The organism is Pantoea sp. B623 (genome assembly GCF_024814475.1).
GTDB classification, from domain to species: Bacteria; Pseudomonadota; Gammaproteobacteria; order Enterobacterales; family Enterobacteriaceae; genus Pantoea; species Pantoea ananatis.
Window position 1 is genome coordinate 2,930,396 of record NZ_JANUXM010000004.1, and the last position, 57,501, is coordinate 2,987,896.

Consider the following 57,501-nt stretch of genomic DNA (forward strand, 5'->3'; position numbering starts at 1 on the left):
ATTCGTCTCCGCCATTCGTGGTAAAAATGGTGGTATCCGCCTGGGCATGAGCGCCAGGGACATCGTGATAGGTGAAGTGGTACGCAAAATGGAGCCACTACAGTTAGTGGATTGCTCGAACTGCTCTATCGCGCCCGCCTGCCGCCTTAAAAAGGCCTTACATGACGCCGTGCAGCTGTTTTTACAGGAGCTGGATGGCTACACGCTGGCAGACTTAGTAGAAGGTAATACACCTTTATATGAAATTATATTGTCCGAACCGCCGGTGGCAATGAATATTAAATGACATCGGAGGAACCGTAATGTCAAAAGATCCTTTTCTGGACAGAGAAGCTGAAAAGTACGAAAACCCTATTCCAAGCCGTGAATTTATTCTGGCGTTATTAGAAAAACGAGAAAAACCGGCCAGCCGTGAAGAGCTGGCACAAGAGATGAACCTGCAGGAAGAAGAACACCTCGAAGCCTTGCGCCGTCGTTTACGTGCGATGGAGCGTGACGGTCAGTTAGTTTTTACCCGCCGCCAGTGTTATGCCTTGCCAGAACGTCTCGATCTGCTCCGTGGAAAAGTCATTGGCCACCGTGATGGCTATGGCTTTCTGCGCGCAGAAGGACAAAAAGACGATCTCTACCTGTCTGCGGAACAGATGAAATTCTGCATGCACGGCGACGTGATTCTGGCCCAGCCACTGGGTGCGGATCGCAAAGGCCGCCGTGAAGCCCGTGTGGTGCGGGTACAGGAACCGCGTAACAATCAAATCGTCGGCCGCTACTTTACGGACGCGGGCGTGGGATTTGTGGTGCCTGATGACAGCCGTCTGAGCTTCGACATCCTGATTGGCCCTGACGAAACCATGAATGCCCGAATGGGCTCCGTGGTGGTGGTTGAACTGTTGCAGCGCCCAACGCGTCGTTCGAAGGCGATCGGCAAAATCGCAGAGATTCTGGGCGATGACATGGGCACCAGCCTGGCGGTCGATATGGCGCTGCGCACGCATGAAATTCCGCACAGCTGGCCGCCAGAGGTTGAGGCTCAGGTGGGCAAACTGAATGAAGAGGTCCCGGAGTCGGCAAAAAAAGGCCGTGTTGACCTTCGCGATCTGCCATTGGTCACTATTGATGGTGAAGATGCGCGCGACTTCGATGATGCGGTTTACTGCGAGAAAAAACGCGGCGGCGGCTGGCGGCTGTGGGTCGCGATTGCGGACGTCAGTTACTATGTTCGTCCCGGCACACCGCTGGACAACGAAGCGCAGCAGCGCGGTACCTCGGTCTATTTCCCTTCGCAGGTGGTGCCGATGCTGCCGGAAGTGCTGTCGAACGGCTTGTGTTCGCTGAATCCACAGGTCGATCGCCTGTGTATGGTGTGCGAAATGACCGTGTCGTCAAAAGGTAAGCTCACCGGCTTTAAGCATTATGAAGCCGTGATGAACTCCCATGCACGTCTGACCTATAACAAAGTCTGGAATATTCTGCAGGGCAATCCGGAACTGCGTGAGCAATATGCGCCGCTGGTGAAAGACCTGCAGGAACTGCACAACATGTATCAGGTGCTGGAAACGGCCCGTGAAGAGCGCGGCGGCATCTCATTTGAAACCGAAGAAGCGAAATTTATCTTCAACGCGGAACGTCGAATTGAACGTGTCGAGCGCACCTCACGTAATGATGCCCACAAGCTGATTGAAGAGTGCATGATTCTGGCAAACATTGCCTCCGCGCGTTTCGTCGAGAAGCATCAGGAACCGGCACTGTTCCGCGATCACGATCGTCCCAGCGATGACAGTATCAAAAGCTTCCGCACGGTATTGAATGAGTTGGGTCTGAGCTTACCGGGCGGTAACAAACCGCAGCCGATCGATTACGCCGCGCTACTGGATCAGGTTGCCGATCGCCCCGACGCGGAAATGCTGCAAACCATGCTGCTGCGTTCCATGAAACAGGCGGTGTACGATCCGGAAAACCGGGGCCACTTTGGCCTGGCGCTGGCCTCTTATGCGCACTTCACTTCGCCAATCCGCCGCTATCCGGATTTGTTACTGCATCGCGCCATCAAGTATCTGCTGGCAAAAGAGCAGGGCGAAGTAAAAGGCCTGACCACGGCTACCGGCGGCTACCATTACGATATGCAACAGATGCTGCAGCTGGGCCAGCACTGCTCCATGACAGAGCGCCGTGCCGATGAGGCCACTCGCGATGTGGCAGACTGGCTGAAGTGTGACTTTATGCAGGATCAGGTAGGCAACGTCTTTAACGGCGTGATCTCCAGCGTGACCGGATTCGGCTTCTTTGTGCGCCTGAGCGATCTCTTTATCGACGGGCTGGTTCATGTCTCTACGCTGGACAACGACTACTATCGTTTCGATCCGGTAGGGCAGCGACTGATTGGCGAATCTGGCGGTCGTACCTATCGCCTGGGCGATACCGTTGAAGTCCGGGTCGAAGCGGTCCATATGGACGAGCGTAAAATCGACTTTGCGCTGGTTTCCAGCAAGCGCCAGGTACGTGGCGAAGGCAAAACGGAACGGGATAAGGCGAAGCGGAACGCTAAGGCACCGACGAAGCATCGCCGCCAGGCCGGTCGCAAAACGAATTTCGAGCCGGATTCAGCCTTCCGCAACAGCAGCAGTCAGCCTGCTGCAGCAAAGACTGAGAAAAAAAGTAAAAAAGTTTCCGAGAAAACCCGTAAAATCGCCGCCGCCACCAAGGCTAAGCGTGCCGCGAAGAAGGCGAAGCCGGCCTGATGCGCACATCAGCCCCTGCGTGCATGCAGGGGCTGTTATCCATTCATTTCCAACCACTGAGCAGATTGATGAGCGAAATTATTTTTGGTATCCATGCCGTGCAGGCGCTGCTGGAACGCGATCCTCAGCGTTTCCAGGAAGTCTTTATTCTCAAAGGCCGCGACGATCGTCGCCTGCAACCGCTGGTGACCGCGTTAGAAGCTCAAGGGATCGTGATTCAACTGGCCGATCGTAAATGGCTGGACAGCCAGGTGGAAGGCGGCGTACATCAGGGGATCGTGGCGCGTGTGAAGCCGGGCCGCCAGTATCAGGAAGGCGATCTGCCGGATCTGCTGCAGAGCCTGGAAAAGCCGTTCCTGCTGGTGCTCGACGGCGTTACCGATCCCCACAACCTCGGTGCCTGCTTACGTAGCGCCGATGCCGCAGGCGCCCATGCCGTGATCGTCCCCAAAGATCGCTCCGCACCGCTGAACGCGACGGCGAAAAAGGTTGCCAGTGGTGCGGCAGAAAACGTTCCCCTCATCAGGGTAACCAATCTGGCACGCACCTTGCGCCTGCTGCAGGAATATAACATCTGGGTCGTCGGCACCGCTGGCGAAGCCGACCATACTGTATACCAAAGCAAGATGACCGGGTCGATGGCGCTTGTCATGGGGGCTGAAGGTGAAGGGATGCGTCGCCTGACGCGTGAGCACTGCGATGAGCTAATCAGTATCCCTATGGCAGGCAGCGTTTCGTCCCTCAATGTGTCAGTGGCCACTGGCGTCTGCCTGTTTGAAGCGGTTCGTCAGCGTAACGCGTGATCGCTGCCGCAATTTAGTCTTTCTGTCCGGTCATAATGGTGGCTCACCTTACATACTGAGTGAGTGATATCCGCGAGGAGCCGTTATGACCTGGACAACTCACACCGTTTTCAACCAACCTTTTCCCCTCAGTCACAGCAATCTGTTTCTGTCTGATGTTCCGCTGTGTGACGCACTGCAGCGTGAAGGCGGCGGCTGGGACAGCGAGTGGCTGGCGTCAGTCGGCAGGCAGTTGGGCAGTGCAGAATCGCTGGAGCTGGGCAGGCTCGCCAATGCCAGTCCGCCTGAACTCCACCGTTATGATGCACGCGGCGTCAGGCTGGATGACGTCCGCTTTCATCCAGCCTGGCATGTACTGATGCAGGGCCTTTGCGCCAGCCGTCTGCATAACCTCAGCTGGCAGCCTGACGTACAGCCAAATGCCAGCGTGGCCCGTGCGGCACGCTTTATCTTGCATGCTCAGGTTGAGGCCGGAACGCTCTGTCCGGTGACCATGACCCACGCGGCAATCCCTTTACTACAGCGTTATTTGCCTGCCCGGTTTGAGTCCTGGCTTGAACCCTTACTCAGCGATCGTTACGACACGCATGCGGTTCCGGGCGATCAGAAGCGCGGTCTGCTGATTGGCATGGGCATGACTGAAAAGCAGGGCGGCAGCGATGTGCTGACCAACACGACGCGCGCAGAGCCCCTGGACAGGCGCGGAAGCGGTGAAGCCTATCGTATCGTCGGGCATAAATGGTTTTTCTCTGTGCCGCAAAGCGATGCGCATGTGATTCTTGCGCAAACGCAGCAGGGGCTCAGCTGCTTCTTTCTGCCACGGCTGCTGCCGGACGGTTCACGAAATGCCATCGTCATTGAGCGGTTAAAAGACAAGCTCGGTAACCGATCCAACGCCAGCAGTGAGGTGGAGTTCAGGGATGCGACCGGCTGGCTGCTGGGCGAAGAGGGCGAAGGCGTTCGTCTGATCCTGAAAATGGCGGGCATGACGCGTCTTGACTGCGCGCTGGGCAGCCACGGCCAAATGCGCCGGGCGTTTTCCGTTGCGCTGTACCACGCACATCAGCGCCAGGTCATGGGCAAAACTCTGGTGGATCAACCGATCATGCGTCAGGTGCTGGCGCGTCAGGCCTTGCAGTTAGAAGGGCAAACGGCACTGCTGCTACGCCTGGCTCGTGCCTGGTCTTCTCCCGCCAACGTCCATGAAGCCGCCTTCGCCCGGTTATTCACCCCGGCGGCGAAATATGTGATCTGTAAAGCAGGTGCCCCCTTTATCGCTGAGGCCATGGAGATACTGGGCGGCGTGGGCTATTGCGAAGACAGCGAACTGCCTCGCCTCTATCGTGATATTCCGGTTAACAGTATCTGGGAAGGATCGGGCAACGTGATGTGCCTTGACGTATTAAGAGTGGTGGGCCGCCAGAGCGGCACGCTGGACATGCTCAGGCAGGCGTTTGACGCCGTTAAAGGCTGTAACCGCCATTTCGATCGCAGCTGGCGACAGCTGGCTCTGCACCTGAGCAAAATGGATGAGTCGCAGGCCCGTGAACTTACCGACAGGCTGCTGCAACTGGCGACGGCGGCACAGTTGTTGAAGCACGCCGAGCCGTTAGTGGCGGATGCATGGTGCAGTCAGTGGCTCGACCCGCGCGGCACGCGCAAAATCGAGGGGCCACTGACCGACCGCTTACTGGCGCGCGCCAGCGGCAGGTGAGGCGCCATACAGGATGGCAGTTGTGTACCAGATCCCGGGGGTAACCGTTTCGTCGACCATCAAAATCTGATAATAAACGGCACCGGCCTGATTCGCGCGCGCAGCAATGGCACGCTGCGCGTCGTCAGGCGAGCCTCTTACGCTGGCGCTAATGGTGCCCAGCTTCGGTAAACCGCCACTCTGGGCACGGGTAATAGACTGCGCGTGACCTGTTGGCGCGGGCGGGGCCTTTGGCGTCACCTGGAACAGCGAGCAGCCACTTAACAACAAACTTAACGTCAGTAACAGAGCGTAACGCATAGCAGATTTCTCGCCGTCAGGTTAAGTGGATAAGTGTAAGCTACCCGCCCGTTATCTTCACGATTTGATCGAGAAAACACTGACCAGCTGCGTCAAATGATGCCCCTTGTCGCTCAGGCTCTGGGCTGTGTTTTCTGCCTGTGCAACCAGTTCACTGTTTTGATGGGTAGCCTGGCTTATCTGGTTCATCGCCAGATTGACCTGACCAATGCCCGCCGTCTGCTGTTGTGCAGCAACGTTAATCTCACCCATTAATGCCTGAACCTGCTCAATATGCGTCACGATATCGCTCATCGCGTCACGGGTTTGCTCCGACAGTGTATGTCCCTCCGCAACGTGACGTATCGAGGTCGCGATCAGCGTATCGATCTCTTTTGCCGCCTGTGCCGAACGCTGTGCCAGCGCACGCACTTCGGCTGCCACTACGGCAAATCCACGACCGTGCTCACCTGCACGCGCGGCTTCGACAGCGGCATTCAGGGCCAAAATATTGGTCTGGAACGCGATGGACTCGATAACGTGGGTAATTTCGGCAATGCTCTGCGAAGACACGTTAATGGCCGACATCGTGCTGACCGAGCGCGTCACCGTCTGGTTGCCATTACTCACGATACCGCTAGCCTCCGCGACCAGCGACATGGCCTGACGCAGGCTATCGGCGGTGTGCTCAACGGTCGCACCAAACTGCTCCATGCTGGCAGAGGTTTCTTCAACGCTGCTGGCCTGGCGGCCAATCTGCTCACTGATGTTGTGGCTGCTGGCTGCAATGGTATCTGTGCCGTCACTGATCTCCTGCGCGGCGCGGCGAACCTGGGCAACAATCTTCTCCAGCCCCTCGCCGATGCCGTTAATGGCGTTAATCAACTGACCCACTTCGTCATGACGCGTGGTGTCCAGATGCTCCAGCAAATTGCCGGCGGCATACTGCTCAGCTAAGTGAATAACCTGTTGTAACGGTCGCGTGATGGCGCGGCGGCTGTACCAGACAAAGCAGGGGGCAAACAGCAACACCAGAATCAGGCCGGTGATAAGAAACAGATTTCGGCTGTGAATAACCGGAGCCAGCAGGCTGTCACGATTAACTTCACCGACCACAATCCAGTTCCAGCCGGGCAGCTGTTGCCAGGCGAGCATCTTCGTTTCACCGTCGATTTCGACTTGCTGAACACCCTCGGGCTGCGCCAGCATCTGCTTCATGACGCTATCCTGCCAGTCTGGACGCTTGCCTTCATTTTGTTTATCAAACAGATATTGTCCCTGCGCCGCGCCCGGCGAGCCATTGAGCACATAGAAATGCCCGCTGTCGCCCAGGCGGCGAGCCAGCACTTTTTCGCGCATCAGGCCGTACTGCTTATCGATCTGGACGCCGACAAACAGAATCGCGATGACGGCACCGCTGTCGTCTTTAATCGGTTGATACTGCGTGATGTAACGGTGATCGAATAAGGTGGCCAGGCCCCGGAAGGTTTCCCCCTTCATGACGCTTTTCCAGGCGGCGCTGGCAGGATCAAGTTGGGTACCGATCGCCCGGCTGCCATCCTGTTTCTTCAGGGACGTGGAAATACGGATAAAATTGTCACCATCGCGGACAAAAATCGTCGCGACAGCCGAGGTGCGATCCGTAAAATCATCGACGGCGATCTGATCGAGGTTAAGGGTTTTAAGGCCGGCACGCAGGGTCGGTGTGGAAAATTCGCCGACCTGAACACGTGCGGTTTCATCGCGGCTGAAGCGTTTAGGTAAAAAGCTGACGAAGAGCTGAGTATAGTTGCCGACTTCCTGCGTCAGCGTCGCATTAAACATGGATGCCATCTCGGTGATGCCCTGCACCTGATTAACCATGTCATCGACGGCAAGACTTTCCAACTGGCGTGAGGCATTCTGGCTTTGGATAAGGGTTAACGCCAATAACAAAACGCCTACGCTGAAGGAAGTGATGACGCATAGCTTCACTCCAAGGCTCGTTCTGCTAAGAGAGAAACGTTTCATAGATTACCTTTGTTTTCTTGTCAAATATGCATTAACAACGGCAGCGCAGCGGAAATATTTAGTTTAGAAATTATTACTATTGTAATGTTGTAAACCATTACCCAGGTTATCGTCGTTGGCGAGGCGCTAAAGGCCGCCCCTGCTTCAGGAGAAAATATGATTGAACTCACCACGGAAAGGCTGGCAGGTATTGAATGTTTGCATGCAGCACCCGCAGGCCAGCGCCAGCAGCGGCTGCCAACGGTCGTGTTTTATCATGGCTTTACCTCGTCGAAAGAGGTTTATGCCTACTTTGCGGTGGCCCTGGCCCAGGCGGGGTTTCGTACCCTGATGCCCGACGCCGATATGCATGGCGCACGCTATAACGGCGATGCCGACGCGCGGTTTAGCCATTTTTGGGACATCCTCAAACAAAACATTGATGAATTCCCGTTGATAGAGGGCGCGTTACGCGCTGATGACCTGATTGCCGGCGACCGTCTTGCCGTCGCCGGGGCCTCAATGGGCGGAATGACGGCGTTAGGGGTGATGGCGCGCTATGCGCATATTCACAGCGTCGCCTGCATGATGGGGTCCGGCTATTTTATGCAACTCAGCCACACGCTGTTCCCGCCTGTCACTGTAACGGGCCCGGAACAGCAGGCACAGTTCACAAAACGGATGGCGCCGCTGGCGGATTACGATCCCGCTGCCCGGCTACATAATCTCGCGGACCGCCCCCTCCTGCTATGGCACGGTGAGGCCGATGAGGTCGTCCCTTTCGCAGAAACCCAGCGGCTGGAACGGGCTCTGCATGAGCAGAGGCTGGATACCCATCTTGTTTCGTTGTCCGAAAAGCATATCGGACACAAAATTACGCCGTCGGGCCTGACGGCGCTGGTCAGCTTTTTTAAGCGCCAACTCTAGCCCGTAAACGACAGCGCCTTCCGTTTCAGCCTCTGTTTGCCTCTGCATTCCCGCTTTCCGCACACAAGGGCGGAAAGCGGGCGTCTCCCGACAATTTAAATGAAATCCCCGCTTGAGTTTGTGCGTTGCCGCCAGTATGATTACGCGTCAATTTTTCAGCTGCATTCAGAGGTGTGTGTCATTACGGTGACCCACGACCTATAACGTTCCTTGCTTCCGTGGGCCGCAGCTGACCCTGACAGGAGGCTGAATAATCCGTAAGGAGCAATTTCGATGCGTCATTACGAAATCGTATTTATGGTTCATCCTGACCAGAGCGAACAGGTTCCGGGCATGATCGAGCGTTACACTGGTGCTATCACTGGTGCAGAAGGCACGATCCACCGTCTGGAAGACTGGGGCCGTCGTCAGCTGGCTTACCCGATCAACAAACTGCACAAAGCACACTATGTTCTGCTGAACGTAGAAGCGCCGCAGGAAGTGATCGACGAGCTGGAAACGAACTTCCGCTTCAACGACGCCGTTATCCGTAGCATGGTTATGCGCGTTAAAAACGCGGTAACTGAAGCATCACCGATGGTTAAAGCGAAAGACGAGCGTCGTGAGCGCCGCGAAGATTTTGCTAACGAATCCGCTGATGACTCAGATGCTGGGGATTCTGAAGAGTAATCCATCGTGACGGTTAATCGGCTGCGCTTGTCTGGCACGGTGTGCAAGACGCCAGTCCGTAAAATTAGCCCGTCAGGAATTCCGCACTGTCAGTTCGTGCTTGAGCACAACTCGGTGCAGGAGGAGGCCGGATTTCACCGGCAAGCCTGGTGTCGAATGCCTGTTATTATTAGCGGCAGCGCCCATCAGGTGATTACTCAACATATAACGGTCGGCACGCAACTCATTCTCGAAGGCTTTATCAGCTGCCATCAGGCGCGAAATGGTCAGAGTAAAATGGTGTTACATGCCGAGCAGATTGAATTGATAGATTCTGGAGACTAGCCAAATGGCACGTTATTTCCGTCGTCGCAAGTTCTGCCGTTTCACCGCGGAAGGCGTTCAAGAGATCGATTATAAAGATATCGCAACGCTGAAAAACTACATCACTGAAAGCGGCAAGATTGTACCAAGCCGTATCACTGGTACTCGCGCAAAATACCAGCGTCAGCTGGCTCGTGCTATCAAGCGCGCGCGTTACCTGTCTCTGCTGCCGTACACTGATCGTCATCAGTAACGGCTGTTGTCCATTAACGACTTTAAGAGGATAAGGTAATGCAAGTTATTCTGCTTGATAAAGTAGCAAACCTGGGCAGCCTGGGTGATCAGGTTAATGTTAAAGCGGGCTACGCTCGTAACTTCCTGGTTCCACAGGGTAAAGCTGTTCCTGCTACCAAGAAAAACGTTGAATTCTTCGAAGCACGTCGTGCAGAACTGGAAGCCAAACTGGCTGACGTTCTGGCAGCATCTAATGCTCGCGCAGAGAAAATCAACGCACTGGGCACCGTTACCATCACGTCTAAAGCAGGCGATGAAGGTAAACTGTTCGGTTCCATCGGTACCCGCGACATCGCTGATGCAGTTACTGCAGCTGGCGTTGAAGTCGCTAAGAGCGAAGTTCGTTTACCGAACGGCGTTCTGCGCACCACCGGTGAGCACGAAGTGGACTTCCAGGTTCACAGCGAAGTCTTCGCGAAACTGATCGTGAACGTAGTAGCAGGCTAATTTTTAGTTACCTGCCACACCTGAACGCCGACACTACTTGTGTCGGCGTTTTTGTTTTAACGACGTAACAGAATTCCCTTCTCTGTCTTGCAGATTCAGGCTCCTCCGGGCATGTTGAATATAAAATGAAACGCGATTTTATTATTGGCTACGCCCATGCATATCCTTCTGTCGAGTCCGTGTTCACCCGTCGAAATGGGGTTTTTGCCTGCGCAACGCGGTGCTGTTTGCTCTGGGGACGTTCTTACCCCGCGATCAAAAGCGGATACGCGCTGTATCGAATCGCCCAGACGATATTGCCTCGAAAGTAGTTTTTGCCGGTTATCGTTTTTTGTTAGCGGGGCTGATATTGTTTCTTTTTGCCCTGGTGCAGCGCAAACCGGTTTACCGTTTATCCCCCCGCCAGTTTAGTCAGCTTGCCCTGTTGGGTAGCATGCAAACCGCCCTTCAATACACGTTTTTCTAAATCGGGCTCGCGTTTACCACAGGGGTAAAAGGGTCGATCATGAACGCCACGGACACATTTTTTAGCATCATGCTGGCGCATTTTATCTATCAAAATGACAGGCTCAGTGACAACAAATCGCCTGGCTGCCTTCTGGGTTTTAGCGGCGTGATGCTGGTCAACCTCGAAAGTAGACTGAGTGATTTTCAGTTTGTCTGGCAGGGTAACGGCTTCGTGGTGCTGGCCGCGTTTCTCCTCTCTGCCGCCACGCGATAGGGAAAACGCATTTCTCACACTATCGATCCGAGGGTGATGACCGGCTGGCAGTTGGCTCTGGGCAGGGGCGTCATGGTAATGGGCGGTGGCCTGGCGAGTGAGACGCTGCAGATCAACAGTATCGGTGCTGGGGCGGTGTTGGGTTATCTGACGCTGATCTCGTCAGTGACCTTTGCCTTGTGGAGCGTGCTGCTGAAATATAACCGCGTCAGCATGATTGCGCCGTTTAACGTCGTGATGCCTGTAGCAGGCACGGTGCTCTTCGCCGTTTTCCAGGGTGAAGATATGTTGGGCATCAAGTATCTGCTTGCCCTGCTGCTGGTCTGTTCGGGGATCGTGCTGGTCAATAAAATCAAAAAAGCGGGATAACGGACAGCCGGTGACGTGAGCCACCGGTTATCGCTTATTCTACCCGTAAAAAGCTGCCGTCCGGCTGGCGGGTAAACAGCACCGGGCCGTTCGCGCCATCCAGCGTTAAACCTGTCACGACGCCTTTTGCATCCCGACGGATTTTCACCTGCTGGCCCTCTTTTAATGTGCTGAGCGGCTGATCGTTACCTTCGACGCGCGCCATCGCAAAGACGTCATTCACCGGAAGATTATTGTCGCGGAACAGCTGCGCGAGCGTCTGCCCGGACGCAATCTGGTAGCTATGCCAGTCACCCTGAGAATCGGCCTTTGCCTCTGGCTGAGACGCGGATTGAGCCGGTTTGTTATTGTAGATGTCCGCCTGCATCGGCACCTCTTTTTCTGCCGAAGGCGTCACAGGCCGTTCTACCGGATACTGTGGCGTGCTGGACGGCCAGAGAAAGGCCAGCAGCAGGATGAGTAAAGCGAGCACGATCCCACGACGGTGGAAAGCCGGCAGCGGGTCCATCCAGCGGATATCGTCTGTGAAATGCCAGATTCGATAAAGCCAGTGAGGCAGGCGAGACGAGACGTTTGAAGGCATATCAGGTTCCTCCGCTCCGGCACCTTGCGGCCGCGTTCGTTGCGGCAGCCAGGCCTGTAACCGGGTTAAAATACGCAGTGCGTGCGTCCTGCGGCGACGAGGGGCAATCTGGCCCATATTTTCTCTCTTTCTTATAGTGCCACTGACAAGGAAAAACTTGTCACTTATACAGTATGGGCAATGTGGACGCGAAGTGCCTGCCAGCATTGATAAATTTGACCTGCGTATTGTTTCTCTTTCGCCAGCAAAAGTCATCTGCGGCGCTGTGGATTTTACGCCAGCGGCCTGCGCTGCTATGCTGCCCGTCTTACTATATCCGAGAGTGAAAGGAACGAAGATGACTACCCCTTCTTTCGACAGCGTCGAAGCACAAGCAAGTTACGGTATTGGTTTACAGGTTGGCCAGCAGCTGCTGGAGTCTGGTCTGCAGGGGCTGCAGCCAGAAGCACTGCTCGCGGGCCTGCGCGACGCGCTGGAAGGGAACTCACCCGCGGTGCCTGTTGATGTGGTCCATCGCGCGCTGCGTGAAGTCCATGAGCGTGCGGAAAGCGTGCGTCGTGAGCGCGTGGAAGCGATGGCCGCAGAAGGCCAGGCTTTCCTGCAGGACCATGCCCAGCGCGAAGGCGTCAGCAGCACCGAGTCAGGTTTACAGTTCAGCGTGATGACGCAGGGGGAAGGTCCGATTCCATCGCGCCAGGACCGCGTACGCGTGCATTACACCGGTAAACTGATCGACGGCACCGTCTTTGACAGCTCAGTCGCTCGCGGCGAACCGGCTGAATTCCCGGTTACCGGCGTGATTGCGGGCTGGATCGAAGCGCTGACGCTGATGCCGGTGGGTTCCAAATGGGAACTGGTTATTCCACACAACCTCGCTTACGGCGAGCGCGGTGCGGGTGCGTCCATCCCGCCATTCAGCACCCTGATTTTTGAAGTTGAGCTGCTGGAAATCCTGTAAGGATAAAAGGGCGGCGCGATGCCGCCCTTAGCCCTCTTACTGCTGTAAATTTACCTGCCAGAGAGCAAATCCCGTCTCGTCATTCCCTGTTGCCTTCATTGGATACTGCGCATGCTGTTGAATAAAGTGCGTGGCTTTATCACCGGGCGCGGTTTCAAAGCGAATATCAAGAGGCTGTGCAGCCTTGATCGTCGCCAGCCGCCAGTTATTGTCAGCCTGAGGGCGCACTTCCCCCTGCTTTTTGGTTTCTGCGCTGATATAGGCCGCCAGGATTGAGCGGTTTTCATCCGGTGAGGCAAAAGCAATGTACTTGTCGCCCGTACCCGCGAATTTACCGCTGTAGGCCCGGTAGTTATTGGTCGCCACCAGGAAGGTTGCTTTAGGATCGATGGGTTGCCCCTGCCAGCGAAGATCCTTAACACGTGAGGCATCAGGATGAATCAGTTGGCACTCTTCGTCATAACGGGCCGGCTGTGTCACATCAATCTGGTAACTCACACCGTCGATCACGTCGAAGTTATAGGTGCGGAAATTCCAGTTAATTAACGATTGCGTACGGGTGCTGGTCGGATCGATCTGATTAAACTGGCCTGCGGAGCATTCCAGCCACTCTTTTACCTGCTCGCCGCTCACTTTCATCACCACCAGCGTATTGGGATAGAGATAAAGATCCGCCGCATTTCGGAACGTCAGGTCACCTTTCTCCACTTCCACGTAGCTGGCAGGATCGTTCTTACGTCCACCGGCTTTAAACGGCGCAGCGGCCGACAGCACCGGCAGCGTCGCCAGATCGGGATCGCCCTGAATAAAATGCTCCACGTAGGCGCGCTGAGCGTTATTCACAATCTGAACGGTGGGATCGTCCTGAACCAGCGACAGGTAGCTGTACATCACGTCGGCGGATTTTCCGATGGGCTGAGCGACAAACTCGCGGGTGGCATGGTGATCGTCTTTCAGGACGTTAACCAGTGCCGGATCTTCTGCGGCCAGCGATGTCTTGTTTGCGGTGTCATAGACAGGGCGCGCCTGTGCGGTGCCTTGAGTAACGTGCCAGCGGCCACCTGCGTTGCTCAGCGCCAGATCCACCACGCCCAGATGATCGCCCCACATGCCCGGCATCACCGCAGGAATACCGTTAAGGGTTCCTTTCTCAATATCCGCACCTTTAATCCGTGCAAACTCCTTGCCTGGGAAAACGGCGTGCGCATGGCCAAACATAATGGCATCAATGCCTGCGACCTCGCTGAGGTAATAAACAGAATTTTCAGCCATGGCCTGATAAGGTTCGCTACTCAGACCGGAGTGGGCAAGGGCAATAACGACATCCGCGCCTTTAGCGCGCATCTCTGGGACATAGCGACGTGCGGTTTCTGTGATGTCATCCACCCGCACCTTGTCGTGCAGGTTGGCTTTATCCCACACCATAATTTGCGGCGGGACAAAGCCGATATAGCCCACCTGCAGGGTATGTGTTTTACCCTCACGATCGGTCACGCGGGTCGGTTTAATCAGGTAGGGCGTAAACAGAGGCTTACCGCTTTTCAGATCGATAACGTTCGCATTCACATAGGGGAAGCGCGCGCCAGCCAGCGCTTTTTGCAGGTACGGCAGGCCGTAGTTAAACTCATGGTTGCCCAACGTACCGACGCTGTAATCAAGCGTATTCATAGCTTTATAGACAGGATGGATATCGCCCTGTTTGAGCCCTTTTGCGGCCATATAGTCGCCCAGCGGGCTGCCCTGAATAAGATCGCCATTGTCTACCAAAACGCTGTTGGTGGCTTCCTGACGCGCCGCATGGATTAACGAGGCGGTGCGCACCAGACCATATTTTTCCGTGGGCGTATCTTTGTAGTAGTCGAAGTCCATTATATTGCTGTGCAGATCGGTCGTTTCCAGCACGCGTAAATCCACGGTGGCTCCCTGTGCTGCAACTGAAACGCTCAACGCCAGTAACATCATTCCCGCCTTAAACATGCTCGCTCCCAAAGCTAATAGATCAAGGCTACAAAAATAATGTAAAACTCTGATGAAAGGGCAGATTAAATCGTGATGAAGATAACGTTTTGAGCCAGCCGCACGCTGGGGTCGGGCGAAACGCGTTGCAGGATTTGTAAAAGGATATCGTTGCCATTTTTTTCTATTATGTTGATATACCTGAAAAATGATTCAGAATGTTTGCCTGAAATCAGAGATGAACGTGAAGCTGCTAGACTGTATTCCAACGGGTATGACAGTTAACGCGTAGCATTCTCATACATGAGGTGGAAAATGTTAGAGCAAATAAGCCAACTGGCGCGTGAAGCAGGCGACGCGATTATGCAGGTCTACAACGGTTCCGTTCCGACAGACGTTTCTCACAAAGCGGATGATTCTCCTGTCACGGCGGCAGACCTGGCCGCTCATGATGTGATTGTGTCGGGCTTAAAACAGCTGACACCGGATATTCCGGTGCTGTCAGAGGAAGATCCGCCCGGCTGGGAGGTTCGCCAGCACTGGCAACGTTACTGGCTGGTTGACCCGCTGGATGGCACCAAAGAATTTATCAAACGTAACGGCGAATTTACCGTGAATATTGCGCTGATTGAGCAGGGCAAACCGGTAATGGGCGTGGTTTATGCTCCCGCGCTGGGCGTGATGTATTCCGCCGCAGAGGGCAAAGCCTGGAAAGAAGAGAACGGCGAGCGACAACAGATTCATGTGCTTGATGCGCGTCCACCGTTAGTGGTGGTGAGTCGTTCGCACAACGACGACGACGAGATGAAAGAGTACCTCAAGCAACTGGGGGAACATCAGACGGTGGCAACCGGGTCATCACTGAAGTTTTGCCTGGTGGCAGAAGGGAAAGCACAGCTCTATCCGCGCTTTGGGCCAACCAATATTTGGGATACCGGAGCGGGTCATGCCGTTGCCGCGGCCGCGGGTGCTCACGTTCACGACTGGCAGGGAAGAACACTGGACTATGCACCGCGTGAATCTTTTCTTAATCCCGGCTTTCGCGTCTCGCTGTTTTAACCCAGTGCGGGAGGCGCAGCCCTCCCGCTTTCCGCCTTCAGTCCTGCAACAGCGATTTTAATAAGCTCATCACCTGCTGCACCTCCTGCTGAGAGAGCGCCCCGTCTTTAACGTATTTAACCTGACCCGTTTTATCCAGTACCACAATAGCCGAGCCGCCCTGCTGTAATTGCCAGGCGTGCTGCACATTGCCATTGCTGTCGACGATAAACTGCGACCAGGGATACTGCTGCTTATTACTGTGAATACTGCTGCGTACGAACATGCTGGTGCCAGGAATGGCATCATCGGTATTAACAATGGTGGTGGTCTGATAGCGGTCGTGAGGCAATTTCGCTGCCTTGATAGCTTCAACCAGCGCCGCGTTCATCTCTTTCGCGGATGAGCGCCCGGCAATATGCTGTACTACGCGGACTTTTCCGCTCAGCTGAGCGCTGTTCCAGTTTTTATAACTGAATTTTTCCTGCTGTAAAATCAGCTCGCCTTTGTCGTTGACGCCCACTGCTGGCACACGTTTGCCCAGCTCAATGTTATGCGCCAGCGCGCTAACGGGAATCAACAACGATAAAGCCAGTGCTGCCAGTGTTGCACGCATCATCATTCTCTCCAGTGATCAGACCAGTTAGTCATTCCACTGTCATATTAAGTAGGGATGATGCTGCTGTCTCAAAAAGCTGTCAGCTTTGCTATCGACAACACAATTCTTTAACCAATGAAGGTTTATACTGAATAGTGAAAAGTAAATAACAGAGTATTCTGTAATGTTGTGTCAGAACGGTAAAAAAATTTATTTCTTATCGTGCGAAGCAAACAGAGTGTTCTATAGTTTATCTCGAATTCGCGCTTCATGGATCCGTACCGAATTTGGCAACGGTGAAGCGTGCTTAAAAATTAAGGAGTTAATCACTATGAAAATCTTCCAGCGCTATAATCCACTACAGATAGCAAAATATGTTAAGACGCTGTTTAAAGGAAGGTTGTACATCAAGGATGTTGGCGCATTCGAGTTTGATAAAGGTAAAGTCCTGATCCCACGGGTCAAAGACAAACAGCACCTGAGCGTGATGTCAGAAATTAACCGCCAGGTCGTTCGTCTCAAGCTAGAGTTCAACTAAATAACAGGGCGCCGTTGGCGCCCTTAGTGTTTCTACTCTTCGGTTTTTGCCACATTCAGCATCGGCGGGCGTTCATCAATCCGCGTCACCAGTAGCTGGTCAATTCGGTAGCTGTCGATATCCACCACTTCGAACTTGTAACCGGCAAACTTCACAAAGTCTGTGCGCTTCGGGATTTTGCGCAGCATATACATCATAAAGCCGCCAATGGTTTCGTAGTTACCTGACTGCGGAAAATCATCAATATCCAGCACGCGCATGACATCATCTATCGGCGTACCGCCTTCCACCAGCCAGGAGTTTTCGTCACGTGCGACGATTTGCTCTTCCATGCCCTGGCCCACCAGGTCGCCCATCAGCGTGGTCATGACGTCGTTAAGCGTAATGATGCCCACCACCAGCGCGTACTCGTTCATGATGACCGCAAAATCGTCACCCGCCGTCTTAAAGCTTTCCAGCGCCTCAGATAACGTCAGCGTATCGGGCACAATAAGCGCCGATCGGATCTGAACCCCGCTGTTCAGCGCCATGCTCTGATTTCCCAGCACGCGCAGCAGGAGCTCTTTAGAGTCGACATAGCCCACAATGTGGTCAATATCGCCATTACAGACCAGGAATTTAGAGTGAGGATGTTGAGCGATTTTGGTTTTCAGGCTGACTTCATCTTCGTGCAGATCGAACCAGACAATGTTTTCGCGTGAGGTCATGGAGGAAGGGACGGTACGCGACTCCAGTTCAAACACGTTCTCAATGAGTTCGTGCTCCTGCTTACGCAGCACACCGGCCAGCGCACCGGCTTCGACAACCGCATAAATATCGTCAGAGGTAATATCGTCTTTACGCACCATCGGCAGTTTAAAAATGCGAAAGAAGACGTTGGCCAGACCGTTGAACAGCCACACCAGCGGGCGCATCACCAGCAAGCAGAAGCGCATGGGATTGATAATGCGCAGGGCGATGGTTTCGGGCGCGATCATACCGACGCGTTTCGGGGTCAGGTCGGCAAACAGAATAAACAGGCTGGTCACGATGGTAAACGAGCAGATAAAGCTAAGCTGTTCGGCAAGTTCATGCGACATAAAGCGGTTAAACAGGCTGGAAAACGCGGGCGAAAACGCCGCATCACCGACGATACCACCGAGGATCGCCACGGCATTCAGGCCGATTTGCACCACGGTAAAGAACATGCCGGGGGTTTCCTGCATTTTCAAAACGCGCTGAGCGTTGATGTTGCCTTCGTCGGCCAGAAGTTTCAGCTTAATCTTGCGGGCGGCGGCCAGCGAGATTTCCGAAAGAGAGAAAAAAGCACTGATTACGATCAGTAGCAGAATGACAAGTAAGCTATCAAGCATATGAGATCCAAAGAGTTATTCACTTGTCATTTTTGGCCTGGGCAGCGTGCGGTTTAGGCGGTCATTCCCTGTGCTGGTGACGCAAGGGGAGCTATCCGTGCCAAAAATGTCTGCGCCCATTTAACACAATGCGTGAGCGTCGGGGCAGAAATGAAGACAGGCGGGATGCCTGTGGTGGGTGATTATAGCAGCAGCGACGATGCCGCCGCCAGAGGGCAATCGGTGGCGTCCTGTGAGGCTATCGGGCAGTCTGTCATCAACCGCCCGGTCAGGCGTACAAACGGCAATCGCGCCTGCGACGTAACAACATCGTTGTAACGTAAGTGGGTTTTGCCGACAATAATGCTCAATTTGACTTATAACTCGTTGTACACTGCCAGTTAGCAAAAAGTGCGGCTATGATGAGTGAGTTGCCGTCGCGATCGTATCGGTAACGAGGATTAACACGCGCCCTGTGGAATGGGGCAGGCATGACAGACAGGAGTACAGGTGCCACGATTTTATGTTTATTGCATGGCGGGTTTACTACTCGTCGCGCCCGCCTTCGGGGCAGGGCCGGTTCGACTACAGCTGGAAGGGCTAACCGGAGAACTGCAAAAAAACGTCAGGGCACGCCTGTCGACTATTGGCAGCGATGAAGTCACCAACGATGGCCGCTTTCGCTCCCGCGTATCCGCGGCAATAAAAGAGGGGCTGCGTGCGCTTGGCTATTATGAGCCGGATATCGACTTCGTATCCCGGCCCGCGCCACCTCAGGGCGGCCGTCCGGTGTTAATCGCCCGCGTCACGCCCGGTCAGCCGGTAAAAATTGCGGGCAGTACGATTATCGTCACCGGCCAGGCTAAAAACGATGCGGACTATAAAAACTGGATCGCGCAGGGGCACCCCAAAGTCGGAACGGTGCTGAATCACGGGCAGTACGACAAATTCAAAAGCGGCTTCACTAACCTTGCCCTCCGTAACGGCTATTTCGACGGTGAGTTTGAGAAAAGCGAGCTGGGCGTTTCCGTTGCGCGCCACGAAGCCTTTTGGGATCTCGATTACAACAGCGGCCCGCGCTATCGTTTTGGCAATGTCAGCTTTGAAGGTTCGCAGATTCGCGAAGCCTATTTGCAAAATTTAGTCCCTTTTAAAGAGGGCGATTACTACAGCTCGCGCGATCTGGCTGAGCTTAACCGCCGTCTTTCTGCGACCGGCTGGTTCCAGTCAGTTGTGGTTGCGCCTGAGTTTAAGCAGGGACGTAAAACCAAAGTCCTGCCCTTGAATGCGGTGGTATCGCCCCGCGCTAAAAACACCATCGAAGCCGGTGTCGGTTATTCAACCGATGTCGGACCGCGCCTGAAAGGAACGTGGAGAAAGCCCTGGGTTAACGATCGCGGTCACAGCATGGTCGCCAGTGCCTATGTTTCTGCCCCCGAGCAGCAGGTCGATCTCAGTTATAAAGTCCCCTTGCTGAAAAGCCCCCTGGAGCAGTACTACACGTTCTCGGGCGGCCTGAAGCGCACCGACCTCAACGATACCAAGGCGGACACCAGTACGCTGGCGGTATCACGTAACTGGGACAGCAGCAGCGGCTGGCAAAGAGCCCTTAATCTGCGCTGGAGCCTGGACCACTTTACACAGGGTAACGTCACTAACACCACGATGCTGCTCTATCCCGGCGTCAGTCTCAACCGCACCCGTTCGCGCGGGGGCTTAATGCCCACCTGGGGCGACTCGCAGCGTTATTCCGCCGATGTGTCCGATACCACCTGGGGATCGGATGTCGATTTCTTGATCCTGCAGGCGCAAAACGTCTGGATCCGCACACTGGGCGAAAAGAACCGCTTTATCGCGCGCGGCACAGTGGGATGGATTGAAACCAACGACTTCGACAGGGTGCCGCCGGACCTGCGTTTCTTCGCTGGCGGGGATCGCAGCATTCGCGGTTATAAATACAAAAACGTTTCGCCCCGTGACAGTGACGGCAAACTGACCGGGGCCTCGAAAATGGCCACCGGTTCGCTGGAATATCAATACAACGTCAGCGGCAAATGGTGGGGTGCGGTGTTTATTGACTCCGGTGAGGCCGTTAATGACATCAGTCAAAGCAATATCAAAACCGGTGCCGGTATCGGCGTACGCTGGGCATCACCCGTGGGGCCCATTAAGTTTGATATTGCCCGCCCTATTGGCGACAGCGAGGAGCATGGTGTGCAATTTTACGTAGGATTGGGGCCTGAATTATGACGCGCTGGAAAAAGGTCCTGATTGGCTTTTTGATTTTTTTAGTGCTGCTGTTTGCCGGCCTGGCATTTTTGATTGGCACAACGCCGGGATTACATCTGGTGCTGAAGGGCGCTTCGCGCTGGGTGCCGGGGCTATCCATTAACAAAGTGGACGGTGGCTGGCGTAATCTTACCCTCAGTGGATTGCGCTATGAGATGCCTGGCGTCAGCGTGAACGCGGGCAATATCCATCTGGCCGTGGATCTTAACTGCCTGCTGCACTCGTCTGTTTGTGTGAACGATCTTACGCTGAAGGATATCAGCGTGGTGGTCGACAGCAAAAAGATGACGCCCTCCACCGCGCCGCCGGAAGAAGAAAGCGGCAAGACAAACCTTAGCACGCCCTATCCGATCGCCCTGCGCCACGTGGGCCTGCACAATATAAACGTGAAAGTGGATGATACCGCTATTTCGCTGGTGGATTTTACCACCGGCCTGCAGTGGCAGGATCGTGCGCTGACGCTCAATCCCACCCATATTCAAAGCCTGCTGATTGCGCTGCCGAAAGCGGCGCAGGTGGCAAAAGAGCAGGTGGTGCAGCCCAAAATACAGCAGCCGAAGCCCGACGAGAAGCCGCTGGGCGAAACCTTACAGGCGATGTTTGCCAAACCGCTGTTGCCTGAACTGCCCGACTTTCAGCTTCCGCTGGACATTGATGTACAGGACATTGTGGGCGAGCAGTTGCGGATTACTGGGGATACCGATATTACGGTGAGCCGATTGCAGGTGAAGGCAAAAACCCTCGACCGGCATATGCAGTTGCAAACGCTGGCGGTGGATTCAAACCTGGGCAAGCTGAACGGCAGCGGTCAGGCGACGCTGGCCGACAACTGGCCCGTTGATTTGACGCTAAACGGTGACGTGAACGTTGATCCGGTGAAAGGCGAAAAGCTAAATCTGACAGTAAAAGGTGCGATGCGCGACGAGTTGAAACTGGCGCTAACGCTTTCAGGCCCGGTGCGCGCGCAGCTCGATGCCAGCGCCCAGCCCGCCGTTATTGGGCTTCCGCTGGCGCTCAACCTGACCAGTCCGCAGTTACGCTGGCCCCTGACCGGGCCGGTTCAGTATCAGGCCGACGATCTTCACTACCAGTTCAACGGCAAGGCGACTGACTATGTCATGTCGCTCCGTACGTCGGTCAAAGGGGAGTCGGTGCCGCCTGCGACGGTCGCCCTGGAGGGGAAAGGCAACGTTCAGCAGTTCAGTCTGGATAAGCTGCGTGTGGCGGTGTTGCAGGGCAACGTTGACCTGACAGCGCTGGTGGACTGGAGCAAAGCGATCAGCTGGCGCAGTGAGTTGACGCTGGACGGCATCAATACCGCACGCCAGTATCCTGACTGGCCGGCAAAGCTGAACGGCAACATTACCACGCGCGGCAGCCTGTATGGCGGCAGCTGGCAGATCAGCGTACCGCAACTGATGCTAAAAGGTAACGTTAAGCAGAATGCGGTCAGCGCAGAGGGGACCTTAAGGGGCAACAGCTACAACCAATGGGATATCCCCGGTATCAAAATAGCGCTGGGACGCAATCACCTGGAGATAAAAGGCAGTCTGGCAGATAGCCTGAACCTGGATGCCAACGTTGATGCGCCCCGTCTTGATAATGCACTGCCGGGCCTGGGCGGCGTGGTGAAAGGGGATATCAAAGCACGCGGTACGCTGAAAGCGCCACAGTTGCTGGCCGATCTTACCACCACGGGTTTACGCTGGCAGCAACTGCTTGTCCGCCGCATCACCCTGAAAAGCGACGTGCGCTCCAGCGATCAGATCGCCGGTAAACTTCAATTGCGGGTTGAACAGCTAAAACAGGATGCACTCAACATCAGCCTGCTGACGCTCAATGCCGAGGGTGATGAAAAGCAGCACCAGCTCAAACTCAACGTACAGGGTGAGCCGGTATCAGGACAGCTTGCGCTCAACGGCAGCTTTGACCGTCAGACAGAGACGTGGAAAGGCAGCCTTAATAACACGCGTTTTGACACGCCGGTGGGTGAATGGCGCCTGACGCGTGCGATGACCATTGACTATTTTAATCAGAAACAGAGCGCGACGATCGGCCCCCACTGCTGGCAAAACCCCAATGCACAGCTTTGTGTGCCAGAACCGATTGAAGCCGGCCCCAGTGGTCATGCTCACGTGGTGTTAAACCGCTTCGATCTGGCAATGTTGAAACCCTTCCTGACCGATCAAACGCAGCTGAGCGGCGTGTTCAGCGGCGATGCCCGCGTCAACTGGACGGCGGAGGGTAAACTGCCCGTCGGCACGCTGGCGCTGAAGAGTAACAACGTGAAAGTCGCGCAGGATGTGCAGGGCAATACGCTGCCCATCGCCTTTAACACGATTAATGTTAATGCGGCACTGCGGGACGGACGGGCTCAGCTCGACTGGCTGATTCGCATCGTGAATAACGGTCAACTGGACGGCAATGTGCAGATTACCGATCCGCAGCAGCGCCGTACGCTGGGCGGCAACGTGAATATCCGCAACATCTCGCTGGCAATGATCAACCCGGCGTTGATGCAGGGCGAAAGCATCAAAGGCAATCTGAACAGTAATCTGCGTCTGGGAGGAACGGCACAGCAGCCGCAGATTTTTGGTCAACTCGGCCTCAAAGATGTGAATGTAAAAGGCAACTTCATGCCGGTGGATCTCACCAGTGCCAGCCTGAATATGGTGTTTAACGGCATGAGTTCGACGCTGAATGGCCTGCTCCAGACCGCACAGGGCAACATTAACCTGAGTGGTGATGCGGACTGGAGTCAGTTGGATAACTGGCGTGCGCGCGTTGCCGCTAAAGGCAGTCGGGTTCGCGTCACCGTGCCGCCCATGGTGCGCATGGACGTTTCCCCGGATGTGGTCTTTGAGGCTACGCCAGCCGCCTTTAACCTTGACGGCCGGGTGGATATCCCATGGGCGCGCATCACGGTACAAGAGGTGCCAGAGAGCGCCGTGGGCGTCTCCTCTGACGAGGTGATGCTGGATAAGAACCTCAAACCGATTGAGCCTAAAACCGCCTCAATACCGATTAACAGTAACCTGACCATTCACGTCGGAAACGACGTACGTCTGTCGGCCTTTGGACTAAAAGCCCGGCTCAATGGCGATCTGAAAATGGTGCAGGATAAATCCGGACTGGGGCTTAACGGACAGATCAACATTCCATCCGGCCGTTTCCATGCCTATGGTCAGGACTTGATCGTACGCAAAGGTGAACTGCAGTTTGCAGGCCCGCCAGACCAGCCTTATCTCAACCTGGAGGCGATTCGTAATCCGGATGCAACAGAGGATGGCGTAACCGCAGGATTGCGCGTCACGGGGCTGGCAGACGAGCCAAAAGTAGAAGTGTTCTCCGATCCGGCGATGTCACAGCAGGAAGCCCTTTCATACCTGTTACGGGGTCAGGGACTGAAAAGCGACGGTGACGGTAACGCACTAACTTCGGCGTTAGTCGGCTTAGGGGTTGCACAAAGTGGGCAGGTTGTGGGTAAAATCGGCGAGACGTTCGGTGTAAGTAACCTTGCTCTCGACACCACCGGCGTTGGCGACAGTCAACAGGTGCAGGTCAGCGGCTATGTACTGCCGGGTCTACAAGTAAAATACGGAGTGGGCATTTTTGATTCACTGGCAACGTTAACCTTGCGTTACCGCCTGATGCCCAAACTCTATTTGGAAGCCGTGTCCGGTGTGGATCAGGCTCTTGATTTGCTTTATCAGTTTGAGTTTTAGCAATGCGAATAATTGTCTATGGCAGTTTACGGCGCAAACAGGGAAACAGTCACTGGATGACACACGCGCAATGGTTGGGTGACCATCAGATTGAGGGCTATGAGCTTTACAGTCTGGGTCACTATCCCGGCGTGATTACTGGCGAAGGAACGGTATATTGCGAAGTATACCGAATTGATGCCTCCATCCTCGCCGAGTTAGATGCGCTTCGCACCAAAGGCGGAGAATACAAACGTTTTCTGATTCAGACGCCGTTTGGGAGCGCGTGGCTTTATGTTTATCAACGTTCAGTTTCAGGACGTCAGCGCATTATGAGCGGCGACTGGCTGAAACGTGAAGAGGAGCAGGAAAGCGATTAGTTCGTTGGACTCACCAGCCAGTTAAGCTGAATGCCATTCAGATAAAAGGGTTCATGATCTTGATGAACCCTTTTATTCCTGTTTTCAGGCGACTCTCCAGCCTGCCTCATTATCGTGTCTTCACAGGGCTTTTAAGACGAGACGTAATGTCTTCGGTGTCGTGCGGCCGTAAGCAAGACAGGATTTAATCATGGGCAATTTATGAAAAAGTGTGGAAAGGGCGGTTAATGTCGTTAATGATACAAAACCTTTTCCGGTAAGCATACGGGCGGGTAAGTGCGTCGCATGAACGCCCGGTTATCACTCACTCAGCGAATGACCGTACAGATATCATCAAAGTGAAGAGTAATGAAAAAAACAATCAATATTTATCTTATCGCTGCTTTTATATTTTCTTTACCGCTGTTACTTGCCAATACTTTTTATATTGATGACAACGGCAGAGCAATAACGGGCAATGCACTCTGGGGGAGAGACGGAAGGCCATTAGCTGACCTGCTAATGAAAGCGCTGTTCCTCAGTTCCCATGTTTCAGACATTTTTCCTTTACCGCTCATTATCACTGCCGTTCTTATCGCTGTAACGTTGGCACACTATCATCATCGCCACTTCACCGCGTCGAAAACCTGGGTTGGCGTGTTAGCCACGCTGAGTTTTTTTGCTAATCCGTATCTGGCTGAAATATTTTCCTATCGTTTTGATGTGCTCACTATCGGTTCTGCGCTCGTGTTGAGCCTGGCCTGGGTATTATTTCCGGTACAAAAAACGATTATCCAGTTCCTGACAGCGGTCTTTGTTCTTCTCGCTATTTATTGCCTTTATCAAATAGCCATCAATATTGCGGTCATGATGGTCTTTGTTGTGGCATTTGGTCAGATGGTGAACAATACGCCGCCGTTACAGATTATTCGCGATCTTGTTCAGCGAGGTGCAGCGTTTCTGGTCGCGTCTGTTATCTACCTTAAGATCCTGTTACCGCTAACCTTCTCTGGTGAGCATGCTGCCAATCATCCCGGTATTGCCAGTAACCAGCTATGGGGAACTCTCTGCAACAATGCGCTGGCCTACTGGCATTTTATTGATGCTACCTTCTATAAAGATGGCAAAGGGATGGCAGTGCTGCTTTCAGTTCTGGTCGTGGCTGTCGTGTCCGCAGCAATAATTGCCCTACGCTATGTACAACAACAGCGTAATCCCATCCGTATTATGGTTGCCATACTGGCGCTGCTGTTCCCCTTCGCTGCCTTCGTGATTATTCCGGGGAGTCTGCTTATTTTACAGAATCCCCTTCTTGCTCCTCGGGTGATGCTGGCAGTGAGTGGGTTTATGCTGTTCAGTGCAACATTACTGGCATGGGCAATGAAGGGAAAAGGCGCCTTCGTCAACGTCATTATCGCGATTCCTTTGCTCTATGCATTTACGGGCATATATGTGTACGGTAATGCGGTTCATCAACAGGACGTAATTAATGCCGGGATTACGAATCAGTTAAAACGGGACACGAATGCATTGTCTGTGGGAGCGCTCTATATGCAGTTTAACGGGACCGCGCCTCGTTCACCTGTCTATCTCAATTCTCTTAATAATTATCCTGTGCTCAGTGCGCTGATTCCTGAATATTTTGCCAACTGGTGGTTTCCGTTTCCCTATATGGCAATAAGAGGCTTTAAAGCGTCCAATCCCATACAGGACGATATTACGGTAAGCCATGAGGATGTGGTCATGTCGATGTGCCATGGAGAACGCATTGCTCATAATCAGGACTATGACCTGTATAAGTATCGCGATCGTTTAACCGTCGATTTCACATTAAAGGGATGCCAGCACTAACAGGCGGCCAGCCCGCAACGAAGCAACATAATAACGACAAAAAAATACAGGCCCGTAGCAGGGCCTGTATGTATGACAAAGGAAAACGTCGTTTGCCTTTTGTCCTGTGCTGAAAACGGTAGGGCGTTTCAGCGCAAGGGGATTTATTTCTTCGCCGCACGCTCGAAAGAAGAGATGATCTCAGCTTTCGCTGCTTCAGCGTTATCCCAGCCGTCAACCTTAACCCATTTGCCTTTTTCCAGATCTTTGTAGTGCTCAAAGAAATGGGTGATCTGCGCACGCAGCAGCTCTGGCAGGTCGTTCACATCTTTAATGTGATCGTATTCTTTGGTGAGCTTGGTATGCGGAACGGCAACCAGCTTGGCATCTTCACCTGACTCGTCGGTCATTTTTAATACGCCAACCGGGCGGCAACGGATCACTGAGCCTGGCTCCAGTGGGTACTGGGTAGGGACCAGCACGTCTACCGGATCGCCATCCAGTGACAGGGTATGGTTGATGTAACCATAGTTGCACGGATAGAACATCGCAGTGGACATGAAGCGATCTACAAACAGGGCTCCAGAATCTTTATCAACTTCATATTTGATCGGATCGGCATTGGCCGGGATCTCAATAATTACGTAGATATCTTCTGGCAGGTCTTTACCTGCTGGCACCTGGTTCAAACTCATCGGGAATTCCTTCAGTCGTCGTGTGTTGAGTGTTGGCTATTATAGCCAACTGACTGTGAAAGTACGCCCCCTTTTTGGCGTTTCGGAATGCTCCTCAACGCTATTTGGCCGTGATGAACAGGGAAACAATGCCCGCAGCAATCAATGGCCCTACCGGGACGCCGCGGAAAAACGCCACACCAATCACCGTGCCCATCAACAACCCGCCAATGACCGAAGGTTGCACGCTCATATAGCTGACGCCACGGCCGCCCAGCCAGGCGACAAAAATACCCACCAGCACCGCCACAATGGATTGCCAACTGGCAAAGGACTTAATCAGGGAGGAGGCGGGCAACGAACCGCTGGCGAGCGGGGCCATGACCGCCACCGTAAGGATGATAATGCCTATCGTAATGCCCTGTTTTTCCACGTAAGGGAAGAACTGCGCCAACGGGGTCAGTTTGATGGCCAGCAGAATCAATATAGAAAGGGTGACGGCGGTGTTGTGGACAAAATAGCTCAGTATGGCAAGGCCGATTAATATCAGCGTAGAGGCATAAGCAGCCATGATTTTTCCCTGCAGGTAAAAGACAACATTGGCAAAAAGCCAACAACGGACTGACATTAATCAACAATCGTCGGGGTTAGCGCAACTGCCATTGGCCAAAGATTGCAGTTGTAACGTTTGATTGCGTACCAGGGCTGTACTCTGCGCCGCCAGCGCAACGGGACCAAGGGTGCCCTGCGTATTCAGTTGGCTGCGGCTCGCCGCTAACCATGCCTCACGGTATTTCATCCATGCGCGCTGTGCGGCACGCAGTTTTTCTCTGGGCTGTCCGCTTAATTTTTTCATCAATGCACTGTACTGCGTGTTCATTTCCTTGTCCCACTCCTGGGTCGCCGCATCCTGGCATTGCATCAAGGCCAGCGTGGTATCAGCTTGATTAAGGCATTGATTTAATGTGACATCAATAGTGGACTGCTCCGCAACTGCTGCGTTGCAGCTTAAGAGTAACAGCAACACCCATCTTCTTTTCATGGATTTCCCCTTTTGTTTTTTTAACACAATACCTTCAGATTCATTAACAGATTAGCGGTAATGAATGGGTTAATCATTCACTGGCGTTAAAGTTTACGAATCGCAGTGCCGATACTTTCTCCGTTTAAGGGTTGTCGAAATTTTTTTCGCCTTTTACTACTCATACGGAAACGATCAAGATGAAACAGTTATCACTACGCACGGGGTTGCTGGCGTTGCTGGCATTCATGACACTGCTGCTGTTGGCGGTGAGTGTGATGGGCATTGTGGCCATTAATAAAGGTAACCGTTCTTTGGATGTGATCAACCGCATTCAGGGAATCGAGTTAAACAGCTTGTATCAAAGTAATGCCGATTTAATGCGCGCACGGGCCAGTGCTGCGCTGGCGGTGCGTAAAATTGAGATTGGTTTACTGGATGAGGGCGCGCAGGTCACCAAAACGGCGCAGGCTGATGTCGCGGCATCGCAGCAGAATCTTAAGCGATTTGTCGATGCCGGTACCGTGACCGCTGAAGGGAAAATTATGGCCGATGCCATCGCATCCAGCTATAAGGACTACCTCGATCAGGGCATCCTGCCAATGATGAAGGCGCTGGATAAACAGTACAACGATGAATACTACCAGCTGCTGGAAGGCAAGCTGGAGCAGCTTTCGGCGAAATACAGCAAAGCGGTAGAAACCTTCGGTAAAAAAGCCGATGAGATTACCCAGGCGCAATTAGTTGAAGCCCAGCGCAATGAAATCATGATGAAAGTGCTGATAGCCGTGGCCGTCGGACTCTCGTTGTTGCTGCTGGTGCTGGCCTGGGTGCTGTTGCGCCGCATGCTGCTGATTCCGCTAAACAACGCGATCATCCATCTTGAGCAGATTGCGGCGGGCGATTTGTCCCAGACGTTGCCGCTGGCGGGCAATAATGAGCTGGGGCGCCTGAACAATGCGCTGGCGGGCATGCAGCATGCGTTGCGCGAATCGGTTAATCAGGTGCGCGAAGCCGGCCTGAAAATTGACATCGGTAGCCGTGAACTGGCCGCCGGCAATGTCCATCTTTCCCAACGTACCGAAGAGTCAGCGGCATCGCTGGAGCAAACGGCGGCCAGCATGGAGCAGCTAACTGCAACGGTCCGTCTTAACGCCAGCAATGCCCAGCAGGCCCATCAGCTGGCTAACGCCGTGTCTGACAGTGCCGATCGCGGCGCAGAGGTGGTGAATTATGTTATGGAAAAAATGCATGAAATCACCGACAGCGCTAACCGTATCGGCGATATCCTGAGCGTCATTGACGGCATTGCTTTCCAGACCAATATCCTGGCACTGAACGCGGCGGTGGAAGCGGCACGTGCCGGAGAGCAGGGGCGCGGATTTGCCGTGGTCGCCAACGAGGTTCGTACGCTGGCACAGCGCAGTGCCAGTGCGGCGAAAGAGATCCGTACGCTGATCGGTGATTCACAAACGCGCGTCAAAGAGGGCAGTGAAATGGCGACGCGTGCGGGTGAAACAATGGATGAGATTGCCGCTGAAGTTATGCGGGTTACGGCCCTGATGAAAGAGATTTCCATGGCGTCAGAAGAGCAGAGCCGGGGAATCGATCAGGTGAATCACGCGGTCACGCAGATGGATGAAGCGGCGCAGCAGAACGCGGCGCTGGTAGAACAGGCAACGGCGGCGACCCATTCACTGGAGTCGCAATCCGAGCAGCTCCAGGCGGCGATGGCGCAGTTCAGGCTGCAGCAGTCGTAACGCAAAAAGGGCGCGTCACGCGCGCCCTTAATGTTTAGCCCTGACGGCACTCGGGGAATTCAGCCAGGAAACGCTCTACGTCGTCAACCATGGCGGTGTTACCGCAGTAGAACGGACAGCGTTGGTGCAGCGTGACCGGGGGAATATCCAGGATACGGTTCTGACCGTCGCTGGCTTTACCGCCGGCCTGCTCCGCTAGGAAAGCCATTGGGTTGCACTCATACAGCAGGCGCAGCTTGCCTTTTGGATGGCTGGCGGTGCTGGGATAAAGATAAATACCGCCCTTCAGCAGGTTACGGTGAAAATCCGCGACCAGAGAGCCGATATAGCGTGATGTGTAAGGACGGTGCGTCGCCACATCCTCTTCCTGACAGAATTTCAGGTACTTTTTCACGCCCTGTGGGAAACGAATGTAGTTACCTTCGTTAATGGAATAGGTGTAACCCACTTCCGGATAGGTCATGCGTTCATGGCTGAGGCAGAACACGCCCAGAGAGGGATCATAGGTAAACGCATGGACGCCACAGCCGGTGGTGTACACCATCATGGTGGATGAGCCATAAACGACGTAACCGGCGGCAACCTGTTTGTTGCCTGGCTGCATGAAGTCGGCTTCGACAACTGGCGTACCCGGCTCGCTGACGCGGCGATAGATGGAGAAAATGGTGCCGACGGAGACGTTAACATCGATGTTCGACGAACCGTCGAGCGGGTCCATCAATACGACGTATTTTCCGTTTTCCTCGCCTTCAAAGATAACAAACTCATCTTCTTCTTCAGAAGCGATACCGGCAACAATGCCGCGTGCTTTCAGTGCGGCTTTGAGTTTTTCGTTGGCGAACAGATCCAGTTTCATCTGCTGTTCACCCTGAACATTCTCAACGCCGCTGGCACCAAGAATATCGACCAAGCCGGCTTTGTTGATATCACGGTGAATAATTTTAGCACCCAGCTTAATGGCTGAGATAAGTGCCGTCAGTTCACCTGTGGCGTGCGGAAAGTCGTGTTGCTTCTCGACGATAAATTCGCCCAACGTTTTCATAACACATTCCCTGAATCATCGATGGAGTGGCAGCGGCATACTTAACTGCCCGTGGATGCGTACGCAGTTTAGCCGATTGAACTTTAAAAACCATAGTCCTAATCCGTTTCTTCCGTGTGCAAGCGAGGTTACACTGTGCGCCGAACTTTTGAGTTATGGACCTCGTTATGCGCATTCACATCCTCGGGATATGTGGCACTTTTATGGGCGGACTGGCTATGCTGGCCCGCTCCCTTGGTCATCAGGTGACAGGCTCTGACGCCAATGTCTATCCACCGATGAGCACGTTGCTTGAGCAGCAAGGCATTGAATTAACAGAGGGTTACGATGCGAGCCAGCTTGAGCCCGTACCGGACCTGGTCATTATTGGCAACGCCATGACGCGCGGTAACCCCTGCGTGGAAGCGGTACTGGAACGCAACATTCCTTACCTCTCTGGCCCCCAATGGCTGCACGATTTTGTGCTGCGCGATCGCTGGGTGCTGGCCGTGGCGGGCACGCACGGTAAAACCACCACAGCAGGCATGGCAGCGTGGATTCTGGAAGCCTGCGGCCTTGAACCTGGCTTTATTATTGGTGGCGTACCCGGTAACTTCGATGTTTCTGCAAAATTAGGAAAAAGCCCATTCTTTGTCATTGAGGCTGATGAATACGACTGCGCGTTTTTCGACAAGCGCTCGAAATTCGTCCATTACTGCCCACGTACGCTGATTCTGAATAATCTTGAATTCGATCATGCCGATATTTTTGACGATCTGCGGGCCATCCAGAAACAGTTTCATCATCTGGTACGCATTGTGCCGGGTCAGGGCAAGATCCTGCTGCCAGAGCACGATCATAACCTGAAGCAGGTGATGGCAATGGGCTGCTGGAGCGAACAGGAGCATGTGGGCGACGGCGGTCACTGGCAGGCGAAGAAGCTGACGCCGGATGCCTCCCGCTGGGAAGTGCTGCTGGCGGGTGAAAAAGTGGGCGAGGTGAACTGGGGACTGGTAGGCGAGCACAACATTCACAATGGCCTGATGGCGATTGCGGCAGCGCGCCATGTCGGCGTAAAACCTGAGGACGCAAGCCAGGCGCTGGACAGCTTTATTAATGCCCGTCGCCGTCTTGAGCTGCGCGGTGAGGTCAACGGCATCAAGATCTATGATGATTTTGCCCACCATCCGACGGCGATTCTGGCCACGCTGAGCGCACTGCGCAGTAAAGTGGGCGGCACCGCGCGCATTCTGGCGGTGCTGGAGCCGCGTTCAAACACCATGAAAATGGGCGTGAATAAAAATGAGCTGGCACCGTCGCTGGCGCGCGCAGACGAAGTGTTCCTGTTCCAGCCGAGCCATATTCCGTGGCAGGTCGCTGACGTCGCAGAAGCCTGCATGCAGCCCGCTCACTGCAGCGCGGATATCGATACGCTGGTAGAGACGATCGCGAAAACGGCCCAGCCGGGCGATTCCATCCTGGTCATGAGTAACGGGGGCTTTGGTGGGATTCATCAGAAGCTGCTGGATCGTCTGGCGCGCTGATCACTAGCGGACCCGTTCCTCTCCCTCAGACGGGAGAAGAAAACCCTGCGGCTGGGCGCTGCTCAGCCGCAAATCAGCGGAAAGGTCAGACGGTTTCGGCTAACTCACGCAGATACTGAAAAATCTGACGGGCAGATTTTGGCGGTTTGTTACCGGCTTTTTCCTTCTGCGCATTACGGATCATGCTACGCAGCTGCTGGCGATCGGCCTGCGGATAAAGGGCGATCACGTCCGCCATCGCCTCATCACCCTCATCAATCAGACGATCGCGCAGCATTTCCAGTTTATGGAACAGGGCGACCTGCTGGTTGTGACGGTTCTTGAGTTTGTCGAGTGCGATGCGGATCGGCTCAACATCCATACTGCGCAACAGTTTACCGATAAGCTGTAACTGACGGCGGCGACCTTCTTTCTTGATGCGCTGTGCCAGTTCAATCTCGTTACGTAAACGCTCGTCCAGCGGAATTTTATCCAGAGAGTTTTTACCCAGATCGACCAGCTCGGCACCCAGGCGTTTCAGCTCTTCAGCATCACGTTTTATTTCGCTCTTACTAACCCAAATAATCTCTTCATCTTCTTCTTCGTGATTATCGGGTACATTGTCGAGCCACTCATCAGGCTGCTTAGTCATATCTGGCTCCAAAAAAAAGAGGCTAATCCTACCAGTTTATCGGGTGACTGCGAAATTGTTCTCTGACTCTGATAGACTCAAATTATTCAACCATAAGATTAGACGGCAGGTCGATGAACGTATCAACTCAAGTTGCAGAACAGCGAACAGCACTGGAACAGGCAATTGCGCAGGCGCTTGAACTGGCAAAAGCAAGTACGGATGGCGCGGAAGTCGCGGTGAGCAAGACGACCGGTATTGGTGTGAGTACCCGCTACGGCGAGGTAGAAAACGTTGAGTTCAACAGCGACGGCGCACTGGGTATTACCGTTTATCATCAAAACCGTAAAGGCAGTGCTTCATCGACCGATCTCAGCCCGGATGCGATCAAACGGACTGTGCAGGCGGCGATCGATATTGCACGCTATACGTCACCCGATCCTTTTGCCGGACCGGCGGATGCAGAATTACTGGCTTATGAGGCTCCGGATCTCGATCTTTACCATCCGTGGGAGATCGATGCCGATCACGCCATCAAACTGGCGGCCCAGGCAGAACAGGCGGCGCTGCAGGCGGACAAACGCATCACCAACACCGAAGGCGGCAGCTTTAACAGCCACATCGGGATTAAAGTCTTCGGTAACAGCCACGGCATGTTACAGAGCTACTGCTCCAGCCGCCATTCGCTTTCCAGCTGCGTAATTGCTGAGCAGGACGGCAATATGGAGCGTGACTATGCTTACACCATCGGCCGGGCAATCGACGATTTAAAAAGCCCGGACTGGGTCGGCGCAGAATGCGCGCGCCGTACGCTGTCGCGTCTTGCGCCACGCAAGCTCGACACCATGAAAGCGCCGGTGATCTTTGCCCCCGAAGTGGCAACGGGTCTGTTCGGTCACCTGGTGGGCGCCATCAGCGGTAGCAGCGTGTATCGGAAATCCACCTTCTTGCTGGATGCCATGGGCAAACAGATTCTGCCTGAGTGGCTGACCATTCAGGAGCAGCCGCACCTGTTGAAAGGTTTAGCGTCAACGCCGTTTGACAGCGAAGGCGTTCGCACCCTGGCTCGCGACATTATCAAAGATGGCGTGCTGCAAACCTGGCTGATGACCAGCTATTCGGCGCGCAAGCTGGGCCTGACCAGCACCGGCCACGCGGGCGGTATCCACAACTGGCGCATCGCCGGTCAGGGGCACAGCTTCGACGCTATGCTGAAGCAGATGGGCACCGGCCTGGTGGTGACAGAACTGATGGGGCAGGGCGTCAGTGCGATCACGGGCGACTACTCACGTGGCGCAGCCGGTTTCTGGGTAGAAAACGGTGAAATCCAGTATCCGGTAAGCGAAATTACTATCGCCGGTAACTTAGGCGACATGTGGCGGAACATTGTCACCGTGGGCGATGACATTGAAACGCGTAGTAATATTCAGTGCGGTTCGGTCTTACTCCCCGAAATGTATATTGCCGGACAGTAAAATCTCTTTTAAGTTGTTTATGCGATAGCAAGCGGAGGGCATCGACCCTCCGTTTTTTTATAAAAAGCATTCCCACAATAAAAAGGAAGCTGAGCATGCGTAAAGAGCTTATGTCGTTGTTAGCTGTAGCCGTGTTATCCGTGAGCGTGACCGCCGGTGCTGCCTCTCTTGAGCACGATATGAAAGATATGTCGGGTATCTATAAGTCACTGGACGGGGCGAAAAGCGCCGACCAGTTGCACAAGATGTTAAGTGATTTGCGTGCTAAAGCAGAGGATGCCAAAAAAGGCACGCCGGACAAGCTGGAAGGCAAAGCCCCGGACAGCCCGGAAATGAAAGACTTTCACAAAGGTATGGATGACCTGATCGCCCAGATTGATAAAGCGGATGCGCTGGCTAAGCAGGGTAAACTGGATGAAGCCAAAGCAGAAGCGCAAAAGCTGGCGGCTATCCGTAACGAAAACCACAAGAAGTTCCGCTAATTTTACCGATAACCCCGGCTTGCCGGGGTTAATTGCTCAGGGCTCTTCATCGTCGCCTGGCGTCGCCTGAATGATTTCCACCTGATGCGCTTTAAGCACGTTCTGCAACGCCGTTGCCGGCAACCGATCTGTAAACAGGGCGGTCGCCTGGGTAACGCTGCCCATTTCTACCGCTGCCGATGCCTGAAACTTGGTGTGGTCTGCCGCTAACAAAATATGACGCGCATGCGCCATCATGGTTTGCGCCACGGCGGCCTCGTTAACATCAAATTCCAGTAGCGCCCCATCGCTCTCAATGGCGCCCATGCTGGTAACCAGATAATCTGCCCGAAAACTGGCCACAAACGCGGACGTGACCGGGCCAATAATGCCACCGTTGTGGGCGCGCAGCGTGCCGCCGGGCACCATCACTTCAAACTGTGGGCATTTATACAGAATATGGGCGACACGAAGGCTGTTGGTAATAATGCGCAGATGTTTATGGTTTGCCAGCGCCCGGGCGACGTGTTCAACCGTAGTGCCAATAGTGATAAATACCGTTGATCCATCGGGAATATAGTCCGCAATGGCTTCCGCAATCGCACGTTTTTCTTCGGTCTGTGAGACTTCGCGCTGTTCAAAAGCGGTATTCACTACGCTGGAAGCACGGCCCGCACCACCATGATGACGCGTGATTAATCCCTGATCGCTGAGTTTACGAATATCGCGCCTGACCGTTTGTGTGGAAACGTCGAGCAGCAAGGCGAGTTCATCAATATTCATGTAGCCACGTTCAGCGATCAGCCTGAGCAAACGATCGTGGCGAGGATTACCGGTTACGTCCGTGAGGATCATGGATTGTTCTCTGAATACCACCATGGCACACAGTTTATACATTTACCGACATAAAAGAACAGGTTTGATCATAATCAGGGATCCCGTCTCGCCCGCCCGGTCGCGTACATTTTAGCGCCGCGACCGCACTGGCAAAGCGCACGGCCTCTGTGACAGAGCCCTTCTGCGCCAGTTTCACGGCCAGCCCCCCGTGGAAGACGTCGCCCGCGCCGGTGGTATCGACGACCTGTACCTCAAAGGCGGGCTGATGCTGGAGCGTGCCGGCGTCCAGCCAGACGCAGCCCTGAGCGCCCTGGGTAACATAGACATGACCATTTGTGAGCATTTGTGCTTTTTTTAACGCCGCCGTTTCCCCCTCCAGCCCGGTTAAGCGCTGTAAACCCGGCGCTGAAAATGCCGCATGATCGCTTAACGCCACCAGCTCCCCAATGTCCTGCGGGGTCACATCCCCATCCAGAATGGTGGGAACGCCCTGTTGGCGGGCCAGGGTAAACGCGCACTTGGCACCCTGGTGCCAGCGAACATCTGCCAGCACCGAATCCCATTGTGAGAAGTCGATCTCTGTTAGCCAGTCTGCGCATTCTGCTAAGTCCGGGCTAGGGTAGTTGGCAATCATCCGTTCCCCCTCGGCATCCACTAGAATCGCGGATTGTGAAGAGCGGGCGGCCTCGAAAACCTTAGTATATCGGGTCTTTACGCCGTACTCATTTAACTCAGACAGCAGTCTCTTCCCTGTGTCATCGTCACCAACCCGACCAATAAAATCCACCTCTGCACCCAGTTTAGCTGCGGCAACGGCCGCTGTAGCAGCCGGACCACCGCCGACTTCCCGATAGTTGTTTGCCACATATTTTCCGCTCTGAGACGGCAAGGTATCCAGATACCAAATGCGATCTAATACGGTGACCCCTACACAAGCAATACGCGTCATAACGCTTCCTCACATTTTGTTGGTGTTGTCATTTTAATTTCATCAAATGTTTTAAAAGTGACACCTGTCAATTTTTTGACCATAAATTACAAATATGATCTAAAACAGACAGTAAAAGTCGTCTGTAGTGACAAAATATGACAATAACGGGGTTGGGAGAGCGGTATGTCGGTAATTGCGTTTATTGGATTGGGACAAATGGGCGGGCCGATGGCGAGCAATCTGCTGAAGCAGGGCCATCAGCTCAACGTCTTTGATGTGGATCCTCAGGCCGTCGCGCGTCTGGTTGATAAGGGCGCCCGGGCGAGCGTTTCAGCTGCGGAGGCGGCAACCGGGGCCGAGTTTGTTATCACCATGCTGCCCAACGGCGAGTTAGTGCGTTCCGCACTGCTTGGCGACAAAGGTGTGTGTACCACGCTGGCATCCACTGCGCTGGTGATTGATATGTCCACGATCCATCCGCTGCAAACCGATCGGCTGATCGGTGAGATGGCCGCTCGCGGCTTCAGCATGATGGACGTGCCCGTCGGCCGCACGTCAGACCATGCGATAGCCGGTTCACTGCTGCTGCTGGCAGGCGGCACGCCGCAACAGGTTGCACGAGCAAAACCCGTGCTTATGGCGATGGGCAATGAGCTGGTCGTGGCAGGCGGCCCTGGTATGGGGATTCGCGTCAAGCTGATCAACAACTACATGAGCATCGCCCTGAATGCCCTCTCGGCGGAAGCGGCGGTGCTGTGTGAAGGTCTGGGGCTGTCGTTTGACGTGGCGTTGCAGGTGATGAACGGCACGCCTGCGGGCAAAGGGCATTTCACCACGACCTGGCCTGACAAGGTACTGAAAGGGGATCGCTCACCGGCCTTCATGATCGATCTGGCGCATAAGGACCTGGGGATTGCGCTGGATGTTGCCAACCAGCTGCATGTACCGATGCCGCTCGGGGCTGCCTCACGTGAAGTTTACAACCAGGCCCGCGCTGCCGGACGCGGACGCGAGGACTGGACCGCCATCCTTGAACATGTTCGCGCCAGCGCGGGCCTCATTTCTCCCCACACAGTGTGACGCTTAATTCAGAGGAAAGAAGCATGACTCATTACACCCTTAAAGACATCACCCGACCTTCAGGTGGTTTCGCCATGCTCGCAGTCGATCAGCGTGAGGCCATGCGTTTGATGTTCGCGGCCGCTGGCGCGTCACTACCCGTCAGCGATCGCGTGCTGACCGAGTTTAAAGTCAATGCCGCCAGCGTGTTATCGCCCTATGCCTCGGCGATCCTGATTGATCAACAGTTTTGTTTCCCGCACATCGTCGAACGGCAAGCGGTTGCCCCCGGCTGCGGCCTTATCGTCGCGGCGGATGAATTCATTCCGGGCAATGGTATTCCGGTGGACAGCGTGGCGATCGATAACAACGTCGATCCGGTGGCGATGAAGCGTGACGGCGCGAAGGCGCTGAAGCTGCTGGTGCTGTGGCGCAGCGATGAAGATCCGCAGCAACGTCTCGACATGGTTAAGGCCTTCAACACCCGCTGCCACCGCCATGGCCTGCTCAGCATTATCGAACCGGTAGTCAGGCCACCGCGCCGCGGCGATCGCTTTGATCGCGAGCAGGCGATCCTGGACGCGGCCACAGAATTGGGCAACAGCGGCGCGGATCTCTACAAGGTGGAAATGCCCCTGTACGGCAAAGGTACACAGTCGGATCTGCTGGCGGCCGCGCAAAAGCTCAACGATCGGATCGCGATGCCGTGGGTCATTCTCTCGTCCGGCATTGATGAAAAATTATTCCCGCGCGCCGTGCGGGTGGCGATGCAGGCGGGCGCATCGGGCTTCCTGGCCGGGCGAGCCGTCTGGTCTTCCGTCATTGGCTTACCGGATACCGACCTGATGTTGCGGGATGTCTCCGTCCCCAGGCTGCAACGGCTGGGTGAGATCGTAGATGAAATGATGGCTAAACGCTAAGAGGGCAACGCAAATGAAATGGTTTAACACGCTGAGTCATAACCGCTGGCTCGAACAGGAAACGGACAGGATTCTCGACTTTGGTAAAAACGCAGCGGTCGCCACCGGATTTGGCTGGCTGGGGAATACCGGGCAGGTAAAACCCGAGATGGGCACGCACCTGTGGATTACCGCACGCATGCTGCATGTCTATGCCGTTGCGGCCTCGATGGGACGGCCGGGAGCTTATCAACTGGTCGATCACGGCATTAACGCCCTGAATGGTGCGCTGCGCGATAAACAGTACGGCGGCTGGTATGCCTGCGTAAACGATGAAGGCGTCGTTGATGCGTCCAAACAGGGTTATCAGCACTTTTTCGTGTTGCTGGGCGCGGCCAGTGCGGTCACTACGGGGCATCCTGCCGCCCGCCAGCTGCTGGATGACGCGATCGACGTGATCGATCGCTACTTCTGGAGTGAAGACGAACAGATGTGCCTGGAGTCCTGGGATGAAGCCTTTAGCAAGACAGAAGACTACCGCGGCGGCAATGCCAATATGCACGCCGTTGAAGCCTTCCTGATTGTCTATGACGTCACGCACGACAAGAAATGGCTGGATCGCGCGCTGCGTGTCACCTCGGTGATTATTCACGACGTCGCGCGCAACGGTGAGTACCGCGTCAATGAACACTTCGACACTGACTGGAACCCATTACGCGATTACAACAAAGAGAATCCCGCTCACCGCTTCCGGGCTTATGGCGGCACGCCCGGACACTGGATTGAATGGGGACGTCTGATGCTGCATCTGCATGCTGCGCTGGAAGCGCGCTTCGAAACGCCGCCGGCCTGGCTTATTGAAGATGCGAAAGGCTTATTCCACGCCACTATCCGCGATGCCTGGGCGCCCGATGGCGCAGACGGGTTTGTTTACACCGTGGACTGGGATGGCAAGCCCGTAGTGAGTGAAAGAGTGCGCTGGCCCGTGGTTGAGGCAATGGGCACGGCTTACGCCCTGTATGCGGTCACTGGCGAGGCGCAATACGAAGCCTGGTACCAGAAATGGTGGGATTACTGCATCACTTACATGATGGATTTCGAGAATGGCTCATGGTGGCAAGAGCTGGATTGCGAAAACAAGGTGACCACCAAAGTGTGGGACGGCAAACAGGATATCTATCACCTGCTGCATTGCCTGGTGATCCCGCGCCTTCCTCTGGCACCGGGGCTGGCACCCGCCGTAGCGGCAGGATTACTGGACTGTAATGCGAAATAACCCCTGAAAAACAGACTAACGGGAGTACCAGCTATGCACAGCAGCGGACAAACCCTTGTTCTTCACGCTGGAGAATATCAGGCAAAAATCGTCACCGTAGGCGCTGGCCTGGCTGAGCTGACGCACGCGGGCCGCCATCTGGTGCTCCCACATCCTCCGGAGGCAATGCCGCTGGCGCATATGGGCAAAGTCCTGATTCCCTGGCCGAATCGCGTCTCGAAAGGAACCTGGAAACATAACGGCAAGCTGCTTCAGCTACCCATCAATGACCACGAAGGCGTTACCGCCATTCACGGCTTATTGGCCTGGCGTGACTGGCAGATCGCCAAACACACCGACAGCGAGGCGACCTTAACGGTTTTCCTGCCGCCCAGTTACGGCTATCCGTTTGCGTTGCTATCGGCAGTGACTTACCGGCTTGATGCCGCACAGGGCCTGCAGGTCAGTATCAGCAGCCAGAACGTAGGCGATCAACCCGCGCCCTACGGTGTCGGTTCGCATCCTTATCTGACCTGCAACATGACCCTGGTGGATCACTGCCTGCTGACGCTACCGGCCGCGATTGCAGAAGGGGATTTTCTTACCCCGCGTCGGTTGGCGTCGACGCAGATCGACTGCAGTGTTAACACCCGCGCAGCCGGACGCGAATGGGAGGTGAGATTAACTTGTCCACAGCAGGCACTTTCGGTTTTTTTACGCAGCGATCAACCCTGGTTGCAAATTTACAGCGGCGAAAAACTTGGCCGCACGGGATTGGCAGCCGAGCCGATGAGTTGTCCACCTGACGCGTTCAATTCTGGCATTGATGTGATTTTTCTTGCGCCACAGGCGCGCCATCTCATGACGTTCACGATTGGCTGTGACCAGCACGAATCACGCTAAACCTTATTTTTTTATCCTACAACGCAGAGGTCAGAATGCATTTACAACATCCTGAGACGGCAGGCGTAAAGCTGACTGCCGCCGGTAACGGCTTTTCACTGACTTATCAAAACCGACAGATTCTTAGCCACAGCGAGGAAAAACCCTGTCTGTGGATAGGCAATGGCAACGCCGATATCGACATGTTTCGCGGCAATTTCAGTATTAAAGACCGGTTGAATGAAAAACTGGCGTTAACCTCGGCCGTTGTGACCGCGCAGGACACCGGCTGGACGGTGCGCTTCTCACGCGGAGAGGTATTTAGCGCCACGCTGATCATCGGCACAGATGAAAACGGCCGCCTGTTGCTTACGCTGACAAACGACAGCGACAGGCTTAACCGTATCTGGCTGAGGCTGTCAGCCTTGGACGACGATCATATCTACGGCTGTGGCGAGCAGTTTTCCTGTTTTGATTTGCGCGGGAAACCTTTTCCACTCTGGACCAGCGAACAGGGCGTCGGGCGCAATAAGAAAAGCGTGGTCACCTGGCAGGCTGACTGTGCAGAGAATGCCGGCGGAGATTACTACTGGACCTTTTTCCCACAGCCGACCTTTGTCAGCAGCCAGAAGTATTACTGCCATGTGGATAACAGCGGCTACATGAATTTTGACTTCAGCGCAGCGGATTATCATGAACTGGCTTTCTGGGAAAATAACGCCACGTTACGTTTTGAATGTGCCGATACCTACATCGCCCTGCTGGAAAAAATGAGTGCCCTGTTGGGGCGTCAGCCGGTATTACCGGACTGGGTTTACGATGGCGTCACGCTGGGGATCCAGGGCGGCACCGAGGTCTGCCAGCAGAAGCTGAACAAAATGCGTCAGGCGGGCGTGAAAGTGAATGGCATCTGGGCGCAGGACTGGTCCGGCATCCGGATGACCTCCTTCGGCAAACGCGTGATGTGGAACTGGCAGTGGGACAGCGAGCTTTATCCCCAACTGGACGCGCGCATTCAGCAGTGGAAAGCGGAAGGCGTACAGTTCCTGTCTTATATCAACCCTTACGTCGCCAGCGACCGTAACCTGTGCGAAGAGGCTGCCCGGAAAGGGTATCTGACCAAAAATGCGGCTGGGGACGATTACCACGTCGAATTTGGTGAGTTTTATGCGGGCGTCGTCGATCTCACGAATCCGGAGGCTTACCACTGGTTCAAAGGCGTCATCAAAGACAATCTGATTGCCCTGGGCTGTCGCGGCTGGATGGCGGATTTTGGGGAGTACCTGCCAACGGACACGTATCTGCACAACGGCGTCAGCGCCGAAATCATGCACAATGCCTGGCCCGCGCTGTGGGCGAAGTGTAACTACGAGGCGCTGGAAGAAACCGGCAAACTCGGTGACGTGCTGTTCTTTATGCGTGCGGGTTACACCGGCAGTCAGAAATACTCGGTGATGATGTGGGCCGGGGATCAAAATGTTGACTGGAGCCTGGACGATGGCCTGGCCTCGGTGGTGCCCGCCGCGCTGTCACTGGCGATGAGCGGCCACGGTTTGCATCACAGCGACATCGGTGGCTACACCACGCTGTACGGCATGAAACGCAGTAAAGAACTGCTGCTTCGCTGGTGTGACTTCAATGCCTTTACCCCGATGATGCGCACCCATGAAGGGAACCGTCCTGGCGATAACTGGCAGTTTGACAGCGATGAAGAAACCATTGCCCACTTTGCCCGCATGTCCACGATCTTCACCACCTTAAAACCTTATATCAAGCAGGCTGTCGCGCAGAATGCCCACTCGGGCTTACCCGTTATGCGCCCTTTGTTTTTGCACTATGAAGCGGATGCCCGCACCTACACGCTCAAATACCAATATCTGCTGGGGCGTGACCTGCTGGTGGCACCGGTTTATGAAGAGGGCCGCCGCGACTGGTCGCTCTATCTGCCTGAAGACCGCTGGGTCAACATGTGGACCGGAGAAACGTTAAACGGCGGGGATATCACTGTCGCCGCGCCGATGGGGCAGCCGCCGGTATTTTATCGGGCAGACAGCGAATGGCAGTCATTGTTTGCTTCATTACGGCTTGCTGGCAGTCAGATATTGCCACAGTAGCGGGAGAAAGGATTATGGATTTCTTTACGCTACTTACACCTGAAGGTCTGGAAATCACCACTGAGGTCGTCTGCATCATTATTGCCATTATGTTTCTGTACACCTTTATTGGCATCTGTGCGGGATTTGGTGGCGCGCTGGTTACGATGCCGCTGGTGACGTTGCTGCTGCCGGTCAAAATGGCTGCACCGATGTCGGTGATTGTGGGGACGGCAACGGCGCTGTATGCCACCTGGCTGTCTCGCAAGGAAACCAACTGGAAGTCAGCCCTGGTGCTGATCCTGTTCTCCTTTGCCGGTATCCCTTTGGGCATTTACGCGCTGTCCAATTTTCCGGACGACGTGATGAAAACCGGGCTGGGCGTTTTCCTGATCCTTTATTCGTTCTACAGCCTGTTTATTCCTCGTCTGCCTGTCTATGACAAAAACTGGATAGTGATGCCCACCGGTATTATCGCCGGGGCGCTCGGCTCGGCGTTTGCCACCAACGGTCCGCCCGTCGTGATCTACGGCATGTTAAGGAATCTGGCACCCGCTGCTTTTCGCGGCACGCTCAATGCATTTTTTACCGCGAATAACATCGCCATTATTGGCGGCCTGACCACCAGCGGCATTTTAACGGTCTCAACGGTCAAGCTGGTGATGTTCTGCATTCCTACCATGATCCTGGGATCGTTAGTGGGCCAGTATGTGCACAAGCGTATCTCCGTGCGGGCTTTCCGACTGATGGTGTTTCTCCTGCTGATTGCTTCGGGCTCCATGCTGATCAAAGGCGCTCTGGATATCCCGGCCTGGCAGGTACTGGTGCCCTCATTTGGCCTGCTGGCCGTCATGCAGCTGCTGTTTGGTAAAAAAGTGGCCGCTATTCGCGCTGAAATCGAGCAACAAAACGCTTCAAAATCATCCTGAAAAAGCGGCCCTGCTGACAGGTTCAGTGGGGCAGCGGAGAGAAATCATGAGCCAACACCATCTTGCTTCCGGCAGTGAACCGGCGACGTTACGGTTGCCCTTCAAAGAGAAAGTCGCCTATGGCATCGGCGATCTGGGTTCAAATATTTTATTAGATATCGGTACGCTCTACCTCCTGAAGTTCTATACCGACGTGCTGGAGCTGCCGGGAACCTACGGCGGCATCATTTTCCTGGTGGCCAAGTTTTTTACCGCCTTTACCGATATGGGCACCGGCATCATGCTGGATTCGCGGCGTCGGATTGGCCCGAAAGGCAAGTTCCGTCCCTTCGTGCTGTACGCGGCCTTTCCGGTAACCCTGTTAGCTATCGCCAATTTTGTGGGTACGCCGTTTGACGTCACCGGAAAAACGATCGTCGCCACAGTGCTGTTTATGATGTATGGCCTGTTCTTCAGCATGATGAACTGTTCCTACGGTGCGATGGTGCCCGCGATGACGAAAAACCCCGACGAGCGTGCCGCACTGGCCGCCTGGCGGCAGGGCGGCGCAACGCTGGGCTTGCTGATCTGTACCGTGGGTTTTGTACCGGTCATGAACCTGATTGAAGGCAATCCGCAGCTGAGTTATGTCGTTGCGGCCACGCTGTTCTCGGCGTTTGGCTTATTTTTTATGTGGTGGTGTTATGCCGGCGTAAAAGAGCGTTATGTCGAGCAACCCGCCAGCAGCCCCACGCAGAAACCGGGACTGTTAGCGTCGTTCCGTGCCATCGCGGGCAACCGTCCACTGTTTATCCTGTGCATTGCCAACTTATGCACACTGGGCGCCTTTAACGTCAAACTGGCGATCCAGGTTTATTACACCCAGTACGTGCTAAACGATCCCATTCTGCTGTCATGGATGGGATTCTTCAGCATGGGGTGCATCTTTATTGGCGTATTTATGATGCCCGGCGCGGTCAGGCGCTTTGGTAAGAAAAAAGTGTATATCGGCGGTTTGCTGATTTGGGTCGCGGGCGATCTGCTCAACTATTTCTTCGGCGGCGGTTCGGTCAGTTTTGTCGCGTATTCCTGCCTGGCTTTTTTTGGCTCAGCCTTTGTCAACAGCCTTAACTGGGCGCTGGTTTCCGATACGGTGGAGTACGGGGAATGGCGGACGGGCGTTCGTTCTGAAGGTACGGTTTATACCGGTTTTACCTTTTTCCGTAAGGTCTCACAGGCGCTGGCCGGCTTTTTCCCCGGCTGGATGCTGACACAAATCGGCTACGTGCCCAACGTGATTCAGTCGTCCGGAACGGTAGAAGGGTTGAAGCAACTGATGTTCATCTATCCCGGTGCGCTGGCCGTGATCACCATCGTGGCCATGGGGTGCTTCTACAATCTCAATGAGAAGATGTATGTCCGCATCATTGAGGAGATCGATGCACGTAAGCGTCAGCGCTAATTTGGCTTTGTGACTGCGCCGGTCGCGGCGCTAAAAGGATCACTTATGAAGACAGGCTCCGATCCATTAACGCTGAAACTCCCGCTGCGTGAGAAGGTGGCTTACGGCGTCGGTGATTTTGGCTCCAACCTGATGCTGACTATCGGGACGCTTTATTTACTCAAGTTCTACACCGATGAGCTGGGCATGCCAGCCTGGTACGGCGGGGTGATTTTCCTGGTGGCGAAATTCTTTACCGCCCTAACCGATATGTTCACCGGCATTGTGCTGGATTCACGCCGCCATATTGGCACGAGAGGAAAATTCAGACCTTTTATTCTCTATTTCTCGCTGCCGGTAGCGCTGGTGGCTGCGGCACAGTTTGTTGCTAACGACTTTAGCCTGACGATAAAGACAACAATCGCGACCGCCCTGTTTATGACGTTTGGTCTGTTTTACAGCCTGATGAACTGTTCCTATGGCGCAATGGTGCCAGCCATAACCAAAAATCCCCACGAACGCGCCCACCTCGCCGCCTGGCGGCAGGGCGGGGCAACGGTGGGATTACTGGTTTGCACGGTGTGCTTTATGCCCATTCAGTCGCTGTTTGTTGGCAAAAGTGCGCTGGGCTATCAGGTTGCCGCCGCCGTCTTTGTGGTCGCCGGGCTGCTGTGCATGTGGTTCTGTTACAGCGGGGTTAAAGAGCGCTATGTTGAGCTCACCCCGACGCATCATAAACCCGGTGTGGCAACGGCCTTCCGCGCCATCTTTCACAATCCGCCGTTGCTGGTTCTGTGCCTCGCGAACCTCTGTACCCTGGCGGCGTTTAATATCAAGCTGGCCATTCAGGTCTACTACACGCAGTACGTGCTGAACGATGTTCATTTGCTCTCCTGGATGGGCTTCTTCAGCATGGGCTGTATTCTGGTGGGCGTACTGCTGGTGCCCACAGCGGTAAAACAGTTTGGTAAGAAACAGGTTTATCTGGGGGGACTCATCCTCTGGGCCCTGGGCGATCTGGGTAACTTTCTCTGGGGAAGTAGCTCTCTGCTGTTCGTCATGTTCTCCTGCGTGGCGTTTTTCGGTACGGCATTCGTTAACAGCCTTAACTGGGCGCTGGTGCCGGATACCGTCGAGTACGGGGAGTGGAAAACCGGCATTCGGGCAGAAGGTGCCTGTTACACGGGCTACACCTTCTTTCGCAAGATATCCGCCGCGCTGGCGGGATTTCTGCCCGGTCTGATGCTGACGCAAATAGGCTACGTGCCCAATGCCGTACAAAGCGATGGCACGCTGGCAGGTTTAAGGCAGCTGATCTTTATCTGGCCCTGTTCGCTGGCGATTGCGGCGGCGTTGATCATGGGCTTCTGCTACAAGCTGAATGAAGCGCGTTTTGCCCTGATCGTGGCCGCCATTAGCCGACGTAAAACGCATCGCCTCCAGCCCGTTGACGACAAAAACCGCGTTACGCCATTACGTCAGCCCACTGACGCTGAGTCATAAGTTTCTCTGTTACCTTGCCCTCAGGGTTGCTGTTTGCCAGTTTTGTGACGGCTGACCAGCAACCCGGTTTGCTGTTTATTCCTCACCTGCCGCCTTTCCTGTGTGATATCCCTTTTTTAACTCACTGTTTAATCTGGTAAAAATAATCCGTCCGCTAAGCGAACGCGCAAGTTTGCGTTCCGGATCACTCACAAGGGCCGGATTTCCACTTCGAAACGGAAAAAGTCGTTCTCCACAGCGCTGCCGCCTCTGGTTAGTTTGAGATCACGCTAAGCGCGAAATGGGAAGCAGACGATGAGTACGGGTAAGGGAGCGGTAGCGATGAATGCGTCACAAGACGAACAGCAAAGGATTCAGGCCCTGACGGATCGCGTGATGGCGCAGATTGAGGTGCTTTTTGCCGAGCGGGCCATCCAGCCGAATGCCGTGCAGATACAAATGCTGGCTTCGCACGTGCGGGCAATGGCATTGCGATCCGTCACCGGCGAGAGTCTGCCAGAGGTTGAGGCTGAGCTGTTTGACGAAATTTCCAAAGAGTCGATGGCGCTGGCACAGCAGGTGGTGGACCTGTTTGGCAATTTGCCACCAGAAGAAGCCTGGCTGCTTTCTGTCCACTTTGAAGTGGCGAAGAACGACTAATTTTCCAACCCTGAGAGGAACAGACATATGGTAACCGTAGTGATCGGCGATCGTTTAGGTAAAGGACAAAAAGTGGCGGCTGGCGTAGAAAAAGCCGGTGGCCGTGCCGTTGTGGTGCCGGGCGTCGCGGCAGACATGAAGCTGGGCGACGTCATGAAAGCAGAGAATGCCGATTTCGGTATCTCCTTTTGCGGCAGCGGAGGGGCAGGCGCGATTACGGCGCAAAACAAATACGGCTATAAGGCCAAACATGGTATGCGCTCTGTGGATGAAGGCGTGACCGCCATTAATGAAGGCGCGAACGTGCTGGGCTTCGGCTTTATGGACAAAGAAGAGCTGGGTGAACGTCTGGTTCAGGCCTGGAACAAAAAACACGGTGGATAAGGAATGAAAGAGACCTTTACAACCTCGGTTGCCGTAAGCGGTAAGGGCGACACCAAGGCGAAAGCCTTCGCAGATGCGCTGAGTCGTGTACAGCACGAAGTCCTGCGCAACGCCAATAAGATTCTGCTGCGCATTGAACCGCAGGACGTAAAGGTGGTGCGCGCGCGGGAACGCGTCACAACCGAAAAATTCCTTTTCTTTTTCCTGGCACGCGAGCGCAGGCTCTTCAGCGTCGACCTGGAGGTCACCATTAACGTGACCTGCCTGGACGGCGATAAGGTCGAGTTCACCCGCGTGTAAGTCAGCCTCAAACAACACATATAAGGAAAGAGGATGTTTCTCATCATTTTGCTCAAGTCGTTAATTATCGGCGGCCTCGTGGGCGTCGGTGTGGGCGCCGGTGCCGCCCGCATGTTTCATGCCCCGACGACACAAGGTATGGGCGCCTTTCGCACACTGGGTGAACTTAACTCCTGTGAAGGCGATCCTGCCTCTCATTTCTCTTTTGGGTTGGGATTCTTCTTTAACGCCTGGGCCTCCTCCGTGGCGGCGGGTGCGTTCACGCAGGACGTGGATCATCGCATCATCCCCAACTGGGGCGCGGCGGCGATCATGATCAAAAACCGCAATGTGGCAGAGACGCTATACGACCCGAAAAAGATGGCTATCGCCTGCGGCATCATCGGCATGGTGGTGGTGGCTTTTCTCAACTCGACCGCCTCTGCCGTTCCGGCGGCCCTGCAGGTCACGGCGGTAAAGGTGCTGGTACCGGCCGCTAATTTGCTGGTGAACACGGTCATGCCGGTGATCTTCTGGCTGGCGGCAATTGACGCCGGTAAGAAATCGGGCTTTTGGGCCACCATCTTCGGCGGTCTGGCACAGCTGATTATGGGCAATGCCGTACCGGGCCTGGTGCTGGGCATTTTGATTGGTAAAGGGGTTGAAGAGAGCGGCTGGAACAAAGTGACCAAAATCATGATGACCGCCATCGTCGCCCTGTTTGTTCTCAGCGCCTTCTTCCGCGGTTTCGATATGAAGATGCTGCAATCCTTCCAGCTCGGCATTCCTGGCTGGCTCGACAGTATTCATAACAGCCTGAGCGGCAAATAACGGAGCGTCTGCAATGGAAGAATCAAACAAAGGTTTCTGGTATGCCGACTGGTCATTCCCGATTTTTGTCGGTCTGCTCTCCTCCGGCGTGTTTGCCGGGACCCATATGTACTACCTGTACGGTATCGGCGCTTTTAACGAAGTGGCCTTCGTCTCGATGTTACGGGCGGGCATCGATACCGGCGTTTACGGCGCGGTGGCCGCTTTCGGTGCCAGCTTTCTGTTCGCCCGCATCATTGAAGGATCGCTGGTCGGGATTCTGGATATCGGTGGTGCCATCCAGACCGGCGTCGGGTTGGGCGTGCCCGCGCTGCTGCTGGGCGCCGGTTTTGTCTTCCCGGTGGCGAATTTTGCGGCTTCGCTGGTCACCGGTCTGGTTATCGGTGTGGCGATAGGCTACGTCATCATTCTGGCGCGTAAGTTCACCATTAATCAAAGCAACAGCACCTATGGTGCGGACGTGATGATGGGCGCGGGCAATGCATCAGGACGCTTCCTGGGGCCATTGATTATCCTGGCCGCCATGGGCGCCTCCATTCCTATCGGTCTCGGTTCGCTGTTGGGTGCGCTGGTGTTCTATCTGTGGAACAAACCGATCACCGGCGGGGCGATCCTCGGTGCCATGATCCTCGGCGCGATTTTTCCGGTCGCGATCTGATCGCGTTAATGCCCGATCGGTGAAGGCCGATCGGGGCAGTCAAAGGAGATTCCTATGTACGATCTGATTCTGCGTCGGGCGCGACTGCCGGATGAACGTCTGATCGATATCGCCATACTCGACGGAAAAATAGCCGCCGTGGGTGAGGTAACCGGTAGGGCCAGAGTGGAACAAACCCTGGCGGCGAACTGCTATCTCAGTGCGGGCTGGATCGACTCCCACGTACACTGCTATGAAAAATCGCCCATCTACCACGATCATCCCGACCGGATTGGCGTGGAAAGCGGCGTCACCTGTGTTGTCGATGCAGGCAGTACAGGTGCAGACGACATTGATGATTTCAGACAGCGCACGCAAGCGGTCACCACCCAGGTTTTTGCGCTGCTGAATATCGCCCGCACCGGCATCGTTACCCAAAATGAACTGGCGGACATGACGCAGATTGATCGCCCGGCGATTGCCGACGCGGTAAGACGTCATCCCGATTTTATCGTCGGGCTTAAAGCCCGGATGAGCAGCAGCGTAGTGGGCGAAAACGGCATTCGGCCGCTGGTGCTGGCGAAGGCGATTCAGCAGGAAAATGGCAACCTGCCCCTGATGGTGCATATTGGTAACAATCCCCCCAACCTCGATGAAATCGCCGCGTTGCTGACCTCCGGCGACATCATCACCCACTGCTACAACGGCAAGCCAAACCGCATCCTGACGCCCGAAGGGCAACTGCGTGCAGCGGTAAAACAGGCCCTGGCAAGGGGCGTGCGGCTTGATGTTGGCCACGGCAGTGCCAGCTTCAGCTTTGAGGTGGCGCGCGCGGCGATTGCCCAAGGCATTCTGCCTGACACCATCAGTTCAGACATCTACTGCCGCAATCGTCTGAACGGACCGGTTTATACCCTGGCGCACGTGATGTCGAAATTTTTCAATGTAGGCATGACGCTGCCACAGATTATTGCCTGCGTAACGCATCAGGCGGCCAGCGGGCTGAGATTACGCAGCAAAGGTGCTATTGAGCCCGGACTTGATGCCGACTTTACCCTGTTTACCGTGGCGCACGAATCCGTGTCGTTTGTGGATGCGGAAGGGCTGGCGGAGCAGGGCGATCGCCAATTGATTCCTCTGGCGGCTATCGTCGCCGGTGAGTGCTGGATGACTGAAGAAGGGAAAAAACACAATGTCTTCACTGTATGAGAAATATGGCCTGAAGAAGGTCATTAATGCCTCTGGCCGCATGACCATTCTTGGCGTGTCTACACCGGCCAGCGACGTGGTTGATACGGTTAAATACGGCCTGGAGCACTATTTTGAAGTGAAGGACCTGGTTGATAAGACCGGGGCTTACATCGCTAATTTGCTGCAGGTGGAAAATGCGCTGGTGGTGTCCTGTGCTTCTGCGGGCATCGCCCAAAGCGTGGCTGCCGTCATTGTGAAAGATGACGACTGGCTGCTGGATAATTTACACAGCGCACCGCTGACCGTGCCGCACGACATCGTGGTGCCAAAAGGGCATAACGTGAATTACGGCGCGCCCGTTGGCAGCATGATTGCGCTGGGCGGCGGTCGGACGGTTGAGGCGGGTTACAGTAACGAGTGCTCGTCACAGCAGCTTTCCGCTGCAGTCACCGCCCAGACGGCGGCCATTCTCTATGTGAAGTCCCATCACTGTGTACAAAAGAGCCACCTGAGCGTGGCGCAGGCCGCCGAGGTGGCACGTAAGCATGGCGTGCCGCTTATCGTGGATGCCGCCGCTGAGGAAGATCTGCAGTGCTATTACCAGGCGGGTGCCGATCTGGTTATTTACAGCGGGGCCAAAGCCATTGAAGGCCCCACCAGCGGCCTGGTTATCGGGAAACATCAGCTTGTCGAGTGGGTGAAGCGCCAGAGCAACGGCATTGGCCGCACCATGAAAGTGGGCAAAGAGGGGATTCTGGGACTGACCCAGGCCATTGAATCCTACCTGACCCTGCCGAAAACCACCGGCGCCCAGATGGTGGAAAAAATGACGCCTTTCATCAACAACCTTAACGGTCTGGATGGCGTCAGTGCGCGCGTTGTATGGGATGCCGCCGGGCGCGACATTGCCCGGGCAGAGATCAAATTCGATGAGACCACAATCGGGCATCAGACCGGCGATCTGGTGCAGGCGCTAAAAAACGGTGATATCGCCATTTACTTCCGTGGCTACAAAGCCAATGAGGGCATTATTGAAGCCGACGTGCGCAGCGTCAGCGCTGAGCAGCTGCAGATTATTTTCACCCGCATTCAGGCGCTGTTAACAGGAGAAAAATAGCATGACGCTAACCCCCAATTTTTATCAGGATCGCCTGTGTCTTAACGTGCTGGCGGGTTCAAAAGAGAACGCGCGAGCCATCTGGCAGGCCGCAGAAGGCCACGTACTGGTCGGCGTGTTATCAAAAAACTACCCCAGCAACGAGGCCGCTATTGCGGATATGCGCGAGTACGCCGCGCTGATTGATAACGCGCTGTCCATCGGCCTGGGCGCGGGCGATCCCCGGCAGTCGCGAATGGTCAGCGAACTGGCCGCTGTACTACAGCCGCAACATGTTAACCAGGTGTTTACCGGCGTCGGCACCAGCCGTGCGCTGCTCGGTCAGTCACAAACGGTAGTCAACGGGCTGATTTCACCAACCGGCACGCCGGGCAAGGTGAAAATTTCCACCGGTCCCCTCAGTTCACAGAGCAGCGACGGAATTGTGCCCATTGATACCGCGATTGCGTTACTGAAGGACATGGGCGGCAGTTCCGTGAAGTATTTTCCAATGGGCGGTCTGGATACGGTGGACGAGTACCGCGCGGTGGCCGAAGCCTGTGCGAAACAGGATTTCTGGCTGGAGCCGACCGGCGGGATCGATCTGCAAAACGTTGGGCCGATCCTGCGTATTGCCCTGGACGCTGGCGTGAGCAAGATCATTCCCCACATTTACAGTTCGATCATCGACAAAGCCAGTGGCGAAACCCGCGTGGAAGACGTGCGCCAACTGCTGGCCATCTGTAAAAGTCTGCTGGACTGAGCCCAGGCCTGTGCGCCACTTCAAGGACAGATTACGGGCGCGCAGGGCATAATAGACCTGCCGCCTGTTTTCCGGCAGTCTGACGTTTACTTTGTTCTTGTTAACCGCTGAAGCAGGTAACCCGACGTGAGATTCCCGAATCAGCGCCTTGCGCAACTGTTCGACGCATTGAAAAACGAAACGCTCCCCCAGGACGAACTGGCACGGCGGTTTGCGGTGTCCACGCGCACCGTACGCACGGATATTACCGCGCTCAACGCCATGCTGCAGCAGCACGGCGCGCAGTTTGTCCTGAATCGCGGTGCGGGCTACCAGCTTAAAATTATTGATGCGCTGCGCTTTAACGTGCTGCAGCAGCAGACGCGTGCGCCTCTGCGGGTGCCGCGCACCTCACACGACCGAATCCGCTACCTGCTGGTGCGTTTCCTCACCGCCGCCTATTCCCTGAAGCTGGAAACCCTGGCAGAGGAGTGGTTTGTCAGCCGTGCCACGCTGCAGAATGACATGGCCGACGTGCGCGAATGGCTCGGCCGTTATCAGTTGAGTATCGAAAGCAAACCCCATCACGGCATGAAGCTGTTTGGCAGTGAAGTGGCGATCCGCACCTGCTTAACCGATCTGCTGTTTGAGATCGATCAGGAGCAGCCTGACAGCCCGCTGATCGTGCCCGAATCGCTGGAAAGCGGCCTGCTGGAAACTCTTCAGCCGCTGCTGCAAAACGGCCTTGCCCAGCACAATATCCGCCTCAGTGATGAAGGCGAACGCTATTTGCGTTTTTACTGCGCGGTGGCGCTACGTCGCATCAATGAAGGCTATCCGCTGAGCGATCCGCAGGTGGAAGAGATCGGGGAGGACGTGCGCGAGTCTGCGCAGACGCTGATCCATGCGCTGCGGCCGCTTACCGTTAAACCGGTTTCTCCGGCGGAAGAGAGCTGGCTGCGGGTGAATATCGCCGCCCGACGCATTCAGGACGTTGCCCCCAGCGCCATTAATGCTGACGATGCGGAGGCGCTGGTTAACTACCTGCTCGGCTTTATTAACACTCACTACTATTACGATCTGCAGAACGATCCTCAACTCCGTGCCGATCTGCTTACCCATATTAAAACGATGATCACGCGCGTGCGTTATCAGATCCATATTCCTAACCCGTTATTAAGCAACATCAAGCAGCACTATCCAATGGCCTATGATGTGACGCTGGCGGCAGTGTCCAGTTGGGGAAAATATTCGCCCTATACGATTAGCGAAAATGAAATTGGCTTTCTGGTGCTTCATATCGGCGTCGGGCTGGAGCGCCATTATAACGTGGGTTACCAGCGTCGCCCTCAGGTACTGCTGGTGTGCGACAGCGGTACGTCGACGCTCCGCATGATCGAAGCCATGTTAATGCGCAACTATCCCCAGTTGCAGGTGACGCAGTGCCTGTCGCAGCGTGAATATGAGGCCCGCCAGCGCATCGAAGAAGATTTTGTGATTTCTACCACGCGGCTGAGTGAAAAAGAGAAACCGGTTGTCGTGGTCGCGCCTTTCCCGACGGAATTTCAACGGGAGCAGATAGGCAAGCTGGTGCTGGTGGACCGCACCCGGCCCTATATGTTGGAGAAATTTTTTGATGCCCGCCATTTCTGCATCATCGATCGGCCGATGAGTCAGTCTGCGCTGTTTCGGCTGTTATGCGATCGGCTGGAGGCAGAAGGCGTGGTGGATAATGCGTTTTATGCTTCCGTTGAGGAGCGTGAAGCCATTGTCAGCACCATGCTGGGCGAAGGGATTGCGCTTCCGCATTCGCTGGGGCTGATGGCGAAAAAAACGGTGGTGTACACCGTGCTGGCCCCGCAGGGGATCCCCTGGGGCGAGGACACGGCTTACGTGATTTTCCTGCTGGCAATCAGCAAAAACGAGTATGAGGAAGCGATGGCTATCTATGACCTGTTCGTGACCTTTATGCGCGAGCGGGCGATGATGCGATTGCGCGACAGCAGTGACTTTGCCTGCTTTAAAAGCGTCGCGCTGGACTGTCTGAGCCGGCTGTAATCTTCAGGGATGGGCGCCCGGCGTCGGTGAGTTTTTCCGGGCCAGCAGGCGAGGAATTTCGCGCAGGCACCAGGCTTTTGCCTCACCCATGCTGTCACGCCGCCAGGCCATGATGATATCGACCTCACGCGAATACTCCGGGCTGACCACCCGCAAGCGGCCCTCTGCAATGTCCTGCTCCACCATGTTATAAGGCATGGTGGCGACCCCTAAACCGGCCAGGAGCGCGCGACGTTTGTCATCCATCGTACTGACGGTCAGGCGCTGTTGCTTGTCCAGCAGTTGCACGGTCAGAACCGGACGTTCGCGGGCTGTATCTGCCACGGCAATGCCGCGATATTTTACCCGGGTGACTTCTGAAAGCGGCTCGGGTTCGTTGTGTATTGGATGGTCAGGGCTGGCAACGTAAACGCTGATGATGCTGTAAAGTTTGCGGGTGTTTATTTCGGTCGAGGCGCGAAAATGCATATCCGGTGCAATGACAATATCAGCCCGCCCCTGTTCCAGTCTCTCCCAGGCGCCAGCCAGTACTTCTGTGATGATGGCGATCTGGGTATTGGCTTTGTCAGCCAGCTTCGTGACCAACGGAAACAGCGCGTCGGTGGGCACTAACGCTTCCGTCACGATAGTCAGCTGGGTTTCCCAGCCGCGTGCCAGCGCCTCGGCATCGGTCGTGAGCTTGTCGGCAGCCTCCAGCAACACCCGACCGCGCTCCAGTAACATTCTTCCGACATTGGTGAACTTCGTTCGATGGCCCGAACGGTCAAACAGCACCACATCCAGCTCTTCTTCCAGTTTCTGCATGGTGTAGCTAAGCGCTGAGGGCACGCGGCCCAGTTCATCGGCGGCGGCGGCAAAGCTGCCGCGGCGATCGATAGCATCCATCACACGTAAAGCTTCAAGGGTTAACGCACGATCTTTGGCCATCCCGGTTCTCTGTCAGGAAATTTGAATATGCACGGCAGATTAACTGGCTAACAATCCGGCGTCCAGACTTTTACCATAAAGGCATATTTCCCGTCGTCGATTCTTGCCGACGGATGCTGGAGGTACATAATGATTACGACACGCAGTGCATCCGCTTGTGGTCAGGCCGATTACGGTTGGTTACAGGCGCGCTACAGCTTCTCTTTTGGCCACTATTTCGATCCCAAATTAATGGGTTATGCCTCCTTACGCGTTTTGAATCAGGAAGTCCTGGCACCCGGCGCGGCGTTTCAGCCGCGCACCTATCCTCAGGTGGATGTGCTGAATATCGTTTTACAGGGTGAGGCGGAATACCGGGACAGCGAAGGCAATCACATCAGCGTGCGTGAAGGTGAGGCGTTGCTGCTCTCCGCTCAGCCTGGCGTGAGCTACAGCGAACTTAACCCGAGTAAAGATCGCCCGTTAACCCGTATGCAGCTCTGGCTGGCGGCCTGCCCGGAACGTGAAAATCCCCGTATGCAGAAAATGACGTTGTCGGGCGGCATGCGTTCGCAACTGCTGGCCTCACCGGATGGCGGCGACAGCAGCCTGCAGTTGCGTCAGCAGGTCTGGATTCATCAGCTTGAGCTGGCGGCAGGCGAGCAGCATCTGGTGCCGCTTCAGGGCGCGCGCGCCTATCTGCAATCTATCCATGGCGCGTTTGAGGCCTCGGCCGGGGGCGCTCATCAGGAACAGCTGGGCTGTGGCGATGGCGCATTTTTGCAGGAAGAGCAACAGCTGTGGCTGTCAGCGAAAACCCCGACCCGCGCACTGGTGATCGATATTCCGGTCTGAGGCCTTCTTTCGTTACGCCGCCGCCAGCGGAGACAACCTCGGGCGGCGCGATAATGCTGGGCGGCAAGCCGGATAACGTTTGTTGGCTCTGACCCGGTCACGGCTAAACCCGCAATAAAAAAGCCGCAACCCAACAGGTTGCGGCTTTTCTGTCTGCGTCAGTAACAACCCGGACAGCTGTCCTGGGGTTAACTCAGCATTACTTCACCATGGTAAACGCGGTGGTGACGTGTTTCACACCGCTGACCCGGCTGGCAATGTCCGCGGCGGCTTTGGCTTCTTCTGGCGTCACCAGGCCCAGCAGGAACACTTCACCGTTTTCCGTGGTGACTTTGACGCTTGATGATTTCACCTGATCGCTGCCCAACAGCTGCGAGCGAATCTTGGTGGTAATCCAGGTATCAGACGACGAGGTGCCAAGGCTGACTTTCGGCCCAATCCGAATCTCGTTATAGACTTCGGTTGCGCCATCAACGCCCATGGTGATCTGTTTCGCGCGGTTGGCAATCTCCTGACTCGGGGCCTGACCGGTTAGCAGGACTTTACCCTGATAGGCGGTAGCAATGACGCGAGCATCGGTTTTGATTTGCTGATCTTTTGCCAGCGCGTTGCTGACGCGTAATTCCAGCGTGCCGTCATCGACCTGCGTTCCGACAGAGCGGGGATCGGTGGCGGTTTTGGTCGCCACAGCGGCGCTACCGGCAACCACCGCGACGCAGCCCTGCAGCAGCATGGCGGTTAAAACAATGGCTATAGCGTTCAATGCTTTCATTGGTGCTCCTTCCGTCATTCCTGGTGGGGAAACAAGGTGTTATCAATCAGATCGCACAAACAGTTGAGTGTTAACATATGCATCTCCTGAATGCGAGCACTACGATGTGAAGGAATACGAATTTCCACATCCTGCGGTCCCAGCAATCCGGCTAATTCGCCCCCATCATAACCGGTAAGCGCAACGATAGTCATATCGCGCGTGACGGCGGCTTCGACGGCCTTCACGATGTCCCGTGTATTACCGCGTGTAGAGATTGCCAGCAGAACGTCACCGGTTTGTCCCAGTGCACGCACCTGC

55 protein-coding genes and 1 pseudogene (2 of these 56 only partly in view) are annotated in these 57,501 nt (G+C 54.9%); 39 read left to right on the forward strand and 17 right to left on the reverse strand.

Features of this window, described 5'->3' with window-relative positions; translation table 11 throughout:
• From nsrR to NXS97_RS15470, 4 genes are all read left to right on the forward strand, one after another.
• A protein-coding gene (gene nsrR / locus NXS97_RS15455) for a nitric oxide-sensing transcriptional repressor NsrR (protein ID WP_014604899.1) crosses the window boundary here: on the forward strand, nt 1-286 show its 3' portion. The gene continues 158 nt to the left of window position 1, outside the view; only the last 286 of its 444 coding nucleotides appear in the window; its start codon lies off the left edge, out of view; it ends in the stop codon at nt 284-286.
• Nucleotides 287-302: 16 nt separating this feature from the next.
• Complete coding sequence (rnr, locus tag NXS97_RS15460) at nt 303-2,738, forward strand: ribonuclease R (RefSeq protein ID WP_013027397.1); 2,436 nt, start codon at nt 303-305, stop codon at nt 2,736-2,738.
• 68 nt (nt 2,739-2,806) lie between these two features.
• A complete protein-coding gene (rlmB, locus tag NXS97_RS15465; protein WP_028715853.1) occupies nt 2,807-3,541 on the forward strand; it encodes a 23S rRNA (guanosine(2251)-2'-O)-methyltransferase RlmB in 735 nt (244 codons plus the stop codon).
• Nucleotides 3,542-3,626: 85 nt separating this feature from the next.
• Nucleotides 3,627-5,255: an isovaleryl-CoA dehydrogenase gene (locus NXS97_RS15470; RefSeq protein ID WP_028715852.1), complete on the forward strand. Its 1,629-nt coding sequence runs from the start codon at nt 3,627-3,629 to the stop codon at nt 5,253-5,255.
• Here NXS97_RS15470 and bsmA read toward each other — a convergent pair.
• Entirely contained in the window at nt 5,229-5,555 is a 327-nt protein-coding gene (gene bsmA, locus NXS97_RS15475) for a biofilm peroxide resistance protein BsmA (RefSeq protein WP_014594721.1), read from the reverse strand. The two genes, NXS97_RS15470 and bsmA, sit on opposite strands and share 27 nt — an antisense overlap.
• 57 nt (nt 5,556-5,612) lie before the next feature.
• Nucleotides 5,613-7,544 (reverse strand): methyl-accepting chemotaxis protein, encoded by a 1,932-nt coding sequence (locus tag NXS97_RS15480; RefSeq protein WP_013027393.1) that lies wholly within the window; start codon nt 7,542-7,544, stop codon nt 5,613-5,615.
• A gap of 156 nt (nt 7,545-7,700) precedes the next feature.
• Between NXS97_RS15480 and yjfP the strand changes: the two genes are divergently transcribed.
• The 6 genes and pseudogenes from yjfP to NXS97_RS15510 all read left to right on the forward strand — a co-directional run bounded on the left by yjfP (nt 7,701) and on the right by NXS97_RS15510 (nt 11,253).
• On the forward strand, nt 7,701-8,450 hold the full coding sequence (gene yjfP, locus NXS97_RS15485) for an esterase (protein ID WP_028715851.1): 750 nt from the start codon (nt 7,701-7,703) through the stop codon (nt 8,448-8,450).
• 273 nt (nt 8,451-8,723) lie between these two features.
• Complete coding sequence (rpsF, locus tag NXS97_RS15490) at nt 8,724-9,119, forward strand: 30S ribosomal protein S6 (RefSeq protein ID WP_013027391.1); 396 nt, start codon at nt 8,724-8,726, stop codon at nt 9,117-9,119.
• 6 nt (nt 9,120-9,125) lie between these two features.
• Nucleotides 9,126-9,443, forward strand: coding sequence for a primosomal replication protein N (gene priB / locus NXS97_RS15495; RefSeq protein WP_013027390.1), 318 nt, complete (start codon nt 9,126-9,128; stop codon nt 9,441-9,443).
• Nucleotides 9,444-9,447: 4 nt separating this feature from the next.
• Nucleotides 9,448-9,675, forward strand: a complete 228-nt coding sequence (rpsR, locus tag NXS97_RS15500) for a 30S ribosomal protein S18 (RefSeq protein WP_000135199.1) — start codon at nt 9,448-9,450, stop codon at nt 9,673-9,675.
• A 38-nt stretch (nt 9,676-9,713) separates the two neighbouring features.
• Nucleotides 9,714-10,163, forward strand: coding sequence for a 50S ribosomal protein L9 (rplI, locus tag NXS97_RS15505; RefSeq protein ID WP_013027389.1), 450 nt, complete (start codon nt 9,714-9,716; stop codon nt 10,161-10,163).
• Nucleotides 10,164-10,288: 125 nt separating this feature from the next.
• A pseudogene (locus NXS97_RS15510) lies at nt 10,289-11,253 on the forward strand (DMT family transporter).
• A 34-nt stretch (nt 11,254-11,287) separates the two neighbouring features.
• On the opposite strand, the gene NXS97_RS15515 reads toward NXS97_RS15510, so the two are convergent.
• Complete coding sequence (locus tag NXS97_RS15515) at nt 11,288-11,953, reverse strand: LysM-like peptidoglycan-binding domain-containing protein (RefSeq protein WP_024471140.1); 666 nt, start codon at nt 11,951-11,953, stop codon at nt 11,288-11,290.
• 220 nt (nt 11,954-12,173) lie between these two features.
• On the opposite strand from NXS97_RS15515, the gene fklB reads away from it, so the two are divergent.
• Nucleotides 12,174-12,794, forward strand: a complete 621-nt coding sequence (gene fklB, locus NXS97_RS15520; protein ID WP_014604905.1) for an FKBP-type peptidyl-prolyl cis-trans isomerase — start codon at nt 12,174-12,176, stop codon at nt 12,792-12,794.
• A gap of 36 nt (nt 12,795-12,830) precedes the next feature.
• On the opposite strand, the gene NXS97_RS15525 is transcribed toward fklB, so the two are convergent.
• Nucleotides 12,831-14,771, reverse strand: a complete 1,941-nt coding sequence (locus tag NXS97_RS15525; protein ID WP_028715850.1) for a bifunctional 2',3'-cyclic-nucleotide 2'-phosphodiesterase/3'-nucleotidase — start codon at nt 14,769-14,771, stop codon at nt 12,831-12,833.
• Between the two features lie 294 nt (nt 14,772-15,065).
• Between NXS97_RS15525 and cysQ the strand changes: the two genes are divergently transcribed.
• Nucleotides 15,066-15,809: a 3'(2'),5'-bisphosphate nucleotidase CysQ gene (cysQ, locus tag NXS97_RS15530; RefSeq protein ID WP_014604907.1), complete on the forward strand. Its 744-nt coding sequence runs from the start codon at nt 15,066-15,068 to the stop codon at nt 15,807-15,809.
• 37 nt (nt 15,810-15,846) lie between these two features.
• On the opposite strand, the gene NXS97_RS15535 is transcribed toward cysQ, so the two are convergent.
• Nucleotides 15,847-16,404, reverse strand: coding sequence for a YtfJ family protein (locus NXS97_RS15535; protein ID WP_024471139.1), 558 nt, complete (start codon nt 16,402-16,404; stop codon nt 15,847-15,849).
• 313 nt (nt 16,405-16,717) lie between these two features.
• Here NXS97_RS15535 and NXS97_RS15540 point away from each other — a divergent pair, with 313 nt between their 5' ends.
• Nucleotides 16,718-16,924: a DUF1107 domain-containing protein gene (locus NXS97_RS15540; protein ID WP_003855513.1), complete on the forward strand. Its 207-nt coding sequence runs from the start codon at nt 16,718-16,720 to the stop codon at nt 16,922-16,924.
• Nucleotides 16,925-16,956: 32 nt separating this feature from the next.
• Here the strand turns inward: NXS97_RS15540 and NXS97_RS15545 are convergent, their stop codons facing one another.
• Together NXS97_RS15545 and NXS97_RS15550 are read right to left on the reverse strand one after the other, a co-directional pair.
• Nucleotides 16,957-18,276, reverse strand: coding sequence for a hemolysin family protein (locus NXS97_RS15545; protein ID WP_013027381.1), 1,320 nt, complete (start codon nt 18,274-18,276; stop codon nt 16,957-16,959).
• A gap of 182 nt (nt 18,277-18,458) precedes the next feature.
• Nucleotides 18,459-18,626 (reverse strand): hypothetical protein, encoded by a 168-nt coding sequence (locus tag NXS97_RS15550; RefSeq protein ID WP_165971879.1) that lies wholly within the window; start codon nt 18,624-18,626, stop codon nt 18,459-18,461.
• Nucleotides 18,627-18,789: 163 nt separating this feature from the next.
• On the opposite strand from NXS97_RS15550, the gene NXS97_RS15555 reads away from it, so the two are divergent.
• The 4 genes from NXS97_RS15555 (at nt 18,790) to NXS97_RS15570 (ending at nt 26,458) form a co-directional block, all read left to right on the forward strand.
• Nucleotides 18,790-20,505: an autotransporter assembly complex family protein gene (locus tag NXS97_RS15555; protein WP_259232812.1), complete on the forward strand. Its 1,716-nt coding sequence runs from the start codon at nt 18,790-18,792 to the stop codon at nt 20,503-20,505.
• Nucleotides 20,502-24,269: a translocation/assembly module TamB domain-containing protein gene (locus NXS97_RS15560; protein WP_116220083.1), complete on the forward strand. Its 3,768-nt coding sequence runs from the start codon at nt 20,502-20,504 to the stop codon at nt 24,267-24,269. The genes NXS97_RS15555 and NXS97_RS15560 overlap by 4 nt, the downstream gene beginning before the upstream one ends.
• A 2-nt stretch (nt 24,270-24,271) precedes the next feature.
• Nucleotides 24,272-24,628: a gamma-glutamylcyclotransferase gene (locus tag NXS97_RS15565; protein WP_013027378.1), complete on the forward strand. Its 357-nt coding sequence runs from the start codon at nt 24,272-24,274 to the stop codon at nt 24,626-24,628.
• 348 nt (nt 24,629-24,976) lie between these two features.
• Complete coding sequence (locus tag NXS97_RS15570) at nt 24,977-26,458, forward strand: glucosyltransferase domain-containing protein (protein ID WP_013027377.1); 1,482 nt, start codon at nt 24,977-24,979, stop codon at nt 26,456-26,458.
• 143 nt (nt 26,459-26,601) lie between these two features.
• Here the strand turns inward: NXS97_RS15570 and ppa are convergent, their stop codons facing one another.
• The 3 genes from ppa to NXS97_RS15585 all read right to left on the reverse strand — a co-directional run bounded on the left by ppa (nt 26,602) and on the right by NXS97_RS15585 (nt 28,153).
• Nucleotides 26,602-27,132 (reverse strand): inorganic diphosphatase, encoded by a 531-nt coding sequence (gene ppa, locus NXS97_RS15575; protein WP_013027376.1) that lies wholly within the window; start codon nt 27,130-27,132, stop codon nt 26,602-26,604.
• 100 nt (nt 27,133-27,232) lie between these two features.
• Nucleotides 27,233-27,682: a DUF441 domain-containing protein gene (locus NXS97_RS15580; RefSeq protein WP_022622414.1), complete on the reverse strand. Its 450-nt coding sequence runs from the start codon at nt 27,680-27,682 to the stop codon at nt 27,233-27,235.
• A gap of 60 nt (nt 27,683-27,742) precedes the next feature.
• Nucleotides 27,743-28,153: a lysozyme inhibitor LprI family protein gene (locus NXS97_RS15585; protein WP_072138345.1), complete on the reverse strand. Its 411-nt coding sequence runs from the start codon at nt 28,151-28,153 to the stop codon at nt 27,743-27,745.
• A gap of 179 nt (nt 28,154-28,332) precedes the next feature.
• On the opposite strand from NXS97_RS15585, the gene NXS97_RS15590 reads away from it, so the two are divergent.
• A complete protein-coding gene (locus NXS97_RS15590; protein ID WP_116220082.1) occupies nt 28,333-29,892 on the forward strand; it encodes a methyl-accepting chemotaxis protein in 1,560 nt (519 codons plus the stop codon).
• A gap of 34 nt (nt 29,893-29,926) precedes the next feature.
• Here the strand turns inward: NXS97_RS15590 and fbp are convergent, their stop codons facing one another.
• Complete coding sequence (fbp, locus tag NXS97_RS15595; RefSeq protein WP_006118345.1) at nt 29,927-30,934, reverse strand: class 1 fructose-bisphosphatase; 1,008 nt, start codon at nt 30,932-30,934, stop codon at nt 29,927-29,929.
• Nucleotides 30,935-31,101: 167 nt separating this feature from the next.
• On the opposite strand from fbp, the gene mpl reads away from it, so the two are divergent.
• Complete coding sequence (gene mpl / locus NXS97_RS15600; RefSeq protein WP_116220081.1) at nt 31,102-32,457, forward strand: UDP-N-acetylmuramate:L-alanyl-gamma-D-glutamyl-meso-diaminopimelate ligase; 1,356 nt, start codon at nt 31,102-31,104, stop codon at nt 32,455-32,457.
• 85 nt (nt 32,458-32,542) lie between these two features.
• Here mpl and yjgA read toward each other — a convergent pair whose 3' ends face one another.
• Nucleotides 32,543-33,088 (reverse strand): ribosome biogenesis factor YjgA, encoded by a 546-nt coding sequence (yjgA, locus tag NXS97_RS15605; protein WP_028715846.1) that lies wholly within the window; start codon nt 33,086-33,088, stop codon nt 32,543-32,545.
• Between the two features lie 113 nt (nt 33,089-33,201).
• Here yjgA and pmbA point away from each other — a divergent pair, with 113 nt between their 5' ends.
• Entirely contained in the window at nt 33,202-34,542 is a 1,341-nt protein-coding gene (gene pmbA, locus NXS97_RS15610) for a metalloprotease PmbA (RefSeq protein WP_116220080.1), read from the forward strand.
• A gap of 95 nt (nt 34,543-34,637) precedes the next feature.
• Nucleotides 34,638-35,024, forward strand: coding sequence for a cytochrome b562 (cybC, locus tag NXS97_RS15615; protein WP_013027369.1), 387 nt, complete (start codon nt 34,638-34,640; stop codon nt 35,022-35,024).
• Nucleotides 35,025-35,060: 36 nt separating this feature from the next.
• Here the strand turns inward: cybC and NXS97_RS15620 are convergent, their stop codons facing one another.
• Nucleotides 35,061-35,858, reverse strand: a complete 798-nt coding sequence (locus NXS97_RS15620; protein WP_128391724.1) for a DeoR/GlpR family DNA-binding transcription regulator — start codon at nt 35,856-35,858, stop codon at nt 35,061-35,063.
• A 34-nt stretch (nt 35,859-35,892) separates the two neighbouring features.
• Nucleotides 35,893-36,789: a sugar kinase gene (locus tag NXS97_RS15625; RefSeq protein ID WP_116220079.1), complete on the reverse strand. Its 897-nt coding sequence runs from the start codon at nt 36,787-36,789 to the stop codon at nt 35,893-35,895.
• Between the two features lie 165 nt (nt 36,790-36,954).
• Between NXS97_RS15625 and yihU the strand changes: the two genes are divergently transcribed.
• From yihU to NXS97_RS15710, 17 genes are all read left to right on the forward strand, one after another.
• Entirely contained in the window at nt 36,955-37,851 is an 897-nt protein-coding gene (gene yihU / locus NXS97_RS15630) for a sulfolactaldehyde 3-reductase (RefSeq protein WP_105079154.1), read from the forward strand.
• Nucleotides 37,852-37,874: 23 nt separating this feature from the next.
• Nucleotides 37,875-38,750, forward strand: coding sequence for a sulfofructosephosphate aldolase (yihT, locus tag NXS97_RS15635; RefSeq protein ID WP_015699437.1), 876 nt, complete (start codon nt 37,875-37,877; stop codon nt 38,748-38,750).
• Between the two features lie 13 nt (nt 38,751-38,763).
• Nucleotides 38,764-40,005 carry a sulfoquinovose isomerase gene (gene yihS / locus NXS97_RS15640; protein ID WP_014594704.1) on the forward strand — a complete coding sequence of 414 codons (1,242 nt, stop codon included), beginning with the start codon at nt 38,764-38,766 and terminating at the stop codon, nt 40,003-40,005.
• Nucleotides 40,006-40,038: 33 nt separating this feature from the next.
• Nucleotides 40,039-40,887 carry an aldose-1-epimerase gene (locus NXS97_RS15645; protein WP_015699439.1) on the forward strand — a complete coding sequence of 283 codons (849 nt, stop codon included), beginning with the start codon at nt 40,039-40,041 and terminating at the stop codon, nt 40,885-40,887.
• Nucleotides 40,888-40,922: 35 nt separating this feature from the next.
• The gene (locus tag NXS97_RS15650) at nt 40,923-42,980 is read left to right on the forward strand and encodes an alpha-glucosidase (protein ID WP_014594702.1); all 2,058 of its coding nucleotides are present in this window, start codon (nt 40,923-40,925) and stop codon (nt 42,978-42,980) included.
• 14 nt (nt 42,981-42,994) lie between these two features.
• Complete coding sequence (locus NXS97_RS15655) at nt 42,995-43,888, forward strand: sulfite exporter TauE/SafE family protein (protein WP_029569196.1); 894 nt, start codon at nt 42,995-42,997, stop codon at nt 43,886-43,888.
• 46 nt (nt 43,889-43,934) lie between these two features.
• Complete coding sequence (locus tag NXS97_RS15660) at nt 43,935-45,329, forward strand: MFS transporter (RefSeq protein ID WP_014594701.1); 1,395 nt, start codon at nt 43,935-43,937, stop codon at nt 45,327-45,329.
• Between the two features lie 45 nt (nt 45,330-45,374).
• Nucleotides 45,375-46,811 (forward strand): MFS transporter, encoded by a 1,437-nt coding sequence (locus tag NXS97_RS15665; RefSeq protein ID WP_014604920.1) that lies wholly within the window; start codon nt 45,375-45,377, stop codon nt 46,809-46,811.
• A 294-nt stretch (nt 46,812-47,105) separates the two neighbouring features.
• Entirely contained in the window at nt 47,106-47,450 is a 345-nt protein-coding gene (locus NXS97_RS15670) for a glycine dehydrogenase (protein ID WP_013027358.1), read from the forward strand.
• A 27-nt stretch (nt 47,451-47,477) separates the two neighbouring features.
• Complete coding sequence (locus tag NXS97_RS15675; RefSeq protein ID WP_013027356.1) at nt 47,478-47,834, forward strand: SFCGS family glycine-rich protein; 357 nt, start codon at nt 47,478-47,480, stop codon at nt 47,832-47,834.
• 3 nt (nt 47,835-47,837) lie between these two features.
• Nucleotides 47,838-48,134 carry a DUF4312 family protein gene (locus tag NXS97_RS15680; protein WP_013027355.1) on the forward strand — a complete coding sequence of 99 codons (297 nt, stop codon included), beginning with the start codon at nt 47,838-47,840 and terminating at the stop codon, nt 48,132-48,134.
• A gap of 33 nt (nt 48,135-48,167) precedes the next feature.
• Entirely contained in the window at nt 48,168-48,944 is a 777-nt protein-coding gene (locus NXS97_RS15685; RefSeq protein ID WP_072139074.1) for a DUF4311 domain-containing protein, read from the forward strand.
• A gap of 13 nt (nt 48,945-48,957) precedes the next feature.
• A complete protein-coding gene (locus NXS97_RS15690; protein ID WP_013027353.1) occupies nt 48,958-49,602 on the forward strand; it encodes a DUF4310 family protein in 645 nt (214 codons plus the stop codon).
• A gap of 54 nt (nt 49,603-49,656) precedes the next feature.
• A complete protein-coding gene (locus tag NXS97_RS15695) occupies nt 49,657-50,790 on the forward strand; it encodes an amidohydrolase/deacetylase family metallohydrolase (protein ID WP_116220078.1) in 1,134 nt (377 codons plus the stop codon).
• Nucleotides 50,774-51,889, forward strand: a complete 1,116-nt coding sequence (locus NXS97_RS15700) for a DgaE family pyridoxal phosphate-dependent ammonia lyase (protein WP_116220077.1) — start codon at nt 50,774-50,776, stop codon at nt 51,887-51,889. Before NXS97_RS15695 ends, NXS97_RS15700 begins: the two co-directional genes overlap by 17 nt.
• A gap of 1 nt (nt 51,890) precedes the next feature.
• Complete coding sequence (locus tag NXS97_RS15705; RefSeq protein ID WP_013027350.1) at nt 51,891-52,631, forward strand: 2-dehydro-3-deoxy-phosphogluconate aldolase; 741 nt, start codon at nt 51,891-51,893, stop codon at nt 52,629-52,631.
• Nucleotides 52,632-52,757: 126 nt separating this feature from the next.
• Nucleotides 52,758-54,668: a transcription antiterminator gene (locus NXS97_RS15710; RefSeq protein WP_116220076.1), complete on the forward strand. Its 1,911-nt coding sequence runs from the start codon at nt 52,758-52,760 to the stop codon at nt 54,666-54,668.
• A 3-nt stretch (nt 54,669-54,671) separates the two neighbouring features.
• Here the strand turns inward: NXS97_RS15710 and NXS97_RS15715 are convergent, their stop codons facing one another.
• Nucleotides 54,672-55,595: a LysR family transcriptional regulator gene (locus NXS97_RS15715; RefSeq protein WP_013027348.1), complete on the reverse strand. Its 924-nt coding sequence runs from the start codon at nt 55,593-55,595 to the stop codon at nt 54,672-54,674.
• 129 nt (nt 55,596-55,724) lie between these two features.
• Here NXS97_RS15715 and NXS97_RS15720 point away from each other — a divergent pair, with 129 nt between their 5' ends.
• Nucleotides 55,725-56,429, forward strand: a complete 705-nt coding sequence (locus NXS97_RS15720; RefSeq protein WP_024471126.1) for a pirin family protein — start codon at nt 55,725-55,727, stop codon at nt 56,427-56,429.
• Nucleotides 56,430-56,628: 199 nt separating this feature from the next.
• Here NXS97_RS15720 and dolP read toward each other — a convergent pair whose 3' ends face one another.
• Together dolP and diaA are read right to left on the reverse strand one after the other, a co-directional pair.
• Nucleotides 56,629-57,201 (reverse strand): division/outer membrane stress-associated lipid-binding lipoprotein, encoded by a 573-nt coding sequence (gene dolP / locus NXS97_RS15725; protein WP_014604927.1) that lies wholly within the window; start codon nt 57,199-57,201, stop codon nt 56,629-56,631.
• Nucleotides 57,202-57,215: 14 nt separating this feature from the next.
• Nucleotides 57,216-57,501, reverse strand: the 3' end of a protein-coding gene (gene diaA, locus NXS97_RS15730; RefSeq protein WP_013027345.1) for a DnaA initiator-associating protein DiaA. The gene runs 302 nt beyond the window's last position; the window shows 286 of its 588 coding nt (coding positions 303-588); its start codon lies off the right edge, out of view; it ends in the stop codon at nt 57,216-57,218.

Coding starts and splice junctions, on each gene's coding strand:
- rnr (WP_013027397.1), top strand. CDS start 303: ATGTCAAAAGATCCTTTTCTGGACAGAGAAGCTGAAAAGTACGAAAAC.
- rlmB (WP_028715853.1), top strand. CDS start 2,807: ATGAGCGAAATTATTTTTGGTATCCATGCCGTGCAGGCGCTGCTGGAA.
- NXS97_RS15470 (WP_028715852.1), top strand. CDS start 3,627: ATGACCTGGACAACTCACACCGTTTTCAACCAACCTTTTCCCCTCAGT.
- bsmA (WP_014594721.1), bottom strand. CDS start 5,555: ATGCGTTACGCTCTGTTACTGACGTTAAGTTTGTTGTTAAGTGGCTGC.
- NXS97_RS15480 (WP_013027393.1), bottom strand. CDS start 7,544: ATGAAACGTTTCTCTCTTAGCAGAACGAGCCTTGGAGTGAAGCTATGC.
- yjfP (WP_028715851.1), top strand. CDS start 7,701: ATGATTGAACTCACCACGGAAAGGCTGGCAGGTATTGAATGTTTGCAT.
- rpsF (WP_013027391.1), top strand. CDS start 8,724: ATGCGTCATTACGAAATCGTATTTATGGTTCATCCTGACCAGAGCGAA.
- rpsR (WP_000135199.1), top strand. CDS start 9,448: ATGGCACGTTATTTCCGTCGTCGCAAGTTCTGCCGTTTCACCGCGGAA.
- rplI (WP_013027389.1), top strand. CDS start 9,714: ATGCAAGTTATTCTGCTTGATAAAGTAGCAAACCTGGGCAGCCTGGGT.
- NXS97_RS15515 (WP_024471140.1), bottom strand. CDS start 11,953: ATGGGCCAGATTGCCCCTCGTCGCCGCAGGACGCACGCACTGCGTATT.
- fklB (WP_014604905.1), top strand. CDS start 12,174: ATGACTACCCCTTCTTTCGACAGCGTCGAAGCACAAGCAAGTTACGGT.
- NXS97_RS15525 (WP_028715850.1), bottom strand. CDS start 14,771: ATGTTTAAGGCGGGAATGATGTTACTGGCGTTGAGCGTTTCAGTTGCA.
- cysQ (WP_014604907.1), top strand. CDS start 15,066: ATGTTAGAGCAAATAAGCCAACTGGCGCGTGAAGCAGGCGACGCGATT.
- NXS97_RS15535 (WP_024471139.1), bottom strand. CDS start 16,404: ATGCGTGCAACACTGGCAGCACTGGCTTTATCGTTGTTGATTCCCGTT.
- NXS97_RS15540 (WP_003855513.1), top strand. CDS start 16,718: ATGAAAATCTTCCAGCGCTATAATCCACTACAGATAGCAAAATATGTT.
- NXS97_RS15545 (WP_013027381.1), bottom strand. CDS start 18,276: ATGCTTGATAGCTTACTTGTCATTCTGCTACTGATCGTAATCAGTGCT.
- NXS97_RS15555 (WP_259232812.1), top strand. CDS start 18,790: ATGGCGGGTTTACTACTCGTCGCGCCCGCCTTCGGGGCAGGGCCGGTT.
- NXS97_RS15560 (WP_116220083.1), top strand. CDS start 20,502: ATGACGCGCTGGAAAAAGGTCCTGATTGGCTTTTTGATTTTTTTAGTG.
- NXS97_RS15565 (WP_013027378.1), top strand. CDS start 24,272: ATGCGAATAATTGTCTATGGCAGTTTACGGCGCAAACAGGGAAACAGT.
- NXS97_RS15570 (WP_013027377.1), top strand. CDS start 24,977: ATGAAAAAAACAATCAATATTTATCTTATCGCTGCTTTTATATTTTCT.
- ppa (WP_013027376.1), bottom strand. CDS start 27,132: ATGAGTTTGAACCAGGTGCCAGCAGGTAAAGACCTGCCAGAAGATATC.
- NXS97_RS15580 (WP_022622414.1), bottom strand. CDS start 27,682: ATGGCTGCTTATGCCTCTACGCTGATATTAATCGGCCTTGCCATACTG.
- NXS97_RS15585 (WP_072138345.1), bottom strand. CDS start 28,153: ATGAAAAGAAGATGGGTGTTGCTGTTACTCTTAAGCTGCAACGCAGCA.
- NXS97_RS15590 (WP_116220082.1), top strand. CDS start 28,333: ATGAAACAGTTATCACTACGCACGGGGTTGCTGGCGTTGCTGGCATTC.
- fbp (WP_006118345.1), bottom strand. CDS start 30,934: ATGAAAACGTTGGGCGAATTTATCGTCGAGAAGCAACACGACTTTCCG.
- mpl (WP_116220081.1), top strand. CDS start 31,102: ATGCGCATTCACATCCTCGGGATATGTGGCACTTTTATGGGCGGACTG.
- yjgA (WP_028715846.1), bottom strand. CDS start 33,088: ATGACTAAGCAGCCTGATGAGTGGCTCGACAATGTACCCGATAATCAC.
- pmbA (WP_116220080.1), top strand. CDS start 33,202: ATGAACGTATCAACTCAAGTTGCAGAACAGCGAACAGCACTGGAACAG.
- cybC (WP_013027369.1), top strand. CDS start 34,638: ATGCGTAAAGAGCTTATGTCGTTGTTAGCTGTAGCCGTGTTATCCGTG.
- NXS97_RS15620 (WP_128391724.1), bottom strand. CDS start 35,858: ATGATCCTCACGGACGTAACCGGTAATCCTCGCCACGATCGTTTGCTC.
- NXS97_RS15625 (WP_116220079.1), bottom strand. CDS start 36,789: ATGACGCGTATTGCTTGTGTAGGGGTCACCGTATTAGATCGCATTTGG.
- yihU (WP_105079154.1), top strand. CDS start 36,955: ATGTCGGTAATTGCGTTTATTGGATTGGGACAAATGGGCGGGCCGATG.
- yihT (WP_015699437.1), top strand. CDS start 37,875: ATGACTCATTACACCCTTAAAGACATCACCCGACCTTCAGGTGGTTTC.
- yihS (WP_014594704.1), top strand. CDS start 38,764: ATGAAATGGTTTAACACGCTGAGTCATAACCGCTGGCTCGAACAGGAA.
- NXS97_RS15645 (WP_015699439.1), top strand. CDS start 40,039: ATGCACAGCAGCGGACAAACCCTTGTTCTTCACGCTGGAGAATATCAG.
- NXS97_RS15650 (WP_014594702.1), top strand. CDS start 40,923: ATGCATTTACAACATCCTGAGACGGCAGGCGTAAAGCTGACTGCCGCC.
- NXS97_RS15655 (WP_029569196.1), top strand. CDS start 42,995: ATGGATTTCTTTACGCTACTTACACCTGAAGGTCTGGAAATCACCACT.
- NXS97_RS15660 (WP_014594701.1), top strand. CDS start 43,935: ATGAGCCAACACCATCTTGCTTCCGGCAGTGAACCGGCGACGTTACGG.
- NXS97_RS15665 (WP_014604920.1), top strand. CDS start 45,375: ATGAAGACAGGCTCCGATCCATTAACGCTGAAACTCCCGCTGCGTGAG.
- NXS97_RS15670 (WP_013027358.1), top strand. CDS start 47,106: ATGAGTACGGGTAAGGGAGCGGTAGCGATGAATGCGTCACAAGACGAA.
- NXS97_RS15675 (WP_013027356.1), top strand. CDS start 47,478: ATGGTAACCGTAGTGATCGGCGATCGTTTAGGTAAAGGACAAAAAGTG.
- NXS97_RS15680 (WP_013027355.1), top strand. CDS start 47,838: ATGAAAGAGACCTTTACAACCTCGGTTGCCGTAAGCGGTAAGGGCGAC.
- NXS97_RS15685 (WP_072139074.1), top strand. CDS start 48,168: ATGTTTCTCATCATTTTGCTCAAGTCGTTAATTATCGGCGGCCTCGTG.
- NXS97_RS15690 (WP_013027353.1), top strand. CDS start 48,958: ATGGAAGAATCAAACAAAGGTTTCTGGTATGCCGACTGGTCATTCCCG.
- NXS97_RS15695 (WP_116220078.1), top strand. CDS start 49,657: ATGTACGATCTGATTCTGCGTCGGGCGCGACTGCCGGATGAACGTCTG.
- NXS97_RS15700 (WP_116220077.1), top strand. CDS start 50,774: ATGTCTTCACTGTATGAGAAATATGGCCTGAAGAAGGTCATTAATGCC.
- NXS97_RS15705 (WP_013027350.1), top strand. CDS start 51,891: ATGACGCTAACCCCCAATTTTTATCAGGATCGCCTGTGTCTTAACGTG.
- NXS97_RS15715 (WP_013027348.1), bottom strand. CDS start 55,595: ATGGCCAAAGATCGTGCGTTAACCCTTGAAGCTTTACGTGTGATGGAT.
- NXS97_RS15720 (WP_024471126.1), top strand. CDS start 55,725: ATGATTACGACACGCAGTGCATCCGCTTGTGGTCAGGCCGATTACGGT.
- dolP (WP_014604927.1), bottom strand. CDS start 57,201: ATGAAAGCATTGAACGCTATAGCCATTGTTTTAACCGCCATGCTGCTG.